The organism is Paenarthrobacter sp. NPDC058040 (assembly GCF_042885775.1).
In the GTDB taxonomy this organism is placed as follows: Bacteria; Actinomycetota; Actinomycetes; order Actinomycetales; family Micrococcaceae; genus Arthrobacter.
The window spans coordinates 1-54,383 of sequence record NZ_JBHVRN010000018.1 but is presented as its reverse complement, the minus strand read 5'-3'; the positions used below and the strand labels follow the sequence as shown (position 1 = coordinate 54,383).

60 protein-coding genes and 1 pseudogene (1 of these 61 running past the window's edge) are annotated in these 54,383 nt (G+C 63.3%); 19 read left to right on the top strand and 42 right to left on the bottom strand.

Annotation, left to right across the window (positions count from 1 at the left end; genetic code table 11):
- The 3 genes in view from ACFVSJ_RS21620 to ACFVSJ_RS21610 are tightly spaced (at most 28 nt apart) and all read left to right on the top strand, a layout consistent with a single transcriptional unit that may run on beyond the window.
- Window positions 1-1,169 carry the 3' portion of a pyridoxal phosphate-dependent aminotransferase gene (locus tag ACFVSJ_RS21620; RefSeq protein WP_387439149.1) on the top strand. 10 nt of this gene lie to the left of the window's left edge, so only the last 1,169 of its 1,179 coding nucleotides appear in the window; its start codon lies beyond the left edge, outside the window; its stop codon occupies window positions 1,167-1,169.
- Complete coding sequence (locus ACFVSJ_RS21615; protein ID WP_387439148.1) at window positions 1,166-1,768, top strand: TetR/AcrR family transcriptional regulator; 603 nt, start codon at window positions 1,166-1,168, stop codon at window positions 1,766-1,768. The genes ACFVSJ_RS21620 and ACFVSJ_RS21615 overlap by 4 nt, the downstream gene beginning before the upstream one ends.
- Before the next feature lie 28 nt (window positions 1,769-1,796).
- Window positions 1,797-2,390, top strand: a complete 594-nt coding sequence (locus tag ACFVSJ_RS21610) for a TetR/AcrR family transcriptional regulator (protein WP_387439147.1) — start codon at window positions 1,797-1,799, stop codon at window positions 2,388-2,390.
- Between the two features lie 34 nt (window positions 2,391-2,424).
- Here ACFVSJ_RS21610 and ACFVSJ_RS21605 read toward each other — a convergent pair whose 3' ends face one another.
- On the bottom strand, window positions 2,425-2,904 hold the full coding sequence (locus tag ACFVSJ_RS21605; RefSeq protein WP_387439146.1) for a hypothetical protein: 480 nt from the start codon (window positions 2,902-2,904) through the stop codon (window positions 2,425-2,427).
- A 1-nt stretch (window position 2,905) separates the two neighbouring features.
- On the opposite strand from ACFVSJ_RS21605, the gene ACFVSJ_RS21600 reads away from it, so the two are divergent.
- The 3 genes from ACFVSJ_RS21600 (at window position 2,906) to ACFVSJ_RS21590 (ending at window position 4,648) form a co-directional block, all read left to right on the top strand.
- Complete coding sequence (locus ACFVSJ_RS21600) at window positions 2,906-3,085, top strand: hypothetical protein (protein ID WP_387439145.1); 180 nt, start codon at window positions 2,906-2,908, stop codon at window positions 3,083-3,085.
- Window positions 3,086-3,455: 370 nt separating this feature from the next.
- Window positions 3,456-3,968: a gluconokinase gene (locus ACFVSJ_RS21595; protein ID WP_387439144.1), complete on the top strand. Its 513-nt coding sequence runs from the start codon at window positions 3,456-3,458 to the stop codon at window positions 3,966-3,968.
- A 107-nt stretch (window positions 3,969-4,075) separates the two neighbouring features.
- A complete protein-coding gene (locus tag ACFVSJ_RS21590; RefSeq protein WP_387439143.1) occupies window positions 4,076-4,648 on the top strand; it encodes an MOSC domain-containing protein in 573 nt (190 codons plus the stop codon).
- A 130-nt stretch (window positions 4,649-4,778) separates the two neighbouring features.
- Here the strand turns inward: ACFVSJ_RS21590 and ACFVSJ_RS21585 are convergent, their stop codons facing one another.
- The 4 genes from ACFVSJ_RS21585 to ACFVSJ_RS21570 all read right to left on the bottom strand — a co-directional run bounded on the left by ACFVSJ_RS21585 (window position 4,779) and on the right by ACFVSJ_RS21570 (window position 9,529).
- Window positions 4,779-5,162, bottom strand: a complete 384-nt coding sequence (locus ACFVSJ_RS21585) for a hypothetical protein (RefSeq protein WP_387439142.1) — start codon at window positions 5,160-5,162, stop codon at window positions 4,779-4,781.
- A gap of 1 nt (window position 5,163) precedes the next feature.
- Window positions 5,164-5,604 (bottom strand): type II toxin-antitoxin system Phd/YefM family antitoxin, encoded by a 441-nt coding sequence (locus ACFVSJ_RS21580; RefSeq protein WP_387439141.1) that lies wholly within the window; start codon window positions 5,602-5,604, stop codon window positions 5,164-5,166.
- A gap of 233 nt (window positions 5,605-5,837) precedes the next feature.
- Complete coding sequence (locus ACFVSJ_RS21575) at window positions 5,838-7,796, bottom strand: ABC transporter ATP-binding protein (RefSeq protein WP_387439140.1); 1,959 nt, start codon at window positions 7,794-7,796, stop codon at window positions 5,838-5,840.
- The gene (locus ACFVSJ_RS21570; RefSeq protein ID WP_387439139.1) at window positions 7,793-9,529 is read right to left on the bottom strand and encodes an ABC transporter ATP-binding protein; all 1,737 of its coding nucleotides are present in this window, start codon (window positions 9,527-9,529) and stop codon (window positions 7,793-7,795) included. The genes ACFVSJ_RS21575 and ACFVSJ_RS21570 overlap by 4 nt, the downstream gene beginning before the upstream one ends.
- Window positions 9,530-9,654: 125 nt before the next feature.
- Between ACFVSJ_RS21570 and ACFVSJ_RS21565 the strand changes: the two genes are divergently transcribed.
- Window positions 9,655-10,491: an alpha/beta fold hydrolase gene (locus ACFVSJ_RS21565; RefSeq protein WP_387439184.1), complete on the top strand. Its 837-nt coding sequence runs from the start codon at window positions 9,655-9,657 to the stop codon at window positions 10,489-10,491.
- 78 nt (window positions 10,492-10,569) lie between these two features.
- Here the strand turns inward: ACFVSJ_RS21565 and ACFVSJ_RS21560 are convergent, their stop codons facing one another.
- The 9 genes from ACFVSJ_RS21560 to ACFVSJ_RS21520 all read right to left on the bottom strand — a co-directional run bounded on the left by ACFVSJ_RS21560 (window position 10,570) and on the right by ACFVSJ_RS21520 (window position 16,679).
- Entirely contained in the window at window positions 10,570-12,102 is a 1,533-nt protein-coding gene (locus ACFVSJ_RS21560) for a CHAD domain-containing protein (protein ID WP_387439138.1), read from the bottom strand.
- 90 nt (window positions 12,103-12,192) lie between these two features.
- Window positions 12,193-12,678 (bottom strand): SRPBCC family protein, encoded by a 486-nt coding sequence (locus ACFVSJ_RS21555; protein WP_387439137.1) that lies wholly within the window; start codon window positions 12,676-12,678, stop codon window positions 12,193-12,195.
- Window positions 12,679-12,745: 67 nt separating this feature from the next.
- On the bottom strand, window positions 12,746-13,117 hold the full coding sequence (locus tag ACFVSJ_RS21550) for a hypothetical protein (RefSeq protein WP_387439136.1): 372 nt from the start codon (window positions 13,115-13,117) through the stop codon (window positions 12,746-12,748).
- Between the two features lie 126 nt (window positions 13,118-13,243).
- Window positions 13,244-13,579, bottom strand: a complete 336-nt coding sequence (locus tag ACFVSJ_RS21545; protein ID WP_387439135.1) for a PRC-barrel domain-containing protein — start codon at window positions 13,577-13,579, stop codon at window positions 13,244-13,246.
- Window positions 13,566-13,988, bottom strand: a complete 423-nt coding sequence (locus ACFVSJ_RS21540; protein WP_387439134.1) for a hypothetical protein — start codon at window positions 13,986-13,988, stop codon at window positions 13,566-13,568. The genes ACFVSJ_RS21545 and ACFVSJ_RS21540 overlap by 14 nt, the downstream gene beginning before the upstream one ends.
- Window positions 13,988-15,217: an Nramp family divalent metal transporter gene (locus tag ACFVSJ_RS21535; protein ID WP_387439132.1), complete on the bottom strand. Its 1,230-nt coding sequence runs from the start codon at window positions 15,215-15,217 to the stop codon at window positions 13,988-13,990. Before ACFVSJ_RS21535 ends, ACFVSJ_RS21540 begins: the two co-directional genes overlap by 1 nt.
- A complete protein-coding gene (locus tag ACFVSJ_RS21530; protein ID WP_387439131.1) occupies window positions 15,214-15,669 on the bottom strand; it encodes a hypothetical protein in 456 nt (151 codons plus the stop codon). The genes ACFVSJ_RS21535 and ACFVSJ_RS21530 overlap by 4 nt, the downstream gene beginning before the upstream one ends.
- A 26-nt stretch (window positions 15,670-15,695) precedes the next feature.
- Window positions 15,696-15,899: a hypothetical protein gene (locus ACFVSJ_RS21525; RefSeq protein ID WP_387439130.1), complete on the bottom strand. Its 204-nt coding sequence runs from the start codon at window positions 15,897-15,899 to the stop codon at window positions 15,696-15,698.
- 351 nt (window positions 15,900-16,250) lie between these two features.
- Window positions 16,251-16,679 (bottom strand): hypothetical protein, encoded by a 429-nt coding sequence (locus ACFVSJ_RS21520; protein WP_387439185.1) that lies wholly within the window; start codon window positions 16,677-16,679, stop codon window positions 16,251-16,253.
- A gap of 59 nt (window positions 16,680-16,738) precedes the next feature.
- On the opposite strand from ACFVSJ_RS21520, the gene ACFVSJ_RS21515 reads away from it, so the two are divergent.
- The 3 genes from ACFVSJ_RS21515 to ACFVSJ_RS21505 all read left to right on the top strand — a co-directional run bounded on the left by ACFVSJ_RS21515 (window position 16,739) and on the right by ACFVSJ_RS21505 (window position 18,849).
- On the top strand, window positions 16,739-17,383 hold the full coding sequence (locus tag ACFVSJ_RS21515) for a thymidylate kinase (RefSeq protein ID WP_387439129.1): 645 nt from the start codon (window positions 16,739-16,741) through the stop codon (window positions 17,381-17,383).
- Between the two features lie 179 nt (window positions 17,384-17,562).
- A complete protein-coding gene (locus tag ACFVSJ_RS21510; protein ID WP_387439128.1) occupies window positions 17,563-17,913 on the top strand; it encodes a hypothetical protein in 351 nt (116 codons plus the stop codon).
- 159 nt (window positions 17,914-18,072) lie between these two features.
- Window positions 18,073-18,849 carry a phosphatase PAP2 family protein gene (locus tag ACFVSJ_RS21505; RefSeq protein ID WP_387439127.1) on the top strand — a complete coding sequence of 259 codons (777 nt, stop codon included), beginning with the start codon at window positions 18,073-18,075 and terminating at the stop codon, window positions 18,847-18,849.
- Between the two features lie 6 nt (window positions 18,850-18,855).
- Here the strand turns inward: ACFVSJ_RS21505 and ACFVSJ_RS21500 are convergent, their stop codons facing one another.
- Window positions 18,856-19,593, bottom strand: coding sequence for an NUDIX domain-containing protein (locus ACFVSJ_RS21500; RefSeq protein ID WP_387439126.1), 738 nt, complete (start codon window positions 19,591-19,593; stop codon window positions 18,856-18,858).
- Between the two features lie 100 nt (window positions 19,594-19,693).
- On the opposite strand from ACFVSJ_RS21500, the gene ACFVSJ_RS21495 reads away from it, so the two are divergent.
- Window positions 19,694-20,728 (top strand): SPFH domain-containing protein, encoded by a 1,035-nt coding sequence (locus ACFVSJ_RS21495; RefSeq protein WP_387439125.1) that lies wholly within the window; start codon window positions 19,694-19,696, stop codon window positions 20,726-20,728.
- A 10-nt stretch (window positions 20,729-20,738) separates the two neighbouring features.
- Window positions 20,739-21,641 (top strand): hypothetical protein, encoded by a 903-nt coding sequence (locus ACFVSJ_RS21490; protein WP_387439124.1) that lies wholly within the window; start codon window positions 20,739-20,741, stop codon window positions 21,639-21,641.
- A 257-nt stretch (window positions 21,642-21,898) separates the two neighbouring features.
- On the opposite strand, the gene ACFVSJ_RS21485 is transcribed toward ACFVSJ_RS21490, so the two are convergent.
- Window positions 21,899-22,501, bottom strand: coding sequence for a DUF305 domain-containing protein (locus ACFVSJ_RS21485; RefSeq protein ID WP_387439123.1), 603 nt, complete (start codon window positions 22,499-22,501; stop codon window positions 21,899-21,901).
- A gap of 180 nt (window positions 22,502-22,681) precedes the next feature.
- Window positions 22,682-23,068, bottom strand: coding sequence for a DUF6153 family protein (locus ACFVSJ_RS21480; RefSeq protein ID WP_387439121.1), 387 nt, complete (start codon window positions 23,066-23,068; stop codon window positions 22,682-22,684).
- Window positions 23,069-23,362: 294 nt separating this feature from the next.
- Here ACFVSJ_RS21480 and ACFVSJ_RS21475 point away from each other — a divergent pair, with 294 nt between their 5' ends.
- Both ACFVSJ_RS21475 and ggt read left to right on the top strand, forming a co-directional pair.
- Entirely contained in the window at window positions 23,363-24,268 is a 906-nt protein-coding gene (locus ACFVSJ_RS21475; RefSeq protein WP_387439120.1) for a patatin-like phospholipase family protein, read from the top strand.
- A gap of 125 nt (window positions 24,269-24,393) precedes the next feature.
- On the top strand, window positions 24,394-26,250 hold the full coding sequence (gene ggt, locus ACFVSJ_RS21470) for a gamma-glutamyltransferase (RefSeq protein WP_387439119.1): 1,857 nt from the start codon (window positions 24,394-24,396) through the stop codon (window positions 26,248-26,250).
- Between the two features lie 22 nt (window positions 26,251-26,272).
- On the opposite strand, the gene ACFVSJ_RS21465 is transcribed toward ggt, so the two are convergent.
- From ACFVSJ_RS21465 to ACFVSJ_RS21415, 11 genes are all read right to left on the bottom strand, one after another.
- Complete coding sequence (locus ACFVSJ_RS21465) at window positions 26,273-26,473, bottom strand: hypothetical protein (RefSeq protein WP_387439118.1); 201 nt, start codon at window positions 26,471-26,473, stop codon at window positions 26,273-26,275.
- 48 nt (window positions 26,474-26,521) lie between these two features.
- Window positions 26,522-28,108, bottom strand: a complete 1,587-nt coding sequence (gene mpaP, locus ACFVSJ_RS21460; RefSeq protein WP_387439116.1) for a daptide biosynthesis intramembrane metalloprotease — start codon at window positions 28,106-28,108, stop codon at window positions 26,522-26,524.
- A 47-nt stretch (window positions 28,109-28,155) separates the two neighbouring features.
- Window positions 28,156-29,376, bottom strand: a complete 1,221-nt coding sequence (locus ACFVSJ_RS21455) for a YcaO-like family protein (RefSeq protein WP_387439115.1) — start codon at window positions 29,374-29,376, stop codon at window positions 28,156-28,158.
- Window positions 29,373-30,191: a daptide-type RiPP biosynthesis methyltransferase gene (gene mpaM, locus ACFVSJ_RS21450; RefSeq protein ID WP_387439114.1), complete on the bottom strand. Its 819-nt coding sequence runs from the start codon at window positions 30,189-30,191 to the stop codon at window positions 29,373-29,375. Before mpaM ends, ACFVSJ_RS21455 begins: the two co-directional genes overlap by 4 nt.
- An 89-nt stretch (window positions 30,192-30,280) precedes the next feature.
- Window positions 30,281-30,406, bottom strand: coding sequence for a daptide-type RiPP (locus ACFVSJ_RS21445; RefSeq protein ID WP_387439113.1), 126 nt, complete (start codon window positions 30,404-30,406; stop codon window positions 30,281-30,283).
- Between the two features lie 43 nt (window positions 30,407-30,449).
- The gene (locus ACFVSJ_RS21440; RefSeq protein ID WP_387439112.1) at window positions 30,450-30,575 is read right to left on the bottom strand and encodes a daptide-type RiPP; all 126 of its coding nucleotides are present in this window, start codon (window positions 30,573-30,575) and stop codon (window positions 30,450-30,452) included.
- Between the two features lie 48 nt (window positions 30,576-30,623).
- Window positions 30,624-30,761 carry a daptide-type RiPP gene (locus ACFVSJ_RS21435; RefSeq protein ID WP_387439111.1) on the bottom strand — a complete coding sequence of 46 codons (138 nt, stop codon included), beginning with the start codon at window positions 30,759-30,761 and terminating at the stop codon, window positions 30,624-30,626.
- On the bottom strand, window positions 30,758-31,969 hold the full coding sequence (gene mpaC, locus ACFVSJ_RS21430; protein WP_387439110.1) for a daptide-type RiPP biosynthesis dehydogenase: 1,212 nt from the start codon (window positions 31,967-31,969) through the stop codon (window positions 30,758-30,760). The genes ACFVSJ_RS21435 and mpaC overlap by 4 nt, the downstream gene beginning before the upstream one ends.
- A complete protein-coding gene (gene mpaD, locus ACFVSJ_RS21425) occupies window positions 31,966-33,219 on the bottom strand; it encodes a daptide-type RiPP biosynthesis aminotransferase (protein ID WP_387439109.1) in 1,254 nt (417 codons plus the stop codon). The genes mpaC and mpaD overlap by 4 nt, the downstream gene beginning before the upstream one ends.
- Window positions 33,216-34,241: a daptide biosynthesis RiPP recognition protein gene (gene mpaB, locus ACFVSJ_RS21420; RefSeq protein ID WP_387439108.1), complete on the bottom strand. Its 1,026-nt coding sequence runs from the start codon at window positions 34,239-34,241 to the stop codon at window positions 33,216-33,218. Before mpaB ends, mpaD begins: the two co-directional genes overlap by 4 nt.
- Before the next feature lie 194 nt (window positions 34,242-34,435).
- Window positions 34,436-34,942, bottom strand: a complete 507-nt coding sequence (locus ACFVSJ_RS21415) for a hypothetical protein (RefSeq protein WP_387439107.1) — start codon at window positions 34,940-34,942, stop codon at window positions 34,436-34,438.
- Between the two features lie 78 nt (window positions 34,943-35,020).
- On the opposite strand from ACFVSJ_RS21415, the gene ACFVSJ_RS21410 reads away from it, so the two are divergent.
- The 3 genes from ACFVSJ_RS21410 to ACFVSJ_RS21400 all read left to right on the top strand — a co-directional run bounded on the left by ACFVSJ_RS21410 (window position 35,021) and on the right by ACFVSJ_RS21400 (window position 37,474).
- A complete protein-coding gene (locus tag ACFVSJ_RS21410) occupies window positions 35,021-35,614 on the top strand; it encodes a hypothetical protein (protein ID WP_387439106.1) in 594 nt (197 codons plus the stop codon).
- Window positions 35,615-35,944: 330 nt separating this feature from the next.
- Window positions 35,945-36,319: a hypothetical protein gene (locus ACFVSJ_RS21405; RefSeq protein ID WP_387439105.1), complete on the top strand. Its 375-nt coding sequence runs from the start codon at window positions 35,945-35,947 to the stop codon at window positions 36,317-36,319.
- Window positions 36,320-36,937: 618 nt separating this feature from the next.
- On the top strand, window positions 36,938-37,474 hold the full coding sequence (locus ACFVSJ_RS21400) for a type IV toxin-antitoxin system AbiEi family antitoxin domain-containing protein (protein ID WP_387439104.1): 537 nt from the start codon (window positions 36,938-36,940) through the stop codon (window positions 37,472-37,474).
- A gap of 318 nt (window positions 37,475-37,792) precedes the next feature.
- On the opposite strand, the gene ACFVSJ_RS21395 is transcribed toward ACFVSJ_RS21400, so the two are convergent.
- The 3 genes from ACFVSJ_RS21395 to ACFVSJ_RS21385 are packed head-to-tail and all read right to left on the bottom strand — an operon-like array spanning window position 37,793 to window position 41,507.
- The gene (locus ACFVSJ_RS21395; RefSeq protein ID WP_387439103.1) at window positions 37,793-39,118 is read right to left on the bottom strand and encodes an MFS transporter; all 1,326 of its coding nucleotides are present in this window, start codon (window positions 39,116-39,118) and stop codon (window positions 37,793-37,795) included.
- Window positions 39,115-40,698, bottom strand: a complete 1,584-nt coding sequence (locus ACFVSJ_RS21390) for an acyl-CoA synthetase (protein ID WP_387439102.1) — start codon at window positions 40,696-40,698, stop codon at window positions 39,115-39,117. The genes ACFVSJ_RS21395 and ACFVSJ_RS21390 overlap by 4 nt, the downstream gene beginning before the upstream one ends.
- Window positions 40,699-40,742: 44 nt before the next feature.
- Entirely contained in the window at window positions 40,743-41,507 is a 765-nt protein-coding gene (locus ACFVSJ_RS21385) for an enoyl-CoA hydratase/isomerase family protein (RefSeq protein WP_387439100.1), read from the bottom strand.
- 111 nt (window positions 41,508-41,618) lie between these two features.
- Here ACFVSJ_RS21385 and ACFVSJ_RS21380 point away from each other — a divergent pair, with 111 nt between their 5' ends.
- Complete coding sequence (locus ACFVSJ_RS21380) at window positions 41,619-42,512, top strand: LysR substrate-binding domain-containing protein (RefSeq protein WP_387439099.1); 894 nt, start codon at window positions 41,619-41,621, stop codon at window positions 42,510-42,512.
- Between the two features lie 24 nt (window positions 42,513-42,536).
- Here the strand turns inward: ACFVSJ_RS21380 and ACFVSJ_RS21375 are convergent, their stop codons facing one another.
- The 4 genes and pseudogenes from ACFVSJ_RS21375 to ACFVSJ_RS21360 all read right to left on the bottom strand — a co-directional run bounded on the left by ACFVSJ_RS21375 (window position 42,537) and on the right by ACFVSJ_RS21360 (window position 44,735).
- Window positions 42,537-42,809 (bottom strand): DNA gyrase subunit A, encoded by a 273-nt coding sequence (locus ACFVSJ_RS21375; RefSeq protein WP_387439098.1) that lies wholly within the window; start codon window positions 42,807-42,809, stop codon window positions 42,537-42,539.
- 180 nt (window positions 42,810-42,989) lie between these two features.
- Window positions 42,990-43,356 (bottom strand): annotated as a pseudogene (locus ACFVSJ_RS21370) (hypothetical protein); the annotation flags it as partial.
- Window positions 43,357-43,421: 65 nt separating this feature from the next.
- Complete coding sequence (locus tag ACFVSJ_RS21365; protein ID WP_387439097.1) at window positions 43,422-44,105, bottom strand: type 1 glutamine amidotransferase domain-containing protein; 684 nt, start codon at window positions 44,103-44,105, stop codon at window positions 43,422-43,424.
- A gap of 33 nt (window positions 44,106-44,138) precedes the next feature.
- On the bottom strand, window positions 44,139-44,735 hold the full coding sequence (locus ACFVSJ_RS21360) for a TetR/AcrR family transcriptional regulator (protein WP_387439096.1): 597 nt from the start codon (window positions 44,733-44,735) through the stop codon (window positions 44,139-44,141).
- A gap of 98 nt (window positions 44,736-44,833) precedes the next feature.
- Here ACFVSJ_RS21360 and ACFVSJ_RS21355 point away from each other — a divergent pair, with 98 nt between their 5' ends.
- A complete protein-coding gene (locus ACFVSJ_RS21355) occupies window positions 44,834-45,781 on the top strand; it encodes an NAD-dependent epimerase/dehydratase family protein (protein WP_387439095.1) in 948 nt (315 codons plus the stop codon).
- Between the two features lie 5 nt (window positions 45,782-45,786).
- Here ACFVSJ_RS21355 and ACFVSJ_RS21350 read toward each other — a convergent pair whose 3' ends face one another.
- The 7 genes from ACFVSJ_RS21350 to ACFVSJ_RS21320 form a co-directional block, all read right to left on the bottom strand.
- Window positions 45,787-46,968, bottom strand: a complete 1,182-nt coding sequence (locus ACFVSJ_RS21350) for a Gfo/Idh/MocA family protein (RefSeq protein ID WP_387439094.1) — start codon at window positions 46,966-46,968, stop codon at window positions 45,787-45,789.
- A 25-nt stretch (window positions 46,969-46,993) separates the two neighbouring features.
- On the bottom strand, window positions 46,994-47,737 hold the full coding sequence (locus tag ACFVSJ_RS21345) for a ThuA domain-containing protein (protein ID WP_387439093.1): 744 nt from the start codon (window positions 47,735-47,737) through the stop codon (window positions 46,994-46,996).
- A gap of 1 nt (window position 47,738) precedes the next feature.
- Window positions 47,739-48,842 (bottom strand): Gfo/Idh/MocA family protein, encoded by a 1,104-nt coding sequence (locus ACFVSJ_RS21340; protein WP_387439092.1) that lies wholly within the window; start codon window positions 48,840-48,842, stop codon window positions 47,739-47,741.
- A 47-nt stretch (window positions 48,843-48,889) separates the two neighbouring features.
- A complete protein-coding gene (locus ACFVSJ_RS21335) occupies window positions 48,890-49,789 on the bottom strand; it encodes a carbohydrate ABC transporter permease (RefSeq protein ID WP_387439090.1) in 900 nt (299 codons plus the stop codon).
- A complete protein-coding gene (locus ACFVSJ_RS21330) occupies window positions 49,786-50,748 on the bottom strand; it encodes a carbohydrate ABC transporter permease (RefSeq protein WP_387439089.1) in 963 nt (320 codons plus the stop codon). Before ACFVSJ_RS21330 ends, ACFVSJ_RS21335 begins: the two co-directional genes overlap by 4 nt.
- A gap of 2 nt (window positions 50,749-50,750) precedes the next feature.
- Window positions 50,751-52,058 carry an ABC transporter substrate-binding protein gene (locus tag ACFVSJ_RS21325; protein ID WP_387439088.1) on the bottom strand — a complete coding sequence of 436 codons (1,308 nt, stop codon included), beginning with the start codon at window positions 52,056-52,058 and terminating at the stop codon, window positions 50,751-50,753.
- A 200-nt stretch (window positions 52,059-52,258) separates the two neighbouring features.
- Entirely contained in the window at window positions 52,259-53,254 is a 996-nt protein-coding gene (locus ACFVSJ_RS21320) for a LacI family DNA-binding transcriptional regulator (RefSeq protein WP_387439087.1), read from the bottom strand.
- Between the last annotated feature and the right edge of the window lie 1,129 nt (window positions 53,255-54,383).

The following is a 54,383-nucleotide window of genomic DNA, read 5'->3' as shown; positions in this document are numbered from 1 at the left end:
AACCATCCACCGCCGTCGCAACCTTCCAGCCTTCCGAGGCCGTACAGCGGGTGCAGCGCACCTCCTTGCGCGTCCAGCAGCCGCAGTCGAAGGGCGACCTCGTCTCGCTTGCCATGGGCGAACCGGACTTCGACACCCCCGAACAGGTTCGCGCCGCAGCTGCCCGCGCCTTGGAAGAGGGGCACACCCACTACTCGCCGTTGCTCGGCGAGCTGGTGCTTCGCGAGGAGCTGGCTGCCCGTATCGGCCAACTCCTCGGCGAGGTGGCCAGCTCCGGCGACGTGCTCATCACCCAGGGCGGCACGGCCGGCTTGTCCGCGGCCATTCTGGGAATCGTGAACCCGGGCGACAAGGTGGTCATCCCGGATCCCACGTATTCGCTCTACGCGGACCTGGTCAGCATGGCCGGCGGCACGATCGTGCCCGTGCCTCTGGCGGAGGACCTGCACTGGGACCTCGACGCCTTGGCAACGGCCCTTGAGGACGCCAAGATGTTCGTTTTCTGCAACCCGTCCAACCCCACGGGCATCGTGCACTCCCGCGCCGAACTCGAGGCACTTGCCGACATGGTGGCTGGCACGGACACCCTGGTCCTCTCCGATGAGGCCTACGGCGACCTTGTCTACACCCCGGAGCCGTTCACGTCTGCACTGGAGATCCCTGCACTTGCCGGTAGGACCATCTACTGCCAGACGTTCTCCAAGAGCTACGCCATGACCGGCTGGCGCGTGGGCTACCTGTGGGGTCCCTCCGAGGTGATCGCCTCGGCTGCCCGCGTGCACAACACCTTCAACGGTTCCATGAACACGGCCGTGCAGTTGGCCGCGTTGACCGCATTGAAGACCTGCGGCCCGGACATCGAACGCATGCACGCGTCCTACGCGGAACGCCGCGAGCTCATGTTTGAAGGGCTGAGCAAGGTCCCCGGCCTCACGGTCAGCTCCCCCGAGGGCGCTTTCTACCTCTTCCCCAAGTACGACGTCGATATCCCCGCAGCCCAGATGGTGGCACACCTCCGCGACTTCGGTGTCGCGGTCCGTCCCGGCAGCGAATTCGGCCGCAACGGCGAACACCACTTGCGGCTGTCCTACGCGGCAAGCGCCGATGCCATTTCCAAGGGCGTCCAACGCATCGCGGCGGGCCTCGCCGCACTGAAGCAGACCCCGTGACAGTTCTCGATCCACCGGCTGGGCTGCGTGTAGACATGCAGCGGAACCGGATGCTTTTGGTGGACGCGGCCGGCCGGCTCTTCGGAGCCGGCCGTTCGGCTACCATGTCCGAGGTGGCCGCGGAAGCGGGCATCTCAACGGCCACTGCCTACCGGCACTTCGCATCGGTGGACGACGCGCTCGCCGCCTACCGCTTCGAAGTGGGCCGGGAGCTTCTAGAGTTCACCCGGGACCAGGAAGCACAGGGACTGGAGCTGCTCAAGGCCGTGTGCACCAAGTGGGTGCACCTGGTGGTCCAGCACGGCCAATCCATGATCCACACGCGATCCGCCGAGGGCTACCTTGCCCGCGTCAAGGCGGGCGCGTATTACCTGACGGTCCAGGCCGACGCACTCGCGAAGCCCCTTAGGGAAGCCTGCCGGGAACTCGGCATTGAACACCCCGGGGACGAGGCCCTCTTCCTCTGGAACGGCTTCTTCGACCCCCGCGAAATCAACGATCTCCTCCACAGCCTGGATCTCACGGCCGAGCAGGCCTCCGCCCGATTAGTCAGGACCTTCACGGCCGCCCTGACAGGGTGGTCCACTTCCAGGACCTAAGCTTGAGGTGACGAAAGGGTGCCCATCAATGCGTAGTGATACACAGCGCAACCGCAGACAACTGGTCAAAGCAGCTGGCCAGCTTTTCGCGTCCCGCCGCGGCGCCATCAGCATGACCGATGTGGCCAAACACGCCGAAATCTCCACCGCCACCGCCTACCGGCACTTCGCGTCAGTGGAAGACATCCTGGCCGAGTACCGTTTCGGCGTTGGCGAGAAGCTGCGCGACTACAGCCTCAAGCAGCAGGAGGCCTCCGGCGTCGAACTTTTGACCATGGTGAGCCGCAAATGGGTGGACCTCGTCATTCGCCATGGCGGCGCCATGCTGTACACGCGTTCGGGCGAGGGCTACTTGGCCCGCTTGCGCTCCGGCGCGTTCTACCTGACCGTGCAAGCCGATGCGCTTGAGCGTCCGCTGCGCGAGGCGTGCGAGGAACTGGGGCTACCGGCGATCGGTGACGAGGCCATGTTCCTGTGGAACATCCTGTTCGACCCCCGCGAAATTTTGGACCTCATCAACACCGTGGGGCTGACAAAGGACCAGGCCACCGCACGGCTGATTGCGGCCCTTAAGGGCGCGCTGGCTGGTTGGAGCGATGACCGCGGGCAGGTCGACAACTGAAAAGCCGAACCCTCAGGTCCGGCTTTTTCCATATCTATGAGGCGACTGGCCTGATCAGTTCGCGGATCCGTTCCGCCGGGAGCGATGTCAACGCTGCGATCCGGAAGACATCCAAGCGTCCGGTCTCCAGACCTTCCAGGACATCGCTGCGGAGTCTTTCCACGCTGCGCTCTTTGTCTTCCATGGCGCCCTCAAGCTGCCGGACGATCGCCGCAAGCACCGAAAGATGCCACTCCTGCTGGGCCCCTGAAAAGTGGAGGTCCTGGTATGCGCCACCAAGCCGCTTGACGTCCGTTGCCCGGATACCCACGACGGCCGAAACGGCGGCCAGGGAAACCTTGTCAGCCAGCGCCGCGGCAATAGCCTCATTCCGGCGGTTCAGGAGCATCCGCACATGGCTGTCGATGCGGGCACGGGACACCCTGGACGCCAGGAGGCGCGACTCCAACGGACTGTGCCGGCGCGCCCCGGCTGAAATACGACGGCGGGGCCTGGCTTCAGCTACGTAGGTCACGGTGCGTGAGGCCCTGGACCAGGTGCCAAACAACTGCCTGGTTGCCGTGCGTGGGCATGATGCTGCCCTCCAGCACTTGAAGGCCCGGGCCCATCTGGCCTACGGGAGCCCACACGCCGCTGACCGGGCAGTGGCTTCCGGTGCCGGCGACGTACCGGCACCGGTGCGTGTGTCCGACTGAGTGTTCTCCAACGATGCGACGCATCACATGCCTCCGGGGATTGGGGAGTTTGCTTGGAAACTCGGGGAAATCTGATGCTTTAAGCGTATGTCCGGGCTTACACAAAAGCAAGAAAGTTTTCTCATTTGTTTAAGATTTCTCATGGATTTCCTAGGCCTCACCGAAGGCCTCCGAATGCGGTCCGGGGATCTGCGGGAAGCTCAGAGTCAACCCTGCGCCCGCCGCCTCCTCCTGGGACCGAGCGTGTGCGTCAAGGGTGTCCACATCACAAGAAACCCTTGACCTCCTACCGGAGCATCTGCGAATCTTTTCTCAAGTATGATTTTTTGCCATGCCCGACCGCAATGGCGCGACCGGAAGGACCTTCCACATGAGCTCCACTTCCCTCCCACCCCTCGTTGTCATGGGCGTCTCCGGATGCGGAAAGTCGACCATCGGCTCACTCCTGGGCGAACGGCTCGGCATGCCCTTCCAGGACGGCGACGACCTCCACCCCGCAGCGAACAAAGCCAAGATGGGCGCAGGCATCCCCTTGGACGACTCCGACCGGAAGCCTTGGCTCGAAGAAATCGGCCGGACACTCCATGCGGCGGTGGCTGGTGGCACCCCGTCGATCATCGCCTGCTCGGCACTGAAGCGCAGCTACCGCGAATTGCTTCGCGCGCATGTTCCCAACGTTGTGTTCGTCCACCTGCACGGCGACCGCGAAACCCTCCTGGCCCGGATGAACGCCCGCGATCACGAATTCATGCCAAGCAGCCTCCTCGACTCGCAGCTCAGCACGCTGGAACCCCTGGCCGTCGACGAAGAGCACGTACTTGCCGACTTCAACCTTGCCCCTGACGTACTCATCGAGGACATCTGCGGCCAGCTCGCCGCCTAGTTTCGCGGCACCCAAGGAGGCCGACGACGGTGCCGGCGGCCGCCGTCGTTCGCTTGCCGTGGGCGCTTAACCTGTGCGAGCCGCCGCGGGACAGCTAGCGTTGAGGGATGACCGCTGAGTACAGGTACGACGTCGAGGTGCTGCACCTTTTGGTCTCGCCCGCCCACGCCTACTTTGGCCGGGCGCGGGAAGGAGCTGCCGACGTTCCCACCACGGATGCCGCAACCGCGGAGTTGGTTACGGGAAAGGGAATCGTCGGTGACCGGTTCTTCGGCAAGGCCGCGCACATGGACGCAGCGGTGACGGTGTTCGCCGTCGAAGCCCTTGAGTCGATCGCTGCCGAACTCGGTGCCGGACCCTTCAATCCACTGCTGACCCGCCGAAACGTGGTGATCCGTGGCGTCGAGCTTGCGCCGTTGTTGGGGCACGAATTCTCGCTCGAGTCCGGGGGCGATTCCGTGGTTTTGAAGGCAGGACGCCCTGCACATCCCTGCGCCTGGATGGACCAGATGCTGGCTCCCGGCGCCCACAAGGCCATGCGCGGACGGGGTGGGGTGAGGTGCCAGGTGGTCTCGGGTGGACTATTGCACCGCGGGCCCGCTGTTTTGGTCAGCCCCGTCCCTTTGGAGCCATCGCGGGCCGGGGAGGCCACGGTGCTGAGGCCCTCAAGGCTGCCGTGATCCCAAGGCGCGTGCCGCCACGACCTACTTTCAGCTGCGGAAGCCCGGGATTCAACCTAAGTCAGTTGAACCCGGCCGCCGCCAAGCTCAAAATGGGTGGTGAAGGAACGCCCCGTTGGAGGCTGCAAGATCAGCGGAAGTTGCGGCCAGGCTCGGTCTCGTTTGTATGCCCCGTTTCCACGCGTTCAATGAGCACGGACCCCTGACCTTTACCCTTCTTGGCCGGCGGGATCACGGCATACCAGATGCGGCCACCGTGGGAGAACTTGTACTGATAGCGGTCATGCTCCAGACCTTGGTATGTCAGGCTCCGGAAACCACCGCGCAGTATGTAGCACAACCCTGGCTGTTCAAGGCCTGGATTCGTCGTGAGGTACTCCCATGCCTCGGCGAGGCTATTACGAGCGGTTGCTTTGGCATCCTGCCAACCCTTCTCTGCCTCACGGGTAATGAATTGCAGGACGAAGTCAGTGCTCTTGGACGGCCTGGGGACGCCGTCCGTTCTCTTCGCCAAGCTACGGCCCCTCGAGAATGACAGGCCGATCCAAATAGATCAGGTCCGCACTGCCAACCGGGATCCCCTCAGCTACGGCCGCCGCCGTGGCTTCCCACGCCGAAATCACTACCCCGAGCCGCCCGAAGAACCCCACCGCAGCGCAGCCCCGGGCTACCTCCACGACCTCGGAAGCGAACTCATCCTGCTCAGCCCGGGTGAGGAACGTCAGCCATGGAAAAGGCACGTGGAGCCGTTGGACGAAGTCACCTTCGCCGAGGGAGGCGGCGATGAGGGCGGAGGCCAACTGCAGACCGTGACGGTCGTTGCGGTGATCGCTTGCTTTGGAAACTATCAAGTCCTCTTTGCCGCGTCGCGTCACGACGATATCCCCCTCGTCAATGTGAGAAAGGACTTCCTTCGGTTCGCGCAGCAGCTGCGTGAAGGTGGCGGTTGTAGTCATGGTGGGATTTTATCTGATAAACATCAGATAATCACCTGTTCGAGCATCCACTCGTAGCCTCGGATGATCAAGAGGCGGCGCTCATCCCGGAAGGGTAACGCCCCGCCATTAAGGTGTAGCGCCACGACCCACTTTCAGCTGCGGAAGCCCGGGATTCACCCTAAGTCAGTTGAACTCGGCCCCCGCCAAGCTCAAAGTGGGTGGTGAAGGCACGCCCCCGCCGCCGAAAACCCTCACACTTCCGCTGCCGGCGCCGCGAACTGGGCCTCGTACAGGCGGGAGTACGCCCCACCGGTGGCCAGGAGTTCGGAGTGCGTCCCCTGTTCCACGATCTGCCCGGCTTCCATCACCAGGATGAGGTCTGCGTCCCGGATGGTGGAGAGCCGGTGGGCGATTACAAAGCTGGTGCGGTCGGAGCGCAGGGCATTCATGGCTTTCTGCACCAGGACCTCTGTCCGGGTATCCACCGAGCTGGTTGCTTCGTCCAAGATCAACACCGAAGGACGGGACAGGAACGCCCGGGCAATGGTGAGCAGTTGCTTCTCCCCCGCCGAAACATTGCTTCCCTCGTCGTCCAGCACGGTGTCGTAACCCTCGGGCAGGGAGCGCACGAAGCGGTCAACGTAGGTGGCTTGTGCGGCCTCCATAATTTCGGCTTCCGATGCCGAAGGACGCCCGTAAGCAATGTTGTCCCTGATGGTCCCACCGAAGAGCCACGTGTCCTGCAGGACCATGCCCATCCGCGAGCGCAGTTCTTGCCGTGACATGGTGGCGATGTCCGTGCCGTCCAGGGTGATCCGGCCGCCGTCGAGCTCGTAGAACCGCATCATGAGGTTCACCAGGGTGGTTTTGCCCGCACCCGTCGGGCCAACAATGGCGATGCTTTGGCCGGGCTCGGCCACCAAGTCGAGGTCCTTGATGAGTGGCTTGTCCGGTGAGTAGCTGAAGGAGACGTTCTCGAACACGAGCCGGCCCGGACCCGGACCCGAGCTGGAGCCAACAGGTTCCGGCGACTCTTCGTCCTCATCCAGCAGGTCGAACACCCGCTCGGCGGAGGCAACCCCGGATTGCAGCATGTTGGCCATGGATCCGAGCTGCGCAAGGGGCATGGTGAACTGGCGGGAGTACTGGATGAACGCCTGCACGTCGCCGAGCTGCATTGCCCCGGACGCCACCTGCAGGCCACCCACCACTGCGATGCCCACATAGACGAGGTTTCCAATGAAGGTCATGGCAGGCATGATGAGGCCACTGACGAACTGGGCCCCGAAGCTGGCCTGGTACAGCTCGGAGTTCTTGGCACGGAAGCGTTCCTGCACCTCGTTCTGCCGTCCGAACACCTTCACCAGCGCGTGCCCGGTGTAGGTCTCTTCGATGTGTCCATTGAGTTCGCCGGTGTTCTTCCATTGGGCGACGAAGAGCTTCTGCGACCGTTTGGCGATCAACACCGTGATGCCGAGCGTCATGGGGATGGTCACCAGCGCGATGAGTGCCAGCAACGGCGAAAGGATGAACATCATCACCAGGACACCCAGCACCGTCAGGAGCGAGGACACTACTTGACTGATGGATTGCTGGAGGCTTTGGGAAATGTTGTCCACGTCGTTCGTGACCCGGCTGAGGAGCTCACCGCGTTGGATGGAGTCGAAGTACTTCAGCGGCAAGCGGTGGATCTTGGCTTCTATCCGCTCCCGGAGCCGGTAGACGGTCCGCTGCACGACGCCGTTCAGTACGTAGGCCTGCATCCAGCCGAACGCCGCGGCCAGGACATACAGCGCGAGCGCCCAGAGCAGCACCGAGGACAGCGCGCCGAAGTCGATGCCGACGCCGGGCGTGAGGGTCATGGCGTTCAACATGTCCGCCTTGGCGCCCTCGCCTGAGGCCCGCAACCCCGCGATCACCTGCTCTTTGGTGACGCCCGCGGGCAATTGCTTGGATACGACGCCGGCGAAGATCAGGTTGGTGCCTTCACCAAGGAGCCGCGGGCCGATGACGTTCAGGGCCACGCTCGCCACTGCGAACGCAACCACCAGCGCCAACCACAGCCGTTCCGGACGCAAAGTGGCCAGCAGGCGCCGGGCGGAGGCCCCAAAGTTGGAGGCCTTCTCGGCGGGCACATTCATTCCGGCGAAAGGTCCACCCCTTCCGGGGCCCATCGCCGGCCGCTGCGGACCACGGGTCATGGTGCTCATGCTGCCTCCTCCGCTGCGAGCTGGGAGGACACGATCTCCCGGTAGGTTTCGGAAGTCTCCAAGAGCTCGTCGTGTGTGCCCTGGCCAACGATCCTGCCGTCGTCGAGCACCAGGATCTGGTCCGCGTCCGCGATGCTGGAGACGCGCTGGGCGATGATCACCAGCGTGGCGCCATTGGTGTGGCTCTTGAGGGCTTGGCGGAGCCGGGCGTCGGTGGCGGTGTCCAAGGAAGAGAACGAGTCGTCAAAGATGTAGAGCTCCGGCCGCTTCACCAGGGCCCGGGCGATTGCGAGCCGCTGCCTCTGGCCCCCGGAAACGTTGGTTCCGCCCTGCGAAATGGGAGCGTCGAGTCCGCCCTCCATCTGCTCAACGAAATCACGGGCCTGCGCCACCGAGAGAGCCTGCCAGAGCTCGTCCTCCGTGGCGTCAGGTTTGCCGTACAGCAGGTTGCTGCGGACAGTTCCCGAGAAGAGGTACGGCTTTTGCGGCACCAGGCCGATGTGCCCCCACAGCAGGTCAGGGTGCAGTTCGCGGATGTCCACGCCGTCCATGCGCACGGAACCGGAAGTCGCGTCGAAAAGCCTCGGCATCAGGTTCACCAAAGTCGTCTTTCCAGCGCCGGTGCTACCGATGATCGCCGTCGTCTGCCCTGCCAGCGCCGTGAAGGACACCCCGCTGAGAACCGCTTGCTCGGCACCCGGGTAGGCGAATCCGACGTCGTGCATTTCAAGCTGGCCGCTGCGGCGGCCGGTGAGGGAAACCGGGTTCGACGGCGGCTGGACACTTGAGTCGGTATCCAGCACCTCGCCGATGCGGTCGGCCGAGACGGAAGCGCGCGGGATCATGACGGCCATGAAAGTCGCCATCATCACGGACATGAGGATCTGCATGAGGTAGCTCAGGAACGCGATCAAGGTGCCCACCTGCATGGACCCGTCCTCGATCCTGAAGGAACCGAACCAGATCACCGCCACGCTGGAAACGTTCATCACCAACATGACCACAGGGAACATCAGTGCCATCAAGCGGCCTGCCCGCAGCGCAACGTCCGTGACGTCGTCGTTCGCTTTGCCGAACCGGGCCGACTCCATGTCCTCCCGCACGAACGCCCGAACCACGCGGATGCCGGTGAGTTGTTCGCGGAGGACGCGGTTTACGGCGTCGATCCGGATCTGCATCTTCCGGAACAAGGGCACCATGCGGGTCACGATCAAGCCGACACAGACCAGCAGCACCGGCACGCACACGGCGATCAGCCACGACAACTGGGCGTCCTGTCGCACGGCCATGATTACGCCGCCAATGCTCAGCATCGGCGCGGCGACCATCAGTGTGCAGGACATCAACACCAGTTGCTGGACCTGTTGGACGTCGTTGGTGGAACGGGTGATCAGCGACGCTGCGCCGAACCGGGTGACTTCCTGCTCCGAGAATTCACCCACACGGCTGAAGATCGCATCGCGGACGTCGCGGCCCATGCCCATGGCGGCTTTGGCACCGAAATACACGGCGACCACGGCACACGCGATCTGCAGGAGGGTGATCAGGAGCATGAGACCGCCCAGGCGCAGGATGTAGTCGGTGTCCCCCACGGCCACGCCGTTGTCGATGATGTCCGCGTTGAGCGTCGGCAGATAGAGCGACGCGATTGACTGCGCGAGTTGAAAAACGACGACGGCGATCAGCAGCCTCTGGTGGGGCCGCAGAAATCGAACCAGAACCTTCCACAGCATGGGGTCTCCGAGCTTCAAGGGTGTGAACCGAAGGCCAGTTTACGTCTGGTTGCTGTGGGCAACTAGGGGGAATTCAGTAGGCTGGAATGGTTCCACCCCAGAACCGCTATGAAGGGACCGAAGTCTTGGCTTACATCACCGTCGGAAACGAAAACAGCACTGAGATTGAGCTCTATTACGAGGATCACGGGTCGGGACAGGCAGTGGTCCTGATCCACGGCTACCCGCTGGATGGCTCCTCCTGGGAGAAGCAGACCGCGGCCCTCCTGGACGCAGGCTACCGCGTGGTCACCTATGACCGCCGTGGCTTCGGCAAGTCCAGCAAGCCCACCGTTGGCTACGACTACGATACGTTCGCTGCGGACCTCAAGACCGTCCTGGAAACCCTGGACCTGAACGACGCCGTCCTGGTGGGCTTCTCCATGGGCACCGGCGAGGTTGCCCGGTACATCAGCACGTACGGCTCGGCACGCGTGGCGAAGGCAGTGTTCCTTGGCTCGCTGGAGCCGTTCCTCCTGAAGACGGACGACAACCCGGACGGCGTTCCCCAGGACGTCTTCGACGGTTTGGCCGCGGGCGTCAAGGCGGACCGCTATGCGTTCTTTACCGAGTTTTTCAAGAACTTCTACAACACGGATACCTTCCTTGGGACCCAGCGCCTCAGCCAGGAGTCGGTGGATGCCAGCTGGAATCTCGCAGCAGGCTCCGGCGCGTTCGCGTCCGTTGCGGCGCAGCCGACGTGGCTCACGGATTTCCGGTCGGACATCCCCAAGATCGATGTTCCGGCCCTGATCGTCCATGGAACCGCGGACAACATCCTGCCGATCGATGTCACGGGCCGCCGTTTCAAGGATGCCCTGCCCAGCGCCGAGTACCTGGAAATCGAGGGCGCCCCGCACGGGCTCCTTTGGACCCACGGCGCGGAGATCAACGAGGCTTTGCTGGGCTTCCTGAAGAAATAGGCCGTACCTAAGGGTTTGTGCCCCCGGGACATTCTCCGGGGGCACTTCCCTTTTAACTGCTATTTCTAGAGTTAACTGCTATTTCTTGAGCCGGAGTTTGCGGGCTTTCTTTCCGCTGCTCAGGTATTCCTTTTCAGAGGCCTCGGCCAACGCCCGCTCGGCCTCGTGAAGCAGCCCATAAGTGAACGCCTCCCTGCCCGCGCCCGCTGCCGAACCCAGTTTGAGGAGTTCCGCGCGGGCCACGGCACTGTCCTGGTGCTCGCCGAGGATTCCCTGCACGGCGTGGGCGGCGTCGGACAGCTTCGCCGCACGCTTGCCGTGGACGCTCTCGACGGCCGCCGCTGCAAAACGCAGCTTCTTGGCCGCCTTCCGGACATCGTGGAAAGCCTTGTCACGCGAAGGTCCGACGGCGGCAGCCACCGCTGCGTCGTGGCGTTTGGCCAGGCGCTTGACCGCTTTATTGACGAGTTTCCGCGTGGCCTTCCTCGCTCCGGGAGTCACCGATGGGGCCACCGGAGGCGCGTCCAGGAAGGCCTCGAGTTCATCGAGGAGGCGGAAGTAGCGGGGGCTGTTCAGGCGGGAGTGGATGGCGGCGAGCGAGGTGTCTTTCCGAACCTTCATTCGCTCGTCGAGATCGTCTTTCAACGGACCGAGTACCAGTTTTCCGGGCAGTTCGTCCAAGGACTTCCGGAACCGCTCGTGCAGCACTTCCGCATCACGGTAGCGCCCCAGCGTCTTGGCCAGGGATTGCAGCCCCAGTTCGAGCTCTGTCACGGGATAGGACTTGAACAGTTTGCGGTAGCTGTGGAGTACTGAACGGATGCGCCGGGTTACCGATCGCATCTGGTGGACGGAGTCTTCGCGTTCCAAGCGAACATGTGAGTCCATCAGGAGCAGCTTGGCGACTTGCTGGTCCAGGTAGTTCAGCACGGGAATCACCGCAGGACCCTTGCGTTGGGGAATCTCACGGCCGGTCCCCCTGGCTTTTGGCCACAAGTCTCCGAAGGCCGTGGCCAGCTTGGACGTGCGTTCGCTGGGATGCGCCCCGGTTTTGGCCAGGAGCGCCGACGCGGCGTCAAGGAACGCCTCGCCAGCAGCGTCATCTTCGTCGCCGGGGGCCAGTTCCACTTCCCATTCCCGCCAGCTGTGGGCGTGGCCGCCACCGAGCGAAACCAGCGCCTGCACGTGGTCGTCGACGAACTCGGCGATGCGTTCGCCGTTGGATTGGTAGAGCGGGTAGCTGGTGCGTTCGGTAGTGAGCGTTGCTACCGCGGAGACGGCATGACCCCGGGTGTAAGCGAGGATCCGCGCAGTAAGTTCTGCGGGCACGGTCTCAGGTTGGCCGAGCGGGGCGTGGATTTCGGTGCGTTTGCCTGGGCTGTGCGGTACCTTGAGGTGCCATCCGGCGTCCGGTCCGCCGGTTCGTCTGCGCAGGGTGATCCTCCGCGCGGCCAATGCCAAATCCTGGGTATCGAAATAGACCGCTTCCAGCTGGTGGACGGCCGGTTCGCCCACCTTGGCGACGCCGTCGATCCCGTGGAGCTCCGGGAGCGGGGTTGAAGCGTCAGCGTCGAATTTTTGCTCTACTTCCAGGCTGGTGGACTTGGCCATGACTTCGGGTCCTCCCGTATTTGGAGTACTTGATGAAGGCGCCCGTGAAGGCCGGCCCGTTCGCTTGGCCGGCCTTCACGAGGATTGCGGTTATACCAATGCTCCTCCGCCTTCGTCCACATCGCCACCCGCAACTGTGCCCCGCCAGGCCCCGGTTTCGTGTCCTTGGGCTTCAATGAATTTCTTGAACTTGTCCAGGTCCGCGCCAACGCGCAGGCTGTCCGCTCCCACCGCGGAGCCGGCCTTCTCGGCCAAGCCCTCCGGCTCCCACTCGATCTCAACATTGACCCGTGTCCGGGTTGCTTCGAGAGGCTCGAACGTCACCGATCCGGCGTTGCGGGGCCCGTCGACGCTGGCCCAACTGACCAGGGAATCCGGGACCTGTTCGATGATCTGGGCGTTGTAGTCACGCTTGACGCCACCCACATTCGTGGAGAAATGCAGCGCTGTATCGTCGATCTGCTGGACCGATTCCACGCCGTTCATGAACTCGGGGAAGCTCTCAAACTGGGTCCACTGGTTGTAGGCAACGGAAACGGGGACGTCTACTTCAATTGATTTGTTGACGGTAGCCATAAATTGTTTCTCCTTCAGTGCTGTGGTGCATGTCCGCAGGCACGCAGGGTGCCTTCATCCGGACGGGCTAGCCTGCGTTGAAGTCCTCTTCATCGTCATCGTTCGGCGACTGGTCCTGTGGAAGATTGTTGCCGCTGCCATCAGGCAGGGACTCCGCGTCGGGTTCCAGGTTCTGTTCTTCGCGGGACTGCTCGTCAATACCCCCAAAGCGACCGGCCCCTGGTTCGCCGGCGCTGTCGGCATCCTCCGGGTCCAGATGGCTCAGGTTCGGAGCACCGGTTTGGTAGGTCTCGCCGTCGGGGCTGTCCTGGCTCAGTCCGGCCTCGCTGAGGTCTTCTTCCACGCGGGGCTGGGCCTGCAGGCCGCCGGCTTCCTGCTCTGCCGTAGGAGTGCCGTAGCCTCCGGCTTCCTCTTCAGGTGTCGGGTTCTGCCTGTCCATGAGACCTGTCCTTTCCATGTGGTTAAGCAGCTTAATGGAACACTTCGAACTTATAAGGGTACTTAGCGTTGTGTCCACCGTTTACGGAAAATACTCAGCAAACTTATGAATTTCCCGTTCCAGGCGCTATCGTGTGAGCCCCGATTCATACGGCGTGAACTCCGGACGCAACGTCACTCCCCCGGCGCCCAGCACTGCTATGTCTTCCCACAGCACCATGAACGAGCCTCTGTGGCGCCACCGCAGCAACTGTGCCAGGGGCCACGGTTGGGTCAGGTTTTGCCGCTCAAACCCCAGGAACGACGAGGCCGTCCTGGGACTGACGATGATCCCCACCAACCGCGCCTTGCTGAGGAGTTGCCCGGGGGCCGCGTCCACCGCAAAGCGGACGTCGGATACTTCGCCCACACGCTCGCCGCGGCTGTCCAACACATCGGTTCCCAAGAGGTCACTCAGGATCATGGCGCCCTCCCGGAATCCGTCCGATCACATGGTTCCGCAGCCATTGCTCCACCCACGAGGCATCCAGCGAGTCAGAGCGGACGCCCACCGTCAGCACCGTATCCACGCCGGAGACCACCTCCCAGGGGATCCTTATCAACCTGCTCGACGGCGGCCTTCCGCCAAAGATGCGCGTCCCCAGGACCGGGCCGGTCAGCAGGGCGGTGATGTACGGCGGGTCGGAGCCTTCCGGAATCGGCTCGTCAGGAGCAGGTCCACTTACCTCGACGTCGTCAACCGTGGTGACCGGAACGCCGTCGACATCCAAAACCTGGCGGTCCAGCAGATGCAATTGCGCATCCAGCACCAAGCCGGCCGGCCGCGGTGCGGGCCGGAGTTCGCTGGCCTCGACTCCCTTGGCTTTGGCCATTACGCACCTGCTCCCGTCGCGATCATCAGGGGGATGGCCGCGATCGAAGCCACCAGGATGATCACCAGGTAGATCATGCCGGCCACGTTGACCGCGCGTTTGTTGACGTACTTCCCCATGTACTGGGGGTCGTTGGCCACGATCAGGATGGGCAAGTACGTCAAGGGCAGGGCGATCGCGGAAAAGACCACGGAATACTCGGTCACCAGAATCGGATCCACCCCCGTGGCCAGCACCGCGACGCCCACCAACAGAACCACGATCATCGAGAGGTGGAACCGCGCCGCCTGCGCAGGCCGCCGGAACTTCCCCCAGGACCAACCGAAGTACTGCGCCAGCGTGTACCCACTGGACAATGTGGTCTCCAGGGCCGCGCCAAACGTTGCCGCCACCACGCCCAATATCAGCACAGCCAGGGCAAGTTGCCCGCCGGCCTGCGCCACGGGCAGGACCACCTGGGACAAAGTGGTAACGCTGATGCTGGCAGGCAGAAGAACGACGGCGGCGCACGCGGCGATGGCGAGCGAGAGGAACCCGCCGAGCGGGAAGCCAAGAAGGACGTTGAGGCGTGCCTGGGCGAGGTCCTTCACCTTCCACCGCTCCTCGACGGCGCCGGAGGAGAAGAAGAAGACTTCATAGGGGGTCATGGCAGCGCCGAAGAGTGCGATTGCGTAGTACCAGTACGTTCCGCCGCTCTCCCCGTGCGAAATCGACGGCGCCAGTGCCTGGGTAGCGAGCTGGCCCCAGTCCGGCTTGAGAAGGAACAACGCCACAGCGAACACCACCAGCGTGAGGCCCACGAGACCCGTGACGTTCTCCATGATCTTGAACTTCACCCGCCAAATCACCAACCAGACGGCAAGCAGCGCAACGGGAACCCAGAGCATGTAGGCCACGCCGCTTGCCAACTGCAAGGCAAGCGCGATGCCACCAATCTCGGCGGTCACTGTCATGAGGTTGATTAGGAAGGACGCGCCCAAATTGGCCAGTCCGGCGCGGGCCCCCATGCGTTCACGGATCACCTCGAACGTTGCGCGGCCTGACACCGCAGCCACCCTCCCGGACATGTTCGCGAAGAGGCAAATGCCAACTACTCCCACCAGGACTACCCAAGCGAGGGACATTCCGAAGCGGGAGCCCACCACGGCGTTGGTCACCAGATCCCCGATGTCGACGAAGCCCCCGATTGCGGTCAGGATGCCCAGTGCAACACCGAGGAGCCGTTTCACTGGATGCCGGCCTTGGTCATGAGCGCGTCGAGTTGGTTCGAGGCGTTGTGCAGTTCGTCCAGGACGGGGACCAGGGAGTTCTGGGCGGAACCGGACTGGCCTTCCTCTGGGCCTCCCGTTGGAGCCGTCAACGCATCCCGGGCGTGAAGCATGGCACGGGAGACGGTGGAAAGGGTTCCCAAGACGTCGTCCCGGAGCTTTTGCTCATCGGGTGTCGAGCCGGCAAACGCCTTGACCTGGTCCATGGCCGATTCCAACTGCTTCACCATGTCGTCCGCCGTCGTGGTGCCGGCTGCCGCCGTCGTATGCTCCTTGATCCTGAGGTCCACCGCAAGGCTGGTTGTCCGCACGGCGGATGCCGCATCCTTCAAGGGACCTTCCAGCGCTTGGCTGGTGGGCGGCTGCGCGCAGGCCGAGAGAGCTCCGGCGAGCGTGGCCAGAGCAAGGAGCATTATGGCGAAATGCCTCCGAAAGCGTCTCACGATGGTCGTGGAACCTCGCAGCCGCCCTGCGGGTTCAGGCCCGTGTAATTCAAGGGTCCGGTAACGATATTCAGGGCGATGGTGGCGAATTGGGAGCACTGGGCGGGAGGTGCGCTGTAGTACCCGCGCTGGCCCGCAGCTATTGCCCCAATGACGAGCCACACAACAACGATCAGCCCGATAAATGAACCGATACGCATTTTTCCTCAATCGATTCAGGGACTTTCCGCGCAAGGCGGGATCGGGAACGGCCGCGGGCAAAGTGTTCCTGCCCGCGGCCGCCAAGCCCGATCAGTCCGTCGGATTGGTTTCAGTCGTCAAACCGCGGTCATCCGCAGTTTGGTCATCTCTTTCTTCAGCCGGCCCGGGCGGGTCCGCCGACTTGTTCTCGCCGACATCGGCGGCATCATCCGGTTCTCCCCCGGATGCGGCGCCCGCGGGCACCTGAGCATGTGGTTCAGGTGAGCCAAGATCCCTGGGGATCGGTTGGCCGGGCGTCGTCACGCCGTCGTGGACCTGGCTAAAGCCCCCAGCTTCCACGGGGTCCGAAGTCATACGCGCGACCGCCCCCGTCCCAGAACCCATCCCAGCAAGGCCAGGACAAGCAGGATAATTCCTACCCACAGCAAGAAACTAAGGGCTTGGTTGAATCCACCAACCAGCAGCAGAACGATCGCAATGACCCCTGCAATAACCAATAGTGTGTTCATAAAGCTACGCATCCCTTCAAACAAATATGTCCAGTTAGGAAGGCGTCCGCTGGAACTCCCTTCGAAGCTCCACCCCATGGCAACGGGCACCGTACGGAGAAATGCCTCTCCTTGTTTCGTACTTACCCATAACGGCTGCGGTTCAAACAAAGCATCCTTTATGGGAAGCACGTGCACAGCAACATAATAAGCATGCTTTGTGTTTTCGCGAAGGGGCACGCCGAGATATTTAACGGTCACTTCACGCCGCTGCCCCACCGTGATCTGCACCTCAAACCGGCACGGGATGGGCCCCTGCCTCGTTGGTAAGAGGACGAAGGGAGGCCCCTATGCTCATGGTTCTCACCGGAATCGACGGATCAGGAAAGACGACGGCGGCGCGCGCCTTGGTTGCCGCTACCCGGAGTTCCGGGAGGGCGGCGCTGCTGCTCAGCAACCACGCTGCACGGCGACGCCTGTCGAACATCAGCCGGCGCATCGGATGGCGCCTGCCGTCGCGCCTGGCCGACGCCTTGGAGACCTCGATCCGCGTGTCCAATGTGCTCGTTTCGCATGTGCGGGCCCGGTTGTTTGCCCGCCGGCACCCCGGCGGACTGGTGGTGATGGACAGGCACCTCCAATGCCAACTGGCGCTGCGCGGGGCCCACGGCCTGCGGCGGGGAAAGCTGATCCCCTGGCTGCTGGATCGGCTCCCCGCACCCGACGCGTTGGTGTTCATCGATGCCGCGCCCGAACTGGCCCACCACCGGGTGGCGGTTCGCGGCACCGACGAAGAATCGCTGGACCACCTCGCAGCTTTTCGGGCCGCTTACAGCTCAGCTCCGGGATTCGGGGAATTCGTGGTTGTCGACGCCAATGGCACTCCGGAGGAGGTCTTGGAAAAACTCGTGCGGCTGGTCGGTCCGGCCGAGTCCCCACGGCCTGGGGAATGCGCCGAGAGTCCACCGCTTTCCTCAGCCAGGGCGTACAGATAGCGGCTCAGCGGGACCTCATCCGTATACTCCGGACGCCATATCGGCAGGATCATCAGCTCACCGCCGCGGTCCAGGGTAATGGGGAACGACTGGGCTTCGCGCGACGTCCCGATCGCGCCGACCTGCCGCCGGTAACGGTACTCGAGGGCCGACGACCCCACGGGAACAACCCATGACCCGTGGGCAGCCACGTGTATTTCGTGGAACAACGCCAGCCGGCCCGAACCGTCCAGGGCCACCTCCGCGAAGGCGGTTCCGGCGTCGTGCTCCCTCGGACTGAGCTGCCCCAGGACAAAGACGCGCGGCCAGCCCGACCTTTCACCGTCCACCACGGGAAGCGGGGCGCGTCCGGACTGTCGGAGCACGGCGACCACACCACCCACCACTTCGGCGAGCTTGGGCACCACGATCGAATCGGGGGCGGACCGGGGCAGCGGCGCGCTGGAGAGCGAAGGGTTTCTGTGAATCCTGGCGTCGAAGAAGTCTCCGAACCTGCCCATGGCGGCCTCCTGGGTAGGCCCCGCTGCTGAAGCCCATACAACAGATTGCAGCCGACGCGGCCCGCTGTCCAGAGTCGGTTTTGCGCCACCGGCATCCGGGAAACGGGCCTCTGCAATACTGGAAAGAACCTCAGCCCTGTCCAGCCACCGGCAGTGCCCAACCATCCCACAACCAAGGCGGGATACCTGGTGGCACATCACGCAAGAGCCGGTTCAGCCTGGCTGCGCACCTTCCACGAGAAATTCGTGGTGGAAGAACGGTACATGGAGCCGGCTGCACGCCGAGCCCTGTTCAGGACAGCGGCGGTGCTGGCAGCCGCAGGGTTGGTTGTTTTCGTGGCGACACTGATCGGCGTCCTCCACCAGGACGGACTCGCCAGCGTCGACCAAGCGGAAGAAGCCTGGCTGTTGACCATCCGAGAGGAGTCGCTGACAGCCGCCATGATCGTTCTGGCCGTGGTCTTTGGCCCCGTAGCACTGCCCATCATCATCCTGGTTGTGACCGTGGCGTGGGGAATCCTCGCCAGGCACGCCTGGCGCCCGCTCCTCCTGGCCGCCGCCATGCTCACTGGCGTTCTCCTGGCCCAAATCATCACCCGGTTGGTTGGCAGGCACCGACCACCGGAGAACCTGATGCTTTTCGGGCCGGACGGTTCGTTTTCTTTTCCCTCCGGCCATGTCCTGGGGGCCGCCGATTTCCTGCTGGTCACCACGTTTTTGGTATTCTCCAGGCACCGGAGTCCAAAGGCAGCAGCAGCCAGCTTTGTGGTGGCCGTGATCGGGATATTTCTCATCGCGGCATGCAGGCTCTACTTGGGCTATCACTGGGTCAGCGACGCCATCGCCTCGGTGTCCCTGTCCCTCGTTGTGCTTGGTGCCGTGATTGCTGTGGACACGTGGCGGACTGCCCGGGTTCCCGGCGAACCAGTGACGGGCGTCATCTCGGGCGAGCCGCCCAGCCATTGACGGCCCCTAGGCCCTGGGGCGCATCAGCGGCGGGTTGAGGACCGCGCGGGTGGCTTGGCCCGGCGTCGTACGCGCTTCTGGCGCGAGCCTGAACAGCGCTGCCGGCCTTCCGGCGTCGCCTGCGGTCATGCGCCCGGCGTCCTCAAGGAAGCCCGGGGTACCCGTGGCCTTGCGGTGGAAATTGCGCGGGTCCAGGCGCGTCCCCCACACAGCCTCGTAGACCGCCCGCAACTGGGCAATGGTGAACTCTTCGCCGCAGAAAGCTGCCCCGAGCGGCGAGTATTCCAGCTTGGATTTGGCGCGCTCCAAGGCATCGCCGAGGATCCTGGCATGGTCGAAAGCCAGCCCTATCTCCCCCGAATTCACCCGCTCCACGGGATACCATGCCGCCTGCGCGGCATCGCTTCCGGCTGACAGCACGGGAAAGTCCGGCGCGAGCAGCAGGTGCGCCACGGTCAGGATGTCGCCACGTGGGTCGCGGCCCTTGGGCCCATAGCTGCCCAGTTGCTCCAAGTGCCCGGGCAACCGTTCGACGCCGGTCTCCTCACCGAGTTCCCGCACCGCCGCCACAATCAAGTCCTCGCCTTCCAGGACGAAGCCTCCGGGCAACGCGCGCTGGCCACGGAACGGTTCAATGAGGCGCGTGATCAGGAGGACGTTCAACTCTCCGTCGCGGACCGTGAGGGCGACGACGTCGACAGTTACCGGGAAGCGGGCCGGGGCGGGATAACTCTCTTGGGGCATGGGTCCATCGTAGGGATTTATCGTCAAGTTGACAATAATCCCGGGACCTGCCAATGTTTTGTTATCGTCAAAGTGACGACAACAAGCGAAGGAGAATCTCATGGCCACCATCAAACGCTTCCCCTGGATCAGCCACTTTCTGGGCAGCCCCACCGGGTACGTCGTCCACCTGCAAAAGGGGACGGTAAAGCACCAGGGCGTGGGCCAGGCCTTCTGGTTCCGGCCCGTAAACTCGGTGCTCAGCGAAGTGCCGGTGGACGACCAGGAACTGCCCACCCTGTTCCACGCAATCACCCGCGACCACCAGGATGTGAGCGTCCAGGCCAACGTGACCTACCGCTTCATCGATCCCGTGGCCGTCTCCACCCGCTTGGACTTCGGTCTCCAGACAACGGGTTCCGCGCCGGCAACGGGACGGGAGCAGGTGTCCACCATCATCGGGCAGCTTTGCCAGAGCCACGCCATCGACCAGATCGCGGCCACCACGCTCTCGGAGGCCCTGGAGCGCGGAGTAAGCCAACTTCGCGTTGTCCTGACCGATGCCCTGCGGTCCGACGCCCGCCTCCAGTCCACAGGCATCGAGGTCCTCGGCGTGCAAGTCCTGGCCGTGAGGCCGGAATCCGACGTCGAACGGGCACTCCAGACACCAGTCCGCGAACAGCTCCAAGCCGAAGCGGACCGCGCCGTGTACGAGAGGCGGGCAGTCGCCGTCGAACGTGAACGCACCATCTCGGAGAACGAGATGGCGAGCCAGATCGAACTGGCCGTCCGGCGGGAAAACCTCGTGGCACAGGAAGGCGTGAACGCCCGGCGCGTTGCCGAAGAGAAAGCCGCGGCAGGCCTCATTGAAGCGCAAAGTTCCGCGGAACGGCTGGGTATCGGCGCCGCCGCGGAAGCCAATCAAATCCGTTTGGTGGGTGAAGCCGCGGCCGCCCGCGAGGCCGCAACCATGGACGTGTACCGGGGCATGGAACAGAGCACGCTCCTGGCCCTCGCCTTGCGTGACGCCGCCGGTTCGCTGCCAAACATTGGCAACCTCACCATCACCCCGGACCTCCTGAGCGGCGCACTCGCTGGGCTGTTCAAGGATCAGCCCGCGGCTCCTGCCACGCCTGCCACGCCTGCCACGAAGTAGGGACGTCATCATGGCCAACCCACGCATCGTCATCGTGCACCGGCGGACCGAACTGCAGGAACTCCTGGACCGCCACTCAACCCGGGGCCAGGCCGAGTTCTTCCTCCGGACCCGCGGACGGAATGTCCAGGACGTCCAGAGCCGCCACGACCACCTCGACGCCGCCCTCACCCTGGTCCGTTCGGCAGTGCCCGCCGAGTGGCGGCAGGCCGAGGTGGAGCGCGCGGACCTGAGCAGGTTCCTGCTGGCGGCCGAGGACGTCATTGTGGTTGTGGGTCAGGACGGCCTTGTTGCCAACGTTGCCAAGTATCTGGACGGGCAGCCGGTTATCGGCGTCGACCCCGAACCGGGCGCGAATCCTGGCGTCCTGGTCCGGCACAGTCCCGCGGCTGCGGCCGCCCTGCTTCGCGGCGCGGATCCCGGGCGGCTCGACTGCCACAACCTCACCACCGTGACGGCAACGCTCGACGACGGCCAGCAGCTTTCAGCGCTCAACGAGATTTTCGTGGGACACGCCTCGCACCAATCGGCGAGGTACCAACTCACCGTTCCGAGCTTTGCGCAGCCAGAAGGGCAGACGGAACGGCAATCCTCGTCGGGACTGATCGTCTCCACCGGAACCGGAGCCACGGGTTGGTGCGCCTCGATTGCCCTGGAACGCGGCGGACGGTCCCTACCTGCACCCACCGACCCTCGGCTCGCGTGGTTCGTTCGCGAAGCCTGGCCCTCCCCGCTGACCGGAGCGTCCCTCACAGAGGGGATTCTTGGGGCTGGCGAAACCCTGCGGATCACCGTGGCTTCGGACCAGCTGGTGGTGTTCGGAGATGGCATGGAAGGGGACCGGCTCATGGCCTCGTGGGGACAGGAAATCACGGTCCAACTGGGGCAAAGGCCGCTGCGGTTGGTGGTTTAGCGGGCGGGGTTCTTTCGCAGGTACTCCCGATGTCCGGGGATGGCAAAGTCGACTCTTCCGTGGGCCGAGGTTAGTAGCGGTTAGTTTGGTTAGTTTGGTTAGTTCGGTTAGTTTCCATGCTGCCCAGCAGTTAGTACCGACGGCGGCCTGGGACGCTGACAGCACCCGCTCTCCGCTGGGAGCAACGCTGGCGACGACGGGACGAAGTGCCAGCCCGGCGCCTCCCAGACTGGCACTTCTGGTTTCCCGCAGCCTTCCTAGAGCGTGGTCAGCAGTTGCTGCATCTCCTTGATCTCGGATTCCTGGGCTTTGACGATGTCCTTGCTGAGTTGAAGCGCATCAGCGTTCTTGCCGCTGGCGGTTTCGGTCTTCGCCATGGTGATGGCACCCTCGTGGTGGGTGATCATCTGGCTGAGGAAAAGCTTTGCGGCTTCAACCCCTTGGGCCGTCTCCAGTTTGGTCAGGTCATCCTCGCTCATCATGCCGTCCATGGCATGGCCGGAAGACATAGACGTCGGCTGGTTCCAGTCCTTCAACCAGCCGTTCATCGTGTCGATTTCCGGAGCCTGGGCGGCTTTGATCCTGGTGGCCAAGGCGGTAACGCTGGCAGGGACGCCTTGCTTCTTGAGGATCACGTCACTCATCTCAATCGCCTGGGTGTGGTGCGGGATCATCATCTGCGCGAACATCACGTCAGCGGCGTTGTGGTCCGCAGCAGCGGGTTGGCTGTTGTTCATGTTGCCGTGATCCATGCCCGGCATGGACGTCCCGGACGGACCCGGAGTCCCAGAGCAGCCGGCCAGGGCAATGGCGGCTGCGATGGCAGTGGCTGCTACGGGCAAAAACTGTTTCGTGTGCATGACAATAAAGTCCTTAATGGTGGTGCAGGGACATGGCCTGCAGGATGGTCAACATCAGCGATACGTGGTCCGAGCGGTGATTCCGGGTCCGGACGCACTGTGAAGGAACGGTCCTCGAATGGTGGCCACACGGACCCGTCGGGGTTCGCGCAGTCATCGCGGGACCGGGCCTTGGACGGCCTACGTTCTGCTGATGGACAAGTCCCCCGGAGAAGGTCCGGCGGGACGGTACTGCCACACACTGGCCGAGGTGAAGTCCGCGGGCTGGAGCGTGGCAGGAAGGACTGTGATGGTGTCGGGGGCCGGAGCTGCAAGGACGCCAGCCGCAAGCGAAGGGGTGCAGGTGACGCTGGCCGCGTGCTGGTCGCCGCAATCCCCGGCGCAGGAGCAATGAGCTGAAACCTCCGCACTGGCGTGCTGCGAGTGCACCCCGGCGGCCGTGGCGTGAGCCGAATGAGTTCCCGTCATCACGTGCATGCCAAGGATCCCGGCGATCAACGCAAAGACGGCGGCGAGCAGGCCGGCCTCGCGCAAGGAGGAACGCGTCAAGGCACGTAAAGCATCCATGGCACTCCTCCTCCTGTGGTTCCAGCCTATCGGTTGGGAATGGCGGAAGGGCTGGCATCGGCACACCTGCGCGTGCGCTGGCGATAGGCAGAATACTTCCCCTGTGGGAAGTATTCTGCCTATGCCCTCCGCACCACCCCTGTGCTAGCATTCCCGGAGATCGTGACCAATCCTCAGGAGGTGAGACCCATGTACGCAGTATCCGCAATGGGCGCTCCCCAGGAGTCCACGATTTCGCGACGGATGTAGTCGCCATCGGAGCGCCAAACACGCACATCGCGAAAGGCGACTCCAATGAACACAACACTCCCCCAAGACAATCTCCACAAGCGCGCCCTGGTTCTCGGTGGCGGCGGCTCAACCGGCAACGCCTGGCTGATTGGCGTCATGGCAGGACTGGTCGAAGCCGGCCTGGACGTCAGCAAAGCCGACCTGATCATCGGCACCTCGGCCGGTTCCACTGCAGCAGCCCAAATAACCGGCGGGAATCCCGCCGAACTCTTTGCCGCCGTCGTCAATGCCGACTACCAGCCGCGGCCGCCCCGTGCCGAGCCAAACAAAGCCCGCATCCGCGGCGCATCCGACCACATGGAACGCACAGCGCGCATCATGGCCGAATCCGAAGATGCGGCAGACATGCGCCGCCGGTTGGGTGCATCGGCACTCGAACGCCAGGCGGAGCTGGATCCATCAACGCAGGATAGATGGCGCGCCACCGTGGCTAGCCGGCTGCCCGGGTCCGAATGGCCGGACACACCACTTCTCATCACGGCCGTCGACGCCCGGACGGGAGAGCCTGTGGCTTTCCACCGGGACAGCGGCGTCGAATTGGTGGACGCCGTCGCCGCCAGTTGCGCCAGCGGTTTCGCGTACGGCATTGGCCAGGGTGACTATATCGACGGCGGCTACCGCGCCAACGCCGAGAATGCGGACCTCGCGTCCGGGTACGGCAAGGTCCTTGTACTCTCGCCGTTCGGTGGAAGGACGCGAACACCGGCTGAATGGGGGTTGGACCTGGCAACGCAGGTGGACGCATTGAGGGCCGCCGGAAGCAGGGTGGAAACCATCTTCCCGGGCTCCGATGCACAGCACATGTTCGGTGCCAACGCCATGGATCTCTCCCTGCGTCCCGCCGCTGCACGAGCGGGGTACCAACAGGGCCTGGACCTGGCACCGGGACTCACCGGGTTCTGGGGATGATCGAAAGGGCCTCTAAATAAGCCAGATCCGCCGGATGAGTCAACCGTTGTTCCCCTCCTGACCCCGGAGTAGGGTGGCCGAACCGCCAACCCTCAACATCGTCTGGGAAAGATCTGGGAGACACCATGACACAGGTGAGACGTCGATTTGCTGCGGTCACCGCAGCCTTGGCCCTAAGCGTGACGAGCGGAGCGGTGGCCAGTCCGGCCTTCGCCGATCCGCGCCACACCGAGAAAAACGCCACGGCAACAGGCTATGGCGGCGCCGTCAGCACGGTTGACCCGGAGGCTTCGGCGGCGGCCATCGAAGTACTGAGGAAGGGCGGCAACGCGGCCGATGCAGCGGTCGCGGCTGCCGCCACCCTCGGCGTCACCGAGCCCTACAGCGCAGGGATTGGCGGCGGCGGCTACTTCGTCTTTTACGATGCCAAGACGGGCAAAGTGGGGACCATTGACGGTCGCGAAACAGCCCCGGCTGGGATCACCAAAGACGCGTTCATCGATCCGAAAACGCAGAAGCCGTACAACTTCACGCCCGAACTCGTCACCAGTGGCGTCTCGGTGGGCGTCCCCGGCACGCCGGCCACGTGGGAACGGGCGTTGCAACGCTGGGGAACCATGGATCTGGGCGACGCCCTGAAGCCTGCCATCCAGGTTGCCAACCGCGGCTTCGTGGTGGACAAGACGTTCCGCCAGCAAACGCTGGACAACCAACTCCGTTTCAACACGTTCACGTCTTCGCAAAAACTGTTCCTGCCCGGCGGTGACGCTCCCGCCGTCGGAAGTATCTTCAAGAACCCCGAACTTGCCGCGACGTACCGGTTGCTCGCCAAGGAGGGCACCGCAGGGTTCTACGGCGGCCAACTCGCGCAGGAGATCGCGGCCACGGTGCAGGCGCCGCCGAAAGCCCAGGACGCCACTTTGCCCGTTCCGGTGGGCTCCATGACCACCCAGGACCTGGCGAACTACAAAGCCCTGGACCAAGACCCCACGCACATGAACTATCGCGGTTACGACGTCTACGGCATGGCTCCTTCCAGCAGCGGCGGAACTACCGTGGGCGAGGCGCTCAACATCCTGCAGCCCTTCGACCTCTCCGGTATGGAAACCACGGACGCCCTTCACCACTACTTCGAGGCGAGCGCCCTCGCGTTCGCGGACCGAGGGGCGTACGTCGGAGACCCTGCATTCGTCAACGTTCCCACGCAGGCGCTCCTTGATCCGGTGTTCGGCAAGGAACGCTCGTGCAGCATCAACCCGACGGCGGCGGCCACCAAACCTGTCGCCCCAGGCGACGTCACCAAGTACAGCGGGGCCTGCCCCGGTTCCGCGGCACCGCTCGCCGATGAGAAGGACACCGAAAACATCTCCACCACCAACATGACGGTCGCGGACAAGTGGGGCAACGTTGTGGAGTACACCTTGACGATCGAGCAGACCGGCGGCTCGGGGATTGTTGTTCCGGGCCGGGGATTCCTGCTGAACAACGAGCTCACCGACTTCAGCACGGTGTACAGCGCCACTGATCCGAACAGGATCGAACCCGGTAAGCGGCCGCGGTCCTCCATGTCCCCCACCATCATCCTCGACGAGGGCAAGCCTTTCCTGGCACTTGGTTCGCCTGGTGGATCCACCATCATCACAACGGTCCTGCAGACCATCCTGAACCGCGTTGACTTGGGCATGGACATCTCGGAAGCACTCGCAGCGCCCAGGGCAGCCCAGCGGAACACGGCGAACGTCACCGCAGAGCCGGACTTCATCACCGCTTACGGACCCCCGCTCAGGGCTCTCGGGCACAAACTTGTTCCCGCCGGTGACGCCTTCACATCGGCGGCCGAGATCGGTGCTGCTACCGCGATCGAATTCGGGGAGGGTGGAAAGCTGACTGCGGCCGCCGAACCGGTTCGCCGTGGCGGTGGCTCGGCCATGGTGGTGTCCACGGACCAGCGCGACAACGGAAAGGGACCCAAGCCCAAGTAGGACCCGCACGTGCGGACCGCGATCAGTCTTCTTCCTCGCGTTCCTCGCGGTCCGCCTTGACCTCCACCATGGAGCGCCAGAACGATACTCCGGAGCCGACCACACAGATGGTGCCGGTGAAGATCAGCCAAGCGGTGTCACTTCCGTTCGAGAGGAAAAGGTAGAGGGAGTAGAAGGCCAGGATCAGGGCCAGCAACAGCCAGACGAGCGATTTTTGGTTCACGATGAGTTCCTTTGCATTAATCCGTTTCTGGTCATGGGCCGGGGCCACCTAATTCCCCGGCCAGAGTGGTGACGTGGCGACCGCATCCCACAGCCACTCCCCCAGATTGAGTTGTCGATGGCTGGTCACCTCCGCGCGTCCGGACGAAGGAAGCAATCCGTTTGCCCGGTTGTCGGCGTCGTATGAAAGGACTGGGACGGTCAGGCCGCCGAACGTCACTGGGACCACGGCCTCAAGGGGCGCGTTGGATAACGACGGCGGCAGCGAACCGAGGGTGGCCATGCCAAGTTCCCGGTGGATCACCAAACCCTGCGACTGCAGGGAGACACGATCCCCGTCCTCAAAGGCACCGTGCGTTGAACCAGCTGGGGTCACGATGTTCAGGCGGCCGTCCACCAAGGTGTACCCCGCAACCTGCTTGGACGTCACCGGCACCACGGCCAGGATCAAGGCCAGGACGCCCATTCCTCCCGCCCCTACCAGTCCGCGCCGCCAGAGCGGACTCCCATTGCGTGCTGCCCTGAGGAAGAACCGGATGACGCCCGCGGATATAGGGACCAGGAGCACTATGAGAACCACCGCCACCGCCAGGTGTCCGGCGAAGCCGAACTGCAGGAACACCGGCACCAGACGCTGGAAGCCGATGCCCATGAAAGCTACGCCTGCCACGAAGCTCGCCAAGCCAAACCATGGCAGCAACCCCGGTTTAGGCAGCACGGACCCGGCGCCAAAAACATGCACGCTGATCACTTCTCCCAAAGCCTCCATGGACTTCCTGCGGAGATAAGGAATGTCCAGGGCGGACATGAGCGCCACGTAGCCGTCCAGCTTGATGAACGGAAAGAGGTTCAAGACGGCTACGCAGTAACAAAGCACTCCATACAGGAGGGTCCCGTCTTTCAAGGCCGACCCGGTCATGAACCCCTGCATAGATAGGGCAGCACTTCCCAAACCGAGATGCACCAGCGGACCGGCCAGCGCAACCAGCACACGCTGCCTTCGTGAAGGGAGACGCCAACCATCTGTCACATCGCAAAAGAACGCCGGCGAAAGATAGAACAGCATGATGCCGATACGCCGCGGCTGTCCCCCGAAGTAGGCAAGGGCCATTCCGTGGCCCAGTTCGTGCAGGAGCGTTGAGGCAAACATGGCTGCAGCGACGCCCAGATATGCCTCCATGGGAAGAGGCGTTGAGAGGATCCGCACGATCCCGGGACCAGCGGTGCTCAGGCCTACGATGCCTGCGAGCACCAATAACGCTGCCAGGACCAGCACTTCACGGCGCGCCAGAGCCGCGACCAGGGGTCGCAGGGAATGCAGGAACACGCTTGGGTTAAATAGAGTGAACTGGACCGTCAGTGGGGCCCTGAACTGGACTCGACTGACCTTCGCACGGTGAGTGCCGACGTCGAAAATTCCCGTGTTTGCGAGCTGCTCCACAACTCCCGTGACATCGTGGGCAGTCCACGGCTCACCCAGTTGCGCCGCTACCTGCGCGGGGCCCTTCAGACCGTCTACGGTTTTCAGGACTGCAGCAACATCGGCCGATACCCGCGCCCTGGGCACACCGTTCAACGCCACGATCCATGGCGCACTGTCCTGCACCGGACGGTCAATCGATGCCGACGGAGCCATACGCACAGGCCACTCCGGGGCAGGGGTGGAGAGTTTCTTGACCTGACTCATATGAGCGGATGCGGGGTCAGCGTGCGGCGCTCGGAGACGGGACCGAACAGGGACAGATTCTTGGTCTCGTCCATGGTCAATTGCACGGCACCCGGGCAGACCACCTTCCCCGTGACCCAGCCGAGTTCTTTGATTGACGCGGGAAGCCGGTGCGTAAGGTCCACCCAATGTGAGCCGATGCCGCGTGTGGCCAAGTGCTTTACCAGGACATCGACATCCGGCGCTGGTTTAGCGAACGGAACCGGGTATGCGGGGAACGACTGCAGCCAATCTTGGAGGCTGGCCACGGCTTTCGGCGTGCTCCAAAAGTCTGCCCGTGAGGCGTCTCCCGTCACCGAATCGCCCGCACCAAAGGGCGATGGTTTCCTAGACAGGAACAGCTCGCGGATTTGGAGCCCTTCCTGCAATGCACCGAGCATGGCTGACATTGGATCGGCAGAGGCCTTGAGCCCAACGGCACCGAACGGAACTGACGACGTGGCACCGATGATGACGCAGACCGCAGTGTGGAGTGGGGCGTCGTCATTCGCCACGAAGGCCAGCGTGAGCACGACGCCTGCCGTTCTCGCAGCCTCAAGCAATACGGAAAGGCTCCGTTCACGTGACGATTCCGGCAATTCTGCGAGGTCCACCCTGCGCAAGGGCGACTGCGAGCGCCAGGCCGACAAGAAGGCGTCACGTTCCAGCACCTCGGCAAGGGCTGAGGCTTGGGCGAAACACTCCGACGGTCCGGAAGCAGCACCGTTCGGGGACGGGTCAAAATACCGTTCCCACCGCGACGGGGACGGGCAGCCTGGCCGGTAGTCCACCAAGGGTGCCGGGACCTGCGACTCGATTCCATTCAGCATGTCGGTGGCGCGATACCAAGGGACATCGCAGGCGAGTGCGGATGCACGGCCAAGCCCGGTGGTGACAAAGTCGATCGGTTCCGCACCCGGCCCCGCCACCAGGTACTCGGAGTCCATCGGAGACGGCGCCAGGGCGAACCGCTCCACGGCTTCGCCGGCGCCCCGGATCAGCGATCCCCGTCGGCGAACGTCGAAAGCCCCGACGGCGGATGCGAACCCTGACGTGGCTGACCCACCATTGGCGAGGATTGCCACAGTCCGCCAAAGCCCGGACGCATTGGGCGGATACACGGTGGCCTCGGAGACCAGGCCGCACACGGGATCCAGGGTCAGGACAGGATCGAGGGCCATTTCAGTTTCGATGCTCATTTCCCGCACACCCATAGCTCGATGTCCTTAAGCCCTGGGCTCGGTGTAGCAATCCGGACAGGCCGGCGCTCTAGGACGGTGAGTCCCTCTCCGCCAAGTTCCTCTTCGATGAGGGCGTTGCTCACGAAGGCGATATCGCTTGCGTAGGCGGACGAGCGGTACGTCCCGCCTACGTCGAAGCTGACGTGGATCATGGTCACGTGGCGGGCCCCGTTGACGGGATCCCGGCTTTCCGCCGTGATGAGGAACGAGTCCTCCCCCAACGCCGAAACTGTCGTGCCGCCGTCGTACGCTGCTCCGCCTTGGTGGCTGTCGGCGTTCAGGACTGTCAGCAGGAATCGGCCGTCTGGTGCGAGAACCTCACGGACGCGGCGGAAGAGCCGACGGCGGTCTTGCTGGCCCAGCAGCGTCACCGAACTGGCGCCGAGAACCACGCAACCGAAGCCGCCCTCGAGCCCGAAGCGGGACATGTCCGCCTCCACCAGCCCAACGTCCGCCCTTCGCGGGTTGAACGCTGGCGTGCCCACCTTGGCGCGGAGCAGTTCCAGCATCTCAAGGGAAGAATCGACGGCGGTCAGCGGACGTCCCAGCGAGAGGAGCGCCCGCGTGATCCTCCCCGATCCGGCTGCAAGTTCCAAAATGGGGCCCGTGGTCCTGCGGGCGGCCGCCTGGATTTCGGGAAGTTCAGTGAGGTCGTTGGCGGTGATCTGGTCGTACAGGCGGGACCCCGAAACGCTGTAAAGGTCTTCGGGCGGGTCCAGGTGTCCCAGGACGCGCAAGATGGCATCGGCAGTCTGGTCAGGTGCTGGGTTCATCGGCTTTTGTCCTTGGGAGTTTGCTACGGGGGGAGCACACGCGGGCGGTTGAGGAAGGAAACCACCCGCGTGTGCTGGCTTGGCAGCGGCTATGTGGCCGCGAGGCCGACGACGATGCCGGCAATGATGATCACGTCACCAACGCGGATGTACCAAGGGGTGTCATCCGGAGTGTCGAGGTTCTCAAGTTCTTCGATGCTGAGTTGGAGCTTCATTGCTGCCTCCTTTCGCGTGTTGTGTTGGCTGGTGCCGTCCCGTCTAGGTGATGCTCACGGCGATGATGCCGATGGCCACTCCCTGTGAGACGCCTAGGAACCAGTTGTTGAAGTCCGGAGTGTCCAAGGACTCCACCTCCTGGATGGCCAGGTTGAGTTGTTTCTGCATGTGCTGTCACCTCCCTTCTTTCGTTTGGTTGGGCCTGGAGCCTGTCCATCACGTGATGGCTACGGCAATGCCCACCAGGGCGAGGCCCACCGTGATTCCGTGGATCCGTTCCGTCCAGTCGTCGGGCACGTCGATGCTTTCGAGCTCCTGGACGTTGAGGTCCAGGGCTTTGGGTGCGCTGATCATGTGCTCACCTCCTCTCTCTTGCTGGTCCCGGGTGGTCCCGCGGGCAAGTCATTGGTGGTTGCGGCGCGGAGGACGTGTTGAACTTGGACACCATCGAGTCCACGCAGCATGGGGAGGACGCCGCCCCAATTCCGGATGGCTGCCGCAGCGGCGGCCCGAACGGTCTCCTCGCTTGCAGGCAGGAACCGCGGAACGTCCCAACGCCCAATCAGCTCCGCCATCCCCGTTGCCGGGTTTTGGTTCAGGTCCACCGCTTCCTTGGTTGCTTCGACCCAGAGCCGATTCAGCCGCTGTTCGCTGCCCCAGGCCGCGTTGCCGTTAGCGATCTCGGCCCACACCGGCGGAATCAGCGCGGCCGTGGCAGTCATCTTCCGTGCGCCGGTCAGGTACGCCAGTTCGTTCGCGACGTACCAATGCCTGGCGCCGTACGGATTGCGGCCGATCAGCGACCACCCCGTGTGTGTCTCCATGCTGAGGCGGGCCGCCTGCAGCCGCAGTTCCGTCGAATCGCCGCGCCTTAGCTGTTCACCCACACGGAGGAGCCGGGCCAGCAGGTGATGAGCGTCGTCGTCGAACATGCTTGCTGTGCTGCCGATCATCGTCCCGGCCACGCGCAGGAACGCTTCAAGCAGCCCCTCGAGGACCAGCGCCATCGGCAGGGTGGCGAGGTGGCCGGCGTCGAGCACCGCTGCGTCGGCGGCGAGCTGCGGCGAGACGAGGAGACGGCGTCCGACGGCGGTGTCCAGGCACGCTACGGCGCTGACTTCCGCGCCGGTCCCCACGGTGGACGGGAGGAGCACGGTCTTGAGGCGCTTACCGGAGAACGGCACAGGAGGGAGCACCAGCAAACCCGAACGCTTGGCATGGCGCTCCACGAAGATCGCCAGACTGGGATCGGCGGAGAAAATGGCGGCGAGTTTCACGGCGTCCATGATGGAGCCGCCGCCGAGTCCCACAATCGTGTCCAGCCGGTGCTCCTGGATGAACTCGATGACTTCCCGCAGCGCCCCGACGCCCACGGGCGTTGCCTCCAGGTCCAGGACTGGAACTCCCCTGAGGTCGCCTTCCCTGAGCCGGTTCCGATGTTCGGTCAGGGAGGCGTCCGCTACGATCCCCACGCGTCCGCGGGTCAGTGAGCCCACGTACTTCGCCGTCGTTCCGGCCCCCAGGATGACGCAGCGGGTCTTCCATGCGCGGTCCGCGATCATGCGAAGACTCCGTCCGAACGGGCTTCTACGAGGCCGTTGGTGATGGCGGTGTGGAGTTCTTGGAAGTTTTCATCCGTGTACGTGAGTGAGGGAAGCAGTTGGATCCGTCCAGGCCCCGGCTGCACGATCGCGCCTGCTTGGTGGATGCGGCGGACCACGGCAAGTGTGCCGTGGGGTGAGAGTGCTGCACCGCTGTCCTTGTGCAGCTTCAGTCCGCGCAAGCAGCCGCGGCCCGTTGCTTCGCCGACGCCCCTGATGTCCTGAAGTTCGGCAATGAGCCGGTCCAAGCCTGCGGCCACTTCTTTGTTCAGCTTTACGTGATCCCTTCGGGTCATCTCGCTGATGGTGGCCAGGATAGCGGCGCACGTCGCCGGCGTTCCTGCCTGGGTTTCACCATGGACAAAGACGGACTCGGTGTGATCGAAGACGTCAGTGATGCGTTGGCTGATAAGGAGGGCCGCGCAGGCGCTGGTCCCGTTGGTCAGGCCCTTGGAAGTGACGATGATGTCCGGAGCTTCGGTCCATTCATCTGACGCGAACCAGGAACTCACCCGGCCGAATCCGGTTGCTACTTCGTCTGCGACAAGGAGGAAACCGTGCTCTTGCCTTTGCTTTTGGAGTGCTTCGAGGAAGCCGGTGGGGACAACCTCTGCACCGGAGCCCAGTACTGGCTCCACCATAACTGCCGCGATCCTGTGGCCTTCACGCCGCATCAGGTTGTCCAGGTCTTCGTTGTTGTCGAAGCCGACGTGCCGGATGTTCCGGGCATCCACGCCATAGACCCCTTGGCCCAGGTCATCACCGCTGAGGGCTTGGCTGCCGTACGTCAGCCCGTGGTAACTCCCCCTCAACCCGACCATGAGCTTCTTCTCGGGCTTCCCGTCCAGGGCCCAGAACTGGCGGGCGAGCTTCATGACGGCATCGTTGGCGGCGCCGCCGGACGTGGAGAAGAAGACTTTGCTGAACGTGCTCTTGGGGAGGCCCAACAAGGCGTCGGCGGCCTGGATGGCCCGTGCATGTGCCGTCCTGAAGAGCGGAAGGTAGGAGGCGCTCTTAAGTTCTTCGGCTACGGCGTTGGCAATGGTGGTGTTGCCGTATCCGAGATTTGCGTTCCACAGGCCGCTCTTGGCGCACAGCCGGCGCTGCCCATCGGCGAAGGTGACGTGGACGCCGTCGGCCGCTGTTGCCGTGTAGCTGTCCCGGTGGAAATCGTGCTGGGTGACCAGCGGGACCCAGAGCGGAAGTGTCACAGCAGTTCTCCGAGGAGGTCGATGCCGAGTTGATCGAACTGGGCCACGACGGACCGTGCCGAACCCTCCGCCACCGTCGGCGAAACACCCAGGGCGGCGGCGCTGACCGTCGCCGCGGCCTCGATGTCGCGGAGGTTGGAGATCGCCTCAATGAGCGTGGCTGCGTCCGGTCCGACCTTAAAGAGCCTGCCGGTCTTGGTGTCCAGGAGCCGGTACTCGCCTTGGCGTTCGAGGATGAACGGGGCTCCCGGCAGCGGGAGGCTGTGGCTCTCTGTGGCCCCGTACAGGCTCAGCCCAAAGCCGACCAGCCGGGTGTCCGGCCGGTGGTCGGGCACGATGAACTTCCACGCGTCCAGGGCGGAAAGGTACCGCGGAATCCAAGGACGGTGGTTGAGTTCCGCCCTTATCGCGGCCCCATCAGTGATGGACGCAACCGCCGATTCCGGCCTCAGCGGGACAGCTTTGATGCGAAGGTCGTGCAAGAGGTCCCCGGCGCAGCCAATCACCGTTCCGTAGGGGCCGCTGAGGATGGTTCCGTCAGCCGTGATGTGGATCCGTGCCAGGCTGCGGTCGAGGCTGCCCTGTCCGCCCAGCAACCCACGTTCGCTCAGCACGGCGTTGACATCGGTGAGTTGCCGAACGAAGTGGCCGGAGCGCCGGGCTTCCTCGGCGTCGTCGAAGAACGCCTGCCAATCCTCCACTCCCGTGAGCCTCACAACCGTCACGCCTACCAGGTTGATGAACGGAACTGCTGCGTAATCCTGAATCTCGAGGCTCAGGGTGCCGTTGACCAGGAGCTCTCCGCCTGGCTCGTCAAAGCTCCCTTTGACCGTTGCGATGTCCGGGTCATCGGAGTCGCCATCGACCACCAAGATCACAGAACCCTCCACCGCCAGGTCCTTTGCATAACCCGTGTGCTCGGCATTCTCCACGAAGACCACATGGCCCGGCACACGGCCCGGAATCCCCGTGACCCACTGGTCCACGGCCGCAGCGATGGTTTGTTCCTGACTCAGCGTCAAAATGCCAACTCCCCAATAGTTGTCCTGGTATCCCTGAACCGGCCCTTTGGACGGGCTCGTTCATGGGTAGGACACTATGGGCGCGGAGGCGCTCCACGATTGGCAAAATCGAAATTAGGTGGTGATTTTGGGGAAATTAGGTGGTGAAAACGGGAAACTAGGGGTTCTGACAGGGTGGTCTAGGTGGTGGGTTCTTAGTGGCCGATCATGTCGAGGCAGCCGCCGTCCATGATGCCGCCACCGGCCTGGATGGTGACCTCGCCTTCCCCCGGGACGAAGCCGTACAGGCAGCCTCCGCTGGGTACCGCCACCCCGAAACGCACGCCGTTGCCGCCGTCGTCCGTTTGAACGTCGCGGAGGTTGATAGCTTCGAAAGCTGTTTCGATGTCACCTGCGGTGGCGGGTTTGGCTAGCGCCGTGAGCGCGGTCCTTGCCGGCTCGACGTGCTGGTTCAGTTGCGACTGCATCTCCGGGCTGAGCTTCCGTCGCTGCCGGTACATTTCGTTCGCGGCCATCGCGGTGTCACCGTCGTATTGGACGCAGTTGCCCTGTTGCGGTTCAGTCCCGGCGATGGGACAGGCGGCGGTTGGCGTGGGGCTCTGCTGTGGTGCCGTGGCTGGCGGAGCGCCGCAGCTCACGAGCGAGAGAAGTACGACGGCGGCAGTCGCCAGAGCGGTTATCGGTGTTTTTGTTTTCCCCACCCTAGGGACCATACGGTAAGGAAGCTGTTTAATCCATCGATTGGCGTAAATGTCGGGGTGCGTCGTTAGCATGTGCTCATGCAGACATTCACGTGGGCAAAACCGAACTCCAACGGAGTCGTGGCCAAAGTCGCCGTCCTCCTTCCCGGATCCGGGTATCCCGTTGAGGGGCCCGTGCTGTTCTGGGTTGGGGAGATGCTCGGCGCACTGGGATGGCACGTCCAGGCAGTCAGATGGACGGCGGAGGACAGACCGAAGGACGATCCGCACTCCTTGGTGGCGCTTGCTGTCGAAAATGCCTTCGCCGAATCCTCCCCAGCTGGTCAGCGTTTGATTGTGGCCAAGTCTTTGAGCACCCTCGCGATTCCATGGGCGGAAGAAACGCAGACCGCCGGCATCTGGCTCACGCCGCTGCTCACCGACGAACGGGTTCGCAAAACCGTCGCCAACTCCACAAAGAACGACCTCTTCGTTGGTGGCTCCGAAGACAAGCTGTGGGATGGAGGCGCCCGGCCTGGATTGCATGGGACGTTCCTGGAGGTGCCCGGAGCAGACCATTCCCTACAGATTCCGAATGACTGGAGGGCGTCTCAGGCAGCGCATGCGGAGGTCTTCGGGAGGATCGAGGCGTTTGTGCTGGAACTCGAAAAATCGTGGTCAGGCACCACCTAGAGAGTTTGCGACAGCACCTAATTTTCACGAAACAGCACCTAATTTTTCCGCTTATGGCCTGTGAGGTCTTCTTTTCTCCACCTAGTGCCAAATATTGGCGGCATGCTTGGAGCACAAGGAAGCCAATGCATGGGGGGTTTACAGCAATGAAGGTTTTGTACCTCATAACGGCTGGGTTGCAGTTGATTGCGGCATGCGTAGCGCTTTTCAACAAGTCGCCCGTGGGCGTGCTGAATGCGATCGCAGCATTGGCGTTCTTGGCATTGTGGGTTCTAACCAGGAAGCGTGAGGCGGCTACCGCGACGCCACCGCCGCGGTGATGAGTTGCCCATGACGAGCAAGAAGTCGGCAAACAACTACTGGCTGGGACTGTCTGCGGCCTGCGGAGTCTTCATGGCCCTGTCCATCATGATGGACTTTCCGTGGCTGTGGCTGGTGTTCGGGGCCATGATGCTGTTCTTGGTTCTGCAGGCCATGTACTACGGGCAGATTGGGCGGGGCGCCCTCCAGGACGTCACCCCTCGAAAAGGATCTGCCACCGCCTTCATGCCCTTCTTCTTCCCCTTGGCCACCCTCATTCGCGGCTCGGATGCCGTCGTTTGGGCGGCACCGCTGCTCGGAATCGCCGGCTTCGCAGTCTCGTACGCCTGCTTGAGGAGGGACGGGTACTTCTACCGGCCCGGCCACGACAGAGACAGGATCTGAGGGGTCGGGATGATGACCCACCTTGGAAGATTACAGCGTCCTGTAAGCCATTCTTCAAGACCTACCTCCCGTTGACCGAGGTGTTGAGCGTAGAAACGGCAATAGACACGACATTGGCAGTTGGATTCGGCTACAGGATCTTAGGTGCCAAGACGCGGGGAATCATCGTCGGCGGACCAGCCGTGACCATTCGGACCCAACGACGGACTTGGGTTGTCTCGGCCGAAGATCGCCAGGAAGTAGCCGCCACGATCCGACGGCTTGCCCTGCAGCAGTGACCTGCACTCCACCCGCCGGGTTGAAGTGAAATCTGCGGAAAATTGCCCTGCCCAAGCTTACGGATGGGATCGTCCAGCCAATGCTCCATAGAGGAATGAGCTTCGAGGGCACCAGTCAGCGTGCGAAATCGTGTCGTCATGAGCAGGATGTCACCGTCACTAATTCAATGACGGCCGTCCCAGCTCGAAGTTGGGTGGCGTGAGCCTATAGATAAGGCGAACTGAAGTGTTCGAGGTAGCTGACGCCATTCGCTTTACCACTGACCATGACTGCCCTCGCATGATCTACATGTCAAATCCGTACCGAAAGTGGTACGGTTTAGCCAGACGGAGGTAAGACGTGACCTATCGCAAGACCTTGCGCGAACTAGCTTTTGAAACCCACGGAGTCATAACCACAGTTCAAGCCGAGTCCGTCGGGGTTCCAGCTGTTGAGGTACGAAAACTCGCGGCACGGGGTGCGCTGACCCGGCTTGGCCATGGCGTTTACCGAATGGACGAGGCGCCATCCGGGGAATTCGACGAGTTCGCCCAAGCAGTTGCACTCGTGGGCCGAGGCGCCTGCCTGGCGGACGAAACCGTCTTGGCAGCTCACCATTTGGCTCACGTCAACCTTCGCCGGATACGTGTTGCGGCTCCGCGTCGCGTGCGCGCCCAACTCCCGGGAACGGTGGAAGTCGTCCGGCGCGCAGTCCCTCTGGACCAACAAGCGAGCATCGAAGGCGTCCCCGCCATGAACGTCGAAAACGCGATCTTGGGCTCAAGGGGCCGAATCATGACCGACCGGCTCGTTGAAGCCACACGGCAAGCACGCGGGATGGGCTTGCTGGATAGAAAAGCAGAAGCCCGAGTCGTGTCCGCGTTGCTCGCGCCGTGACAGGAGGGCCAGCCCCTTCGGGAAAATCAAGACTTGCCCTGCAAATCAGGGAACCCGGCGGAATCAAAGTGCTTCAACGGCGTTTCAGTATTCTCGCGGATGACGAGCGAACCACAGTGCGCCGTATTCAGTCCTTGGTAGCTAACGTCATTCTCTGCCAAATGGTGCCAGGGCCTGGTACCTCATGGCCGCGCAGGGTATCAACCCTTTCAAACTGGGTTCTGTTTGCTAGCGGCGTTCGCTTCATCTACGCACGGGCATCGCGGGCCCCGGCCGTCAGGCTGAGCGGCCGGGGTCCGGGCCACCAAGATGGAAGACCTACAAAACCGTCGTCCTCGATAGCGACAAGTCCTTGGTCTCCCGGAAGAACAGCACCACAACCACCGCGGACACAAGGGCCATCCCCATCAGGTAGAACGCCGGGGCCAGCGGAGTCCCGAAGCCGGCCACCAACCCAGTAGCCACAAACGGGGCCGTCCCGCCGAACAGGACATAGGCCAACGTGTATCCAATGGCTGAACCAGAGGCACGGACGGATGAGGGGAACATCTCCACGAGTGCCGGAACGTTCGACGTGCCGATCACCGCCACCAAGGCCCCAAGGATGCTCGTGCCAAGGATCGCGAAGCCGAGCCCCAGTGGCATGATCGAGAACGCCGGAATGGTCATCACCACGAAGCCAACACAGGCCACAAGCAACATCTTCTTACGCCCGAACCGGTCACTCATGCGGGCGGCAAGCGGACAAACTGCCGTGTACACCAGCATCGTCACGACGCTCGTAATCATCGATTCAGCGGAGGAGTACCCCAGGCTCGAGGTCATATACGCGATCATGTAGCTGCTCATCAGGTAGTACGCGATGGCGTTGGTGATGCTGTATCCGAACAGCGTGAAGATCTGGCGGGCACACAGCCGGATGGCGTCACCGAGAGGGCGCTTGGCTACTTCGCCGGCGTTCTCCAGGCCACGGAACACAGGGGTGTCGTCCACCTTGGACCGGATGTACAGGCCGATCAGGCCCAGCGGAGCTGCCAGCAGGAACGGAATCCGCCAACCCCAAGCCTGCAGATCGGCAGGACTCAGAACCGAGGTGAGCGCAGCACCGAGCAACGCGCCGGCCACCGAGGCCAAGCCGACCGTAGCCGGGATAACACTCGCGTACGTCGCCCGCTTACCCGCCGGTGCGTACTCAACGATGAACGCCGACGAACCTGTGTACTCACCTCCGGTCGTAAACCCCTGGACTGCGCGGAACAGGAACAAGAGGATCGGCGCCCACACGCCGATCACTGCAAAGGTGGGCAGGATGCCGATGCAGAACGTCGCCGCGCTCATGATCAGCACGCACAGGCCCAGCATCTTGTTCCGGCCAATGCGGTCACCGTAGCGTCCAAAGAAAGCCGCACCCAACGGCCTCGCGATGAAGCCGCCGGCGAAGATCGCCCACACGGCCAGGAGTGACGCCGTCGTCGAATAATCCGGGAAGAAGAGCTTCGCGATGGTGACGGACATGACCGCATAGGCGGCGGAGTCGAACCATTCGACGAAATTTCCGACGGCGGCTGCGGCGGCAACGCGCTTAAGGTTGCGGCGCGGGGACGCCTCGGTTTCGGCGGCGGAATTCTGGGTCACAGTATTCATGATGACTGTCCTTCACGGGGAGTGTGCTGGAGTTCGCGGAGTTGGGCCCGCTGGACTTTGCCGGTTGCCGATTTCGGCAGCTCGGCGAGGTATTCGATGAACCGTGGGTACGCGAATCGGGAGAAGTTCTCCTTCACATGCGTCACGATTCGTTCGCTCAGGTCCGCTCCCCCGGCGTGACCTGGCATGAGCTCGATCCATGCCTTGATGGACTGTCCGCGAAGTTCGTCGGGCACACCCGTCACTGACACGTCCTTCACAGGATCGAGTTCACGAATGACTGCCTCCAACTCGTACGGCCCCACGCGGTAGCCGGAGGTCTTGATGACATCGTCGGTCCTCCCCAGGAACCAGAAGTAGCCGTCGTCGTCGATATAGGCCTGGTCCTTCGTGTGGTACCAATCCCCGCCGAACGAGGCAGCGGAGGCCTCCGGCATGTTCCAGTATCCCAAGGGGAACTGCGGGTTGGATCGAGCCCGCAGGCAGACCTCGCCCGTCTCTCCTGCCGCGACTTCCTGCTCGTTCTCGTCCAGCAGCCGGACCTCCCAGCCGGGCAGCGGTTTGCCCATCGACCCCGGCTTCACAGGCACGTCCGGGTAATTCCCGAGCAGCGGATACGATTCCGTGGAACCGTAGTAGTCCAGCAGCGTCACCCCGTACTGCGACTCGAACCAAGAGATCAGGTCCGCCGTCAGCGGCTCATTTGAGGAACAAACCGTCCGCAGCGACAGCGGGAAGCGAGCTCCGGCGTCGGGCACGTCTTCGCGCATCTTCCGCAGGAAGGTCGGGTTGACCAGCGCACTGGTGACGCCGTGGCGTCGCATGCTGTCCAGCAGGGCTGCGGGGTCGAAGCCGCCGTCCGGGCGGAAGACCAGGTGCGTGGCACCCAGCCGGAGCGGACCCATGAGCTTGGCGAGCGACCATGCCCAGTCCCCCGCGCCGTAGAAAACGTCGCCGTCGCCGATCTGGTGGCAGTACTCGAACTCGTTGTGGCCCAACAGGGTCCGGTGTGCGTGGACGATTCCCTTCGCGCGGCCGGTGGTGCCTGAGGTGTAGAAGATGAGGGCGGGGTCGTCGGCCTTGGTTTCGACGTCCATGAACTCGGGTGCGGCAGCAGCGATTTCAGGGCTGTCGATATCGATGAACGCGCCTTCGTAGCCTTCGAACAGGTGCTTCGCGGATTCCTCGGCGATGATTACGTTCGCGCCGCTGTCCTCCAGCCGGAAGCGGATCGGCTCGGCCGCCCAGAGCAGGGACATCGTCACCAGGACGGCACCGGTCCGCAGCACGCCCAGATAGGCAGCGGGAGTGTCGGCGCGCTGCGGCAGCAGGACGGCGACGCGGTCGCCTTTCTTGACGCCGGCTTTCTGGAGGGTCGCCGCGATCTGCCGCGAGCGGTCCTGGATTTCGCCCCAACTGACCTCGCGTTGGCCTTCGACGGCGGACTCCAGGATGAGTGCGCGCTTGTCCCTTGGGTGGTGGTCGGCGACGTCGACGGCCATGTTGTAGAGCTCCGGAACCTCCCAGCGGTGGTTGTTGCGTAACTCGGTGTAGCGGTCTTGGGTTGCGGTTGTTGTCATGTGTGGGTGCCTCCTGTGGTTTGGGCCGGAATGCTCGACGGCGATCAGCGGCGGCCTGCGAGGAACCGTGCCATTTCGCGCTGGGGTTCGCCCGTGCCATAGGCCTCGCGGTGGACGCGTTTGGCTTCGGCCATGGCGTCGGTAAGGTCGTCGTCTTCCAGGCTGCGCAGGCGGTTCTTGGTCAGCCGGACCGCGCCCGGAGGAAGGAGGCTCAAGCGCGAGGCGAGTTCCTGGGCGTAAGCCAGCGTGCCGCCGTCGTCCGCCAAGTAGTTAAGGAGGCCGAGCCGCTGAGCTTCTTCCGCGTTGACCAACTCACCGGTGAGGACGAACTGGGAGGTCTTGGACTTGCCGAGGATGCTCCACATGGCCCAGATTCCGGTGATGCTGGGGATGCCGGAGAGGACTTCGGGCTGGCCCATGCGGACTTTCGAGTCACCGACGCGGAGGTCCGCGAGCAAGGAGTATTGGAATCCCGAGCCGGCAGCGACGCCGTTCACCGCGGCGATGGTGATCTGGTCCAGGTTGCGGACGGCACGGTAGAGACGGTCGAAGCCGTCGATCCAGGCCTCGGCGGATGCGTGGTCTTCGGGGTCCATGCCCGCCGTCTCGGCGAGGTCTTGCCCGGCGCAAAAGGCGCGACCTGTTCCGGTGAGGATGACTGCGCGGATTTCCTCATTGCCTTTGAGGCCTTCGAGGTGGCCAATGAGCTCGTCGCGCATGGACTTGGTCCAAGCGTTGAGCTTGTCCGGGCGGTTGAGGGTGATGGTGGCGACGGGGCCGTTTTGTTCGAAGAGTACTTCCTGAGACACGGTGTTTCCTTTGGTTCGTCAGTTGGCGTTGTCCCATCTGACCATCGGCGTTTGTGACCCGTCTAACATCAATATCTACTCGCCGTGATACCAAACTGATATGGTGCGCGGATGGATCTCCACCATCTCAAGTACTTCGTGGTGCTCTCCGAGGAGCTGCATTTCGGCCGGGCGGCGCAGCGCTTGCACATGGCGCAGCCACCGCTTTCCCAGCGGATCAAGGACCTGGAGAAGGAGCTTGGGGTCTTGCTGTTCCACCGGCGTCGGACGGGCGTGGAACTGTCCGAGGCCGGAGCTCTGCTGTTGGAACATGCGCGCGGGGTGCTGGATCATGTGGCAATGGCGCAGGAGTCGATGCGCCGGATCCGGCCGGGCGCTTCCGGGGTGCTGCAGGTGGCAGTGCCGCCGGACACGAATCCCGTGGCGTTGTCGACGATGGTCTCCTCGTTTGCCTCCTCCGCTCCGGACGTTCTGTTGAACCTGCATGAGCTCACTACGGTTGAGCAGGTTGAGCGATTGCGCGACGGCGAACTGGACGTTGCGGTGGTTCGTCACCCTTTGAGCAGCGTGGGTTTCGAGTCCGGAGCGGTGTTCTCACGGGCGCTCGGAGTAGTGCTGAATGCTTCGCATCCGCTGGCTTCTCTTGGTTCTGTGCGGCTGGGTGACCTGGCCGGAAGCCCGCTGATCATCTTCCCGCGCCACATGGCCCCTACCCTGTACGACTCGTTCCTGCACACGTGCCGTGACTCCGGGTATTTGCCGGCGGCCATCGTCCATGCGCGGAACCAGCACTTCACGCACGGGCTGATCCTGGCCGGCCGGGGTGTGCACTTCAACGAGGAGCCATGGACGCCGCTGCCTTCCGGGATTGTGTGGCGGCCGCTGGTTGGTGATCCGTTGGCTTGGCGGACGTCAGCGCTGTGGTTGAAAAGTCGGCGGTCAGCTGAGACGGATGCGTTCGTGGCGGCTGTCGGCGCGGGGTTGGGGGCGGGCGGGCATGGGTGACGCCCCTGGCAAGGCGATGTCCGGTCAGCCCCCTTCACCCAACATGGATCTTAATTCTGCCGCACGGAAGGCGCTCTTCTCGCGCTGGTCGCGGGTGAATCTCCGGGCCTGCACATCAAGGACCGCCCGACTGGCAATCATCCCCACTCCCAGAAGATGAGCGACGCGACGAATTGCTTCATTCACGTGTTCTGAATCCTCAATCATTTGGAAGACTTCCTCGCGTCGATCAATCGCCAACATCAGGGCTTCGAGAATTGCCAGTTCTTCCCTCATCTGCCGCTCATACTGGTCCATCCCGTGATTCTTGCACGGAAGATAGCAACTGCCTCCACCGCGCCGCCAGCGGACCAGAGACAAATGAGCGCTGGAACGCTCGCTCCGAAATTGTGCAAAGTCCCTTTGCACAATTACGTCCGAGGATCTTCACCTAGGCCTCCGCCCAGAGATCGCGAGCAATGCCGGCCTTGCAGAAAATCAGCCCGAGCCGTGAGGCGAGCGGGCTGATCGTGATGGAGAAACGCTACCATGCGGAAGCTGTGAGAGCCTGCCGAGCCTGGTCGAGCCCCCAACCCCCGTCACCACACTCCTGTTCGGCGCCGACTCCTCGACGGCGGCCAGCACCCGCTGGACCTGCAAGCCGTTATCGAACGACGGCGACGGCGACTCGCCATCGCGGATCGCGCACAGGAAGTCCCGGATCTGATGCGTGAACGTATGCTCCCGGCCGATGATATGCCCCTGCGGCCACCAAGCTTCAAGGTACGGGTGCTCAGGCTCGTTGACCAGGATCCGTCGGAACCCCCTGCTCCCGCACGGGCAGCGTAGCGTCCAGGAGGCCGATCGCGCGACCGCTAACGATCAACCGTCGATCGCTAATTAGAATATGGCGCTGGCCCACTGGACGGTTCACAACAACCCCGCAACCTTCCGTGCCGTCTCCTTGGCCGATCCAGGATTCTGCCCGGTGACCAGTTTCCCGTCCGCAATTGCGTAGGAGACGAACGGGAGCTTGGCCTTTTCATAAAGCGCCCCACGCTTCTTCATCTCTTCCTCGGCGTTGTACGGCACCAACTCGTCCACCCGGGCAAGGACTTCTTCCTGCCACGCGAAGCCTGTGACCTTCCGGCCCTCCACCAAGAGACTGCCGTCGGAAAGCCTGGTGTTGAGGAGGCCGCAATATCCGTGGCAGACGGAGGACACGATTCCACCGTGTTCCCAGATTTCGCGGGTGATCTCCTGCAGTCCTTCATTGTCAGGAAAGTCGTACATCACTGCGTGGCCGCCCGTGAAGTAGATGGCGTCGTAGTCGGCCGAGTCAATGTCATCAGGGCTTGCAGTGTTTGCAAGCAGGGCCATGCGCTCCGGGTCGGCGTGCCAGGACTTGGAAGCTTTGTCGAAGCTGGGGAACTTCAGCGATCGGGGCTCCAAGGGGACCGATCCGCCCTGCGGGCTCACGATGGCTTGCTCGAAACCACGTTCCTCGAAGACCTCCCACGCGTGAACCAGTTCGGAGAGCCAAAGGCCGGTGGGGTGGGACGGATCGTCGTAGTGGCTGACGTTGGTGACGACGTGGAGGATGCGTTTGGTCATGCTGGTTCTCCTTTTTGCTTGCCGGGAAGGGGCTTAGCCGGCTGTCGTTTTGCTGTCGTTGAGCGCGAAGATCGCCGCAACCGCCAACTTCACGCGCGCTTCAACGTCGTCGCTGCTTTGCGGTCGCAGTTTGCCGTCCAGATGCAGGAACGCCAGGCCATGCGCCATGCTCCACAGCGCGACCGAAAGGCTCACGTTGCCTGGAAATAGGCGCTCAAACGTCTGGTTCAACATTCCATGGAGTTGCCCCGCCGCCTGGACACGTTCGCTGTCCTCCTCGTCGCATTCGTTGCCGAACATCAACCGGAATACGGCCGGCCGCCTCAAAGCGAACGCCACGTAGGCCACTCCGAGTGCCGCGATCACCTCCTGGGGCGTCGCAGCCTCCGGCAATTCCGCCAGTGAAGCTTCCAGATCGGAAAGAAGATCCCGGAAACCCTCCACTGCCACGGCGTTGTCGAGCGCCTCCCGGTCAGCAAAATGCCGGTAGGGCGCAGTCGGAGAGACCCCCGCGCGGCGGGCCACGGCTCTCAAGGAGAAGGCCTCCCCCGCTTCCAGGCTCTCGACGGCGGCAGCGACCAATGCCGCACGCAGGTCACCGTGATGATAGGGCTTTACTGATGTTGACACTGCTAACTTCGCCTCCTACGCTGATGTAAGCAGTGTACACATAGCGGATTGGCAGATCCACGCCGACGCACAAAGCATGTACGAAACCGAGGATGAAAATGCGGACAATATTGGGCGCCAACGGCCAGATCGCGATTGAACTGGCCAAAGAGCTGCACCACACCTACACCGAAGACCTGCGGCTCGTCAGCCGGAACCCCCGCAAGGTGAACGAGTCGGACTCCCTCGTCAAAGCGGACCTGCTCGACGGCGGACAGACCGCCGCCGCCGTAACGGGCAGCGATATCGTGTACTTCACTGCAGGCCTTCCCGCGAACACCGAGCTTTGGGAAGCGCAGTTCCCCACCATGCTTCGCAACGCTTTGGAAGCATCAAGGGTTGCCGGTGCCAAGTTCGTCTACTTCGACAACACCTACATGTACCCCCAGGACGATCGCGTCCAGACCGAAGAAACCCCGTTCGCTCCCGTGGGGCGTAAGGGAAAAGTCCGCGCGGACATGGCATCGATGGTGCTGGAGGAAATGGCCAAGGGCGATATACCTGTCCTCATCGCCCGGGCACCCGAGTTCTACGGACCGGGCCGCACGCAGAGTTTCACCAATGCGCTGCTCATCGACCGCCTGAAGAAAGGCAAGAAGCCCTTCGTTCCCGTGCGCGATGACCGCGAAAGGACGCTGATCTGGACACCGGACGCCAGCAGGGCTCTCGCTCTTCTGGGCAACACTCCTGACGCTTTCGGGCAGACGTGGCACCTCCCGGTCCATGCGGAGCCAGTGACCTACCGGCAGTTCGCCAACATCGCCAGCGAGGCGTTCGGACAGAACGCCGGCTACACCGTCGTGCCTCGATGGGTACTGAACGTCGCGGGAGTGGTCTCAGCCCAGGTGCGAGAGCTGCGGGAACTTCTTCCGCGCTACGAACACCACAACCGCTTCAGCTCCGATAAATTCACTTCACGGTTCCCTGAGTTCGCGGTAACTTCCCCTAGGGAGGGCCTGGCAATCATCCGCCGCGAAGCGGACTCGTCGCAGCCGGCTCCGCACTAAAGACGTCAGGCCAACGCCCGGTCACCTTGGATCCGGGCAGGTTCGGCAACCCCCGTCACCACACTCCTGTTCCGCGCAGACTCCTCGACGGCGGCCAGCACCCGCTGGACCTGCAGCCCGTCGTCGAACGACGGCGACGGCGCCTCGCCGTCGCGAACTGCAAGCAAGAAGTCCCGGATCTGGTGCGTGAACGTGTGTTCCCAGCCAATGATGTGCCCCTGCGGCCACCACGCCTCAACGTACGGATGCTCGGGCTCATTGACCAGAATCCGCCGAAAGCCCTGCTCCCGCACCGGAAGCGTAGCGTCAAGAAAACCGAGTTCGTTCAGGTTCTCCAGATCGAACGTCAACGAGCCAAGTGACCCGTAGATTTCAATCTTCAGAGAGTTCTTCTGCCCGGTCGCAACGCGGGATGCTTCCACTGAGGCGCTCGCGCCTCCGGTGAGGCCCAGGGTGGCCCACGCGGCGTCGTCCACCGTCACTTTCTCCAAACCAGCAGGACCAGGACGCTCCGTGACAAAGGTCCGCAGCGTCCCGGTCACCTCAGTCACGATCTGTCCGGTGAGGTACTGGACCTGGTCGATGGCGTGGGAAGCAATGTCGCCCAAAGCCCCGGAGCCGGCGGTCTCCTTCCGGAGCCGCCAACTCATGGGAGCTTCGACGTCGGAAAGCCAGTCCTGCAGGTACGCGGCACGGACGTGCCGGACAGTTCCGAGACGACCTTCGGCAATCAGTTCCCGAGCCAAGGCCAGCGCCGGGACGCGCCGGTAGTTGAACCCGACCATCGACTGCACACCCCGCGCCCGGGCCGAAGCTGCCGCGGAAGCCATCAACTCGGCCTCCCCCAGTGTGTTGGCCAGCGGCTTCTCCACGAGCACATGCTTCCCGGCTTCCAGCGCCGCGATAGCAATCTCCGCGTGCATCCAGCCCGGAGCGCAGATGTCCACGATGTCGATGTCGTCGCGCTCAATCACCGATCGCCAGTCAGTGGCCGATTCCGCCCAGCCGTACTTGTCGGCAGCGAAAGCCACCTGGACAGCGTCCCGGCCAACCAACACGCGCTGCTCGAAGGCCGGGACGTCAAAGAAGCTGGCCACGTTCCGCCACGCATTCGAGTGGGCCTTCCCCATAAAGGCGTAACCGATCGCGGCAACACCCAATGGACGGTCAGAACGAACACTGGTCATGATCAAGCTCCTTGGATAGAAAGGCCTACGCGAACCAGTCGCGCGAAGGGTTGGCAACCTCGGGCGCCTCACGGAAGACACCCGGCTGGGCCACCCAGCGGACGCCGTTGGCGATGACCTTCTGGATCTGCGGCTGGTGGTACACCGGGTACTCCTGGTCGCCGGGGCTGAAGTAGAAGATCCGTCCCTTGCCGCGAGAGAAGGTCACGCCGGAGCGGAACACCTCTCCCCCGGTGAACGAGCTGATGAAGATCAGGTCGTCGGGTTCCGGGATGTCGAACAGTTCCCCGTACATTTCCTGCTGCGGAATCACGATGGGGCTTTCAATTCCTACCGCGATCGGGTGCGACGGCTTGACCGTCCACACGAGCTCGCGTTCGCCCTCGTTGCGCCACTTCAGCGAGCACGTGGTGCCCAACAATCGAGTGAAGATCTTGGCGAAGTGTCCGGAGTGCAGCACCACCAGTCCCATGCCGCCGAGCACGTGCCGCTGCACGCGCTCCACCACCTCATCAGTGACTTCACCATGCGCAATGTGACCCCACCACAGCAGCACGTCGGTCTGCTCCAGCACCTCCTCAGAGAGTCCGTGCTCCGGATCGGCAAGTGTCGCCGTCGTGATTTCGGAGTCCGGGTAGAAGCCGCGGAGTCCGGCGGCGATGGCGCCGTGAATCCCTTCCGGGTACATCTCGCCGATGGTCGCGGGCTCGTTGCGGGCCTCGTGCACGCCCTCGTTCCAGACGACAATCTTCAATTTCGAATCAGACATTTCAGAGCACCACTTCGCGTTGTTCCAGGGCGGATTTGTAGCAGGCATCGAGCACCAGGGCCCGGCTGAGGGCAAGCGATCCGTCATGGCTTCCCCACACGGTCTCGCCGCCGCGCACGGCAGCAACAAAATCGTCGACGACGGCCTGGTGCGCCTTCCCGGGTTCGGCCACCACCTCAAAGTCGGCGTTCTCGCCGTCCTTCTCGGTGAAGACGTGCACGTCAGCCACGGGGTTCTCGGAGGCGCCGACCGAGCGCAAGTCCGCTCCGCCGTCGGTCCCGTAAACGGTGAAATCGAGCAGATCCCGCTCGTCGCGGTACGTGGCCCAGCCGGCTTCCAAAATCAAAGTCGCGCCGCCTTCCAGCCGGATGAACGCCGATGCGAAGTCCTCCACTTCGAACTTATGGCTGGAGTTCGACGCCGTATACCTCGCGTTGCCGCCGAGGCCGCGCGGACCCAGTTCGGAATGGGTCGACGCCGAAACGGCCAGGACCTTCGGCTCACCCAGCAGGTGCAGGGAGTAGTCCAGAACGTGCACGCCGATGTCGGCCAACGGGCCGCCGCCAGCAAGCGCCGGATTGGTGAACCAGCTGCCGAGCATCGGAATGCCCTGGCGGCGAAGCCACGAAGCCTTGGCATAGTACGGACGGCCCAGGGTCCCCTCGTCGATCACGTTCTTGAGCGCCTGAATGTCACCGCGACGGCGGTGGTTGAACGCTACGTCGAGGACGCGGCCCGCCTTCCGGGCGGCGTCCACCATCGCTTGACCTTCGACGGCGTTGCGCGCCAAGGGCTTTTCGCTCAGCACATGCAGTCCACGCTCAAGCGACGCAATGGCGATCGGCGCGTGCAGGAAAGTGGGCACGGCGACGCTGACGGCGTCGAGGCCTTCGAGCTCGATCATGTCTTCCCAGCGCGCGAAGGCGTGAGGAATGCTGTACTCCTCTTTCAGCTGGGCCAGGAGCTCTGGTTCCATACCCGCGACGGCGACAATTTCGACGCCGTCGATGTTGCTGTAGGCCTTGAGGTGCTGCTGGCCGGCCCAACCGATGCCCACAACTCCCACCTTGAGGGTTGTGGTGGGGACCTGCTGCTGAATGCTCACGTTGTTCCTTTTCTTTCTGGGTTTCTTGGTTGTGGATTTGAAGGCGCTTAGCCCTTGACCGCGCCGGCCGTCATGCCGGAAACGATGCGCTTCTGGCACACGAGCACCAGGATCACGAGCGGGACCGTGATGATCACCGACGCGGCGCTGATGGTGCCGAGGGGCTGGTCGAACTCGCTGGTTCCGCTGAAGAACGCAATGGCCACCGGGACCGGGCGGGCTTCGGGCGAGGTGGTCAGTGTGACGGCCAGAAGGAACTCGTTCCAGACCGAGATGAACACCAGGATCGCCGTAGTCGCCAGGCCGGGGACTGCCAACGGAAGGATGACCTTGCGGAACGCGGTGAACGGCGTAGCGCCATCCATGTACGCCGATTCCTCGAGCTCCCGCGGGATCTCCTTGAAGAACGACGTCAAGGTGTAGATCGCCAGGGGCAACGCGAACGTCAGCTTCGGGATGATGAGGCCCAACAGGGTGTCGTACAGCCCGATTTCGCGCCAGATGGAGAACATCGGGGCCGCGATCGCGATGGCCGGGAACGTCGTCACCGAGAGGATCAGCGTCAGGATCATCGCCTTGCGGCGCATCTTCAGCCGCGCCAGCGCATACGCGGCGAAGGATGCGAACACCAGCGCCACCGTTGTAGTCACGACGGCGATAATCGCCGAATTGCGCAAGGCCAGGAGGAACTCGGGGTTCTGGAAGACAACCAGGTAGTTCTCCAAGGTCGGCTGGCTCGGGAAGAGCTCGCCCTTGGACAGGCTCGCTCCCTTCTTAAGGGAGGTGTTGACCAGCCAGTAGAACGGAATGAGCGAGAAGCCCATGACCGCCACGACGAACACCCACACCAAGGGGTGGAGTTTCGCTTCCCCACGTAAGCGGCGCTTCGGTGACTTGCGCCCGGTGGCGGGTGCCGCCGTCGTGCGTTCTGCCGTCAGCGTGCTCATTGCTCCTCCTTCGCGACGTCGCGGATGTTGCCGCCGCCGAAGCGGATGTAGATGACCGAGACCACCATGACGGTGACGAAGGTGAGGATGGATAGCGCCGAGCCTTCGCCAACGAGCCGGTTTTCGCGGAGTTCGCCGTAGGCCAGCATGGACATTGATTCGGTGCCGTTGGCGCCGCGGGTGAGGACGAACGGCAGGTCGAACACGCGCAGGGCATCCATGGTGCGGAAGATCGCGGCGAGGACGATCGCGGGGCGCAACAGCGGCAGGGTGATGTGGACGAAGGTCTGCCATTTGCTGGCGCCGTCGAGTTCGGCGGCCTCGTACGTTTCGGCGGAGATGACCTGCAGGCCGGCAAGGATGATGAGTGCCGCGAACGGCGTCGTCTTCCAGACGTCGGCCATCACGATCACGGCCATTGCGTAGCCGTGCTCGCCGAGCCAGACGACGTCGCCACCCGGCAGCCCGAGTGCGGAGAGGACGTTGGTGACCAGTCCTAGGTTGGGCTGGAACATCGTTTGCCAGGTGATGGCGCTGACCACGGTGACGATCGCGTACGGCAGCAGGACCACCGTGCGGAGGAGCGCGCGGCCCTTGAACGCGAGGTTGAGCAGGAGCGCCATCGCCGTGCCGAGTATCAGCTCCAGGGTGACCGAGAAGGCGGCGAAGATGAACGTCTGGCCAAAGGCGGCCCACCACTCTTGGCTTGCGAGGGCGTTGATGTAATTTTCCAGGCCGACAAACCGCGAGAGCCCGGCCGTGCGGACGCTGTACTGGTTCAGGGAGAGCCAGATCGCGTAGCCGATGGGGACTGCTGCCACCAGGGCCATCAGGATCAGCGACGGTGCCGTCATGCGGAAGGCGAGACGGCGTTCGGCGCGGTCGCGGCCTGACACGCCGCCGTCGTTCGTTGCGCGTTTTAGCGCCCCGCGACCGGGTTGGAGGGTCTTGATGGCCATAGTTAGAAGCTCGACTTGGCCACAGCGACTTCGTCGGCCATCTTCTTCACGGCGTCCTCGGTGGAGGTGGTGCCGGACAGGACGGCGTAGACGTTCTTGTAGATCGCCTGCGAGATCTGCGGGTAGACCGGGGAGATCGGGCGCGGCTTGGCACCCTTGACCGAGGCGAGAAGTTCCGTGGCGAACGGCATCTTCTGGAGCACCGCGGCGTCCGAGTAGGCAGCCTCATTGACCGGGGCCTGCGAGTAGTCCATGGCGACGTGCTTCTGCCAGTCCGGCGTCGTTGCGAAGTCGATGAAGGCAACCGCCCCGGCCTGGTTGGTGGAGTTGGCCGAGATCGCCAGGTTCCAGCCGCCGAGCACGCCGGAGGCCTTGCCGCCTTCCCAGGCCGGCAGCGGTGCGACGGCGAAGCTGGACGCGAGCGGGGTCGCGTTCAGCAGACGGTACACGTGCGGCCAGTTGCGCTGGTATCCGAACTTGCCCGACTCGTAGGCGAGGCGGGCCGGGTCCTCGTTGTAGGTGAGGACGGCGCGGTCGGCTGAGCCGTTCTTGAGGCCGTCGGTCATGAAGTTGAGGACGTCGCGGGTTTCCTGGGAGTCGATCTTCACGTTGCCCTGGTCATCGAGGACTTCGCCGCCCGCGCTGTAGAGCATTTCGAGGAAGTTCACCGTGAGGCCCTCGTACTGCTTGCCCTGGTAGACGAACCCGTTGCCCGGGGCCTTGGCGGCTTCCGCGTAGAGCTGCTGCCAGGTCTCCGGCTTGGCTACCTTGTCCTTTTGGTAGTAGATCAGGCCGGCGTTGGTGAAGAACGGGGAGGCCCAGTACTTGTCCTGGTACTTAGTGGTTTCCACAGTGGAGGGAATGAGCCGGTCCTTGTTGGCTTCCACCAGCTTGGTCTGGTCCAGCAGCCAGCCCTGCGATGCGAACTCTGAGGTCCAGATGACGTCCGAGATGAAGATGTCGCACTCCGTGGACTTGCCTTCGAGTCGCTGCACAATCTGCGTGCGGGCCTCGTCCGTGGTGGCGCCGATCTCGGTGTACTTGGCCGTGACCTTGCCGTTCGCCTTGGTAAACGCTTCCGCCGTGCCCTTGTAGATACCGCTCGCGTCCTTCACGCCGCAGACGTTCACGGCACCGCTGGCATTAGCGCCCGACGACGGATCGGCAGCTGCCGCTTGTTCCGCGCCTTGGGGAGCTGCTCCCCCGCCGCAGGCGCTGAGGAGGAGGGCTGCTGCAATGGCGGTTGCGGCTAGGGTTGTGCGTTTGGTGGCTTTGTTCTGGAGCGGGAGAGCAGGTCGGTTCAAGTCCACAAGTGGCTCCTTTGGTGACTGTGGGGATGGGTGGTCCGGGGTGCGCTTTGGCTGTTGCGTGCCCTGAACCTGGCTTCATTGCCGGGTGTTGTGCTGAGTGGTGGAATCGATTCCAAATGTTGCTTTGAAAAAAGGCCTTGCGGCCCGTGGAATCGATTCCAAAGTAGTTTTGCAGTGGTTGCTCCTGGCTGTCAACCCTTTTATTTGGTTGAGTCCCGGATGACGAGTTGGTGCGGGAAGAAGGTCCGCCCCTTACGGTGCGCGCCCTCGACAGTCATCCGCTCCAGGAGTTCGGAGAAGGCCGCTCGGCCCATCTCGTACGCCGGCTGCCTTACGGTGGTCAGCTCCGGGACGCACATCTCTGCCTGGGCGGAGTCGTCGAAGCCTGCAACGGCGACATCCTGTGGGACTCTTAGGCCGGCGTCGGTAAGCTCGCGGACGCACCCGGCGGCGACGACGTCGGTTCCGCAGAAGACGGCGTCGGGGAGGTCCTTGGCTTCCAGGAGTTTCTTGGCGAGGTTGCGTCCGGCGTGGAAGCCGAAGTTGCCTTCGCCTAGGAGAACTCGGTCCGGTTCCAGGTTTGCCTCTTTGAGTGCCTGGCGGAAGCCTTCTTCCCTGAGCCGCCCCGAACGGGCACCCCTGTGGGCGAGCATGGCCAGCTTCTTGGCGCCCGTGTCGATGAGGTGTTTCGTGATGTCGTAGCCTGCTTGGCGGTCATCGATGGAGACTCCGAAGGCGGCCTCGGCGTCGACGATTTCACAGACCTGGATGACACTCAGTTGCTCGGCGACGGTGTTGACGTCCTCGTCCGGCATCGTTGGCGAGAAGATGACCAGGCCGTCCACGGACCCGTTGCGGAGCATGTCCACGAGTTGCTGCTCACGGTCGCGGTCCCCGTCCGTTGCTGCGATGAGGCTGACATAGCCGTTGTCCGCGGCTGCGTCTCCTACGCCCCGGAAGACTTCGCTGATCACAAGGGAGTCCAGGTTCTTGGCCAGGGCAAGGACGCGCATGGTGCGATCTCTTCTCAGGTCCCGCGCCGAGGCAAGGGGGCGGTAGCTGAGCTCCTTAATGGCGGCGTTGACCTTCTCCTTTGCCGACGCACTGACTGCCGAGCTCCCGTTCAAGACACGCGACACCGTCCCCACGGACACCCCCGCAGTCCTGGCGACGTCTTGAACTGTCGGCCGAGCCATTCGTTGTCCTTCCGCGAGCCGTTCAACCGCTTTCTGCGCACTTGCCGTGGCATGCGGAGCGGCGCTCCTCAGCTTAGCCGGAGGACGGGGACCGAGATGGACTGACGGTCAGTCGAACTTCGACCGCTGGCAGCGGCGTTGGGGTACCGGCTTACTGATTGGCTGGGGGCGCGCCAGCACAGGCGTCATCACGAATGGCGCTTGCGATCGCGTCGGCACAAGACGAGAACTGACAAAGGCCAAAGGCAAAGTGCCACCACATGACCATCTACTGGAACGCATGCACGAGGCCGCCCCAGCGGCGTCCGCGAATTAGGCCGAGAAGCGCAACGGTAGATAGGACTGCTATTCCAAAACCTCCACCAATGACGATGAGGAGCCGCGCGTTACATCGTTGTCAGGCCTGACTGGTACGTGGCGGTCACCTCCTGCAACCACAACTGCATCCAGACAGCTAGGCCACGCCCGCCGACGATCATGAGAACTGCTGTGATCTGGGCTGCGTGACGGATTGCACCAGCGACCAGCCCGCGCCACAGCACCCTGCGTTGCGCGTCGGCCACCGGTTGTCCAGCGCTTCCATTCGATCAGACTGCACGCTATCGATGACGTTGTCACCCCGCCTGGCAAACCTAATGCTCGCCGAGGAACTAAAGAGTCGGCGCGCTGAATCTCGGGATGCCCGTGACCCACTCCCCCAGCTTGACGGAATCACCATTATCGGCGGCAGTTTTCGAGCAACGGGCGTAGGAGGAGCTACGAGAGCCATCAGGCTCTTGCAGCCTAAGGCGGGCGTAGTGTGAGCATGGCTGGGAGTCCATTCCCGTGTCCGCGCGGCGGCCCCGGGACTAGCCAAAAAAGTTCCAGAGCATGTGGCTTATGTGGCCAGCCCGGATTTTCGACGATGCGACTCTTGAAAAAGCGCTGGTGAACATGGCGGTACCTTTTTCACGCCCTTCAGATCTCCACCAAAGCTCCAGCCAAGGACCGCGCAACACCTTCATGGATGGCGCGTTGGCTCATTGTCTGGCCGCTAGCCGGCGAGCAGCCATTCGGAGGCTGCCTTCCGGTAGTTGGTGATGCCCTTGTAATCGGCCATATCTTGGGGGAGCTCGGCCAGGATGTTGCC

Coding starts and splice junctions, on each gene's coding strand:
- ACFVSJ_RS21490 (WP_387439124.1), top strand. CDS start 20,739: ATGGCCAACCCACGCATCGTCATCGTGCACCGGCGGACCGAACTGCAG.
- ACFVSJ_RS21590 (WP_387439143.1), top strand. CDS start 4,076: ATGACCGCTGAGTACAGGTACGACGTCGAGGTGCTGCACCTTTTGGTC.
- ACFVSJ_RS21540 (WP_387439134.1), bottom strand. CDS start 13,988: ATGGCCAAAGCCAAGGGAGTCGAGGCCAGCGAACTCCGGCCCGCACCG.
- ACFVSJ_RS21365 (WP_387439097.1), bottom strand. CDS start 44,105: ATGACCAAACGCATCCTCCACGTCGTCACCAACGTCAGCCACTACGAC.
- ACFVSJ_RS21480 (WP_387439121.1), bottom strand. CDS start 23,068: ATGGATGCTTTACGTGCCTTGACGCGTTCCTCCTTGCGCGAGGCCGGC.
- ACFVSJ_RS21410 (WP_387439106.1), top strand. CDS start 35,021: ATGCAGACATTCACGTGGGCAAAACCGAACTCCAACGGAGTCGTGGCC.
- ACFVSJ_RS21485 (WP_387439123.1), bottom strand. CDS start 22,501: ATGCACACGAAACAGTTTTTGCCCGTAGCAGCCACTGCCATCGCAGCC.
- ACFVSJ_RS21545 (WP_387439135.1), bottom strand. CDS start 13,579: ATGATCCTGAGTGACCTCTTGGGAACCGATGTGTTGGACAGCCGCGGC.
- ACFVSJ_RS21500 (WP_387439126.1), bottom strand. CDS start 19,593: ATGCCCCAAGAGAGTTATCCCGCCCCGGCCCGCTTCCCGGTAACTGTC.
- ACFVSJ_RS21395 (WP_387439103.1), bottom strand. CDS start 39,118: ATGAATACTGTGACCCAGAATTCCGCCGCCGAAACCGAGGCGTCCCCG.
- ACFVSJ_RS21555 (WP_387439137.1), bottom strand. CDS start 12,678: ATGGCTACCGTCAACAAATCAATTGAAGTAGACGTCCCCGTTTCCGTT.
- ACFVSJ_RS21570 (WP_387439139.1), bottom strand. CDS start 9,529: ATGCTGTGGAAGGTTCTGGTTCGATTTCTGCGGCCCCACCAGAGGCTG.
- ACFVSJ_RS21335 (WP_387439090.1), bottom strand. CDS start 49,789: ATGAGCACGCTGACGGCAGAACGCACGACGGCGGCACCCGCCACCGGG.
- ACFVSJ_RS21475 (WP_387439120.1), top strand. CDS start 23,363: ATGAACACAACACTCCCCCAAGACAATCTCCACAAGCGCGCCCTGGTT.
- ACFVSJ_RS21330 (WP_387439089.1), bottom strand. CDS start 50,748: ATGGCCATCAAGACCCTCCAACCCGGTCGCGGGGCGCTAAAACGCGCA.
- ACFVSJ_RS21525 (WP_387439130.1), bottom strand. CDS start 15,899: ATGCGTATCGGTTCATTTATCGGGCTGATCGTTGTTGTGTGGCTCGTC.
- ACFVSJ_RS21550 (WP_387439136.1), bottom strand. CDS start 13,117: ATGGACAGGCAGAACCCGACACCTGAAGAGGAAGCCGGAGGCTACGGC.
- ACFVSJ_RS21405 (WP_387439105.1), top strand. CDS start 35,945: ATGACGAGCAAGAAGTCGGCAAACAACTACTGGCTGGGACTGTCTGCG.
- ggt (WP_387439119.1), top strand. CDS start 24,394: ATGACACAGGTGAGACGTCGATTTGCTGCGGTCACCGCAGCCTTGGCC.
- ACFVSJ_RS21345 (WP_387439093.1), bottom strand. CDS start 47,737: ATGTCTGATTCGAAATTGAAGATTGTCGTCTGGAACGAGGGCGTGCAC.
- ACFVSJ_RS21595 (WP_387439144.1), top strand. CDS start 3,456: ATGAGCTCCACTTCCCTCCCACCCCTCGTTGTCATGGGCGTCTCCGGA.
- ACFVSJ_RS21530 (WP_387439131.1), bottom strand. CDS start 15,669: ATGCTCCTTGCTCTGGCCACGCTCGCCGGAGCTCTCTCGGCCTGCGCG.
- ACFVSJ_RS21515 (WP_387439129.1), top strand. CDS start 16,739: ATGCTCATGGTTCTCACCGGAATCGACGGATCAGGAAAGACGACGGCG.
- mpaP (WP_387439116.1), bottom strand. CDS start 28,108: ATGGCTCCGTCGGCATCGATTGACCGTCCGGTGCAGGACAGTGCGCCA.
- ACFVSJ_RS21560 (WP_387439138.1), bottom strand. CDS start 12,102: ATGGCCAAGTCCACCAGCCTGGAAGTAGAGCAAAAATTCGACGCTGAC.
- ACFVSJ_RS21610 (WP_387439147.1), top strand. CDS start 1,797: ATGCGTAGTGATACACAGCGCAACCGCAGACAACTGGTCAAAGCAGCT.
- mpaM (WP_387439114.1), bottom strand. CDS start 30,191: ATGAACCCAGCACCTGACCAGACTGCCGATGCCATCTTGCGCGTCCTG.
- ACFVSJ_RS21580 (WP_387439141.1), bottom strand. CDS start 5,604: ATGACTACAACCGCCACCTTCACGCAGCTGCTGCGCGAACCGAAGGAA.
- ACFVSJ_RS21320 (WP_387439087.1), bottom strand. CDS start 53,254: ATGGCTCGGCCGACAGTTCAAGACGTCGCCAGGACTGCGGGGGTGTCC.
- ACFVSJ_RS21390 (WP_387439102.1), bottom strand. CDS start 40,698: ATGACAACAACCGCAACCCAAGACCGCTACACCGAGTTACGCAACAAC.
- ACFVSJ_RS21375 (WP_387439098.1), bottom strand. CDS start 42,809: ATGGACCAGTATGAGCGGCAGATGAGGGAAGAACTGGCAATTCTCGAA.
- ACFVSJ_RS21495 (WP_387439125.1), top strand. CDS start 19,694: ATGGCCACCATCAAACGCTTCCCCTGGATCAGCCACTTTCTGGGCAGC.
- ACFVSJ_RS21355 (WP_387439095.1), top strand. CDS start 44,834: ATGCGGACAATATTGGGCGCCAACGGCCAGATCGCGATTGAACTGGCC.
- ACFVSJ_RS21575 (WP_387439140.1), bottom strand. CDS start 7,796: ATGAGCACCATGACCCGTGGTCCGCAGCGGCCGGCGATGGGCCCCGGA.
- ACFVSJ_RS21445 (WP_387439113.1), bottom strand. CDS start 30,406: ATGAAGCTCCAACTCAGCATCGAAGAACTTGAGAACCTCGACACTCCG.
- ACFVSJ_RS21455 (WP_387439115.1), bottom strand. CDS start 29,376: ATGAGCATCGAAACTGAAATGGCCCTCGATCCTGTCCTGACCCTGGAT.
- mpaC (WP_387439110.1), bottom strand. CDS start 31,969: ATGATCGCGGACCGCGCATGGAAGACCCGCTGCGTCATCCTGGGGGCC.
- ACFVSJ_RS21350 (WP_387439094.1), bottom strand. CDS start 46,968: ATGACCAGTGTTCGTTCTGACCGTCCATTGGGTGTTGCCGCGATCGGT.
- ACFVSJ_RS21380 (WP_387439099.1), top strand. CDS start 41,619: ATGGATCTCCACCATCTCAAGTACTTCGTGGTGCTCTCCGAGGAGCTG.
- ACFVSJ_RS21435 (WP_387439111.1), bottom strand. CDS start 30,761: ATGATCAGCGCACCCAAAGCCCTGGACCTCAACGTCCAGGAGCTCGAA.
- ACFVSJ_RS21440 (WP_387439112.1), bottom strand. CDS start 30,575: ATGCAGAAACAACTCAACCTGGCCATCCAGGAGGTGGAGTCCTTGGAC.